The organism is Conexibacter arvalis, from assembly GCF_014199525.1.
Lineage (GTDB): Bacteria > Actinomycetota > Thermoleophilia > Solirubrobacterales > Solirubrobacteraceae > Conexibacter > Conexibacter arvalis.
Genome location: NZ_JACHNU010000010.1, coordinates 1 through 55731 on the forward strand (window position 1 = coordinate 1; position 55731 = coordinate 55731).

General features: G+C 73.1%; 56 protein-coding genes and 1 riboswitch. Of the genes, 27 read left to right on the forward strand and 29 right to left on the reverse strand.

The window, feature by feature from the left end; genetic code table 11:
* Nucleotides 1-232 precede the first annotated feature (232 nt).
* The 5 genes from BDZ31_RS22720 (at nt 233) to BDZ31_RS22740 (ending at nt 5711) form a co-directional block, all read left to right on the forward strand.
* Nucleotides 233-703 (forward strand): SHOCT domain-containing protein, encoded by a 471-nt coding sequence (locus BDZ31_RS22720; RefSeq protein ID WP_183345472.1) that lies wholly within the window; start codon nt 233-235, stop codon nt 701-703.
* Nucleotides 700-1302, forward strand: a complete 603-nt coding sequence (locus tag BDZ31_RS22725) for a hypothetical protein (protein WP_183345474.1) — start codon at nt 700-702, stop codon at nt 1300-1302. The genes BDZ31_RS22720 and BDZ31_RS22725 overlap by 4 nt, the downstream gene beginning before the upstream one ends.
* Nucleotides 1303-2057: 755 nt before the next feature.
* The gene (locus BDZ31_RS25230) at nt 2058-2501 is read left to right on the forward strand and encodes a PASTA domain-containing protein (RefSeq protein ID WP_246345837.1); all 444 of its coding nucleotides are present in this window, start codon (nt 2058-2060) and stop codon (nt 2499-2501) included.
* Nucleotides 2502-3276: 775 nt separating this feature from the next.
* The gene (locus tag BDZ31_RS25655) at nt 3277-5082 is read left to right on the forward strand and encodes a calcium-binding protein (RefSeq protein WP_281381805.1); all 1806 of its coding nucleotides are present in this window, start codon (nt 3277-3279) and stop codon (nt 5080-5082) included.
* Between the two features lie 41 nt (nt 5083-5123).
* The gene (locus BDZ31_RS22740; RefSeq protein WP_183345475.1) at nt 5124-5711 is read left to right on the forward strand and encodes a TetR/AcrR family transcriptional regulator C-terminal ligand-binding domain-containing protein; all 588 of its coding nucleotides are present in this window, start codon (nt 5124-5126) and stop codon (nt 5709-5711) included.
* A gap of 45 nt (nt 5712-5756) precedes the next feature.
* Here BDZ31_RS22740 and BDZ31_RS22745 read toward each other — a convergent pair whose 3' ends face one another.
* The 9 genes from BDZ31_RS22745 to purB all read right to left on the reverse strand — a co-directional run bounded on the left by BDZ31_RS22745 (nt 5757) and on the right by purB (nt 14483).
* Entirely contained in the window at nt 5757-6383 is a 627-nt protein-coding gene (locus BDZ31_RS22745) for a TetR/AcrR family transcriptional regulator (protein WP_183345477.1), read from the reverse strand.
* A 44-nt stretch (nt 6384-6427) separates the two neighbouring features.
* Nucleotides 6428-7867 carry an amidophosphoribosyltransferase gene (gene purF / locus BDZ31_RS22750; RefSeq protein WP_183345479.1) on the reverse strand — a complete coding sequence of 480 codons (1440 nt, stop codon included), beginning with the start codon at nt 7865-7867 and terminating at the stop codon, nt 6428-6430.
* Nucleotides 7868-7998: 131 nt separating this feature from the next.
* A complete protein-coding gene (gene purL / locus BDZ31_RS22755) occupies nt 7999-10290 on the reverse strand; it encodes a phosphoribosylformylglycinamidine synthase subunit PurL (RefSeq protein ID WP_183345481.1) in 2292 nt (763 codons plus the stop codon).
* Nucleotides 10283-10954 (reverse strand): phosphoribosylformylglycinamidine synthase subunit PurQ, encoded by a 672-nt coding sequence (purQ, locus tag BDZ31_RS22760; RefSeq protein ID WP_183345483.1) that lies wholly within the window; start codon nt 10952-10954, stop codon nt 10283-10285. The genes purL and purQ overlap by 8 nt, the downstream gene beginning before the upstream one ends.
* On the reverse strand, nt 10951-11187 hold the full coding sequence (gene purS / locus BDZ31_RS22765; RefSeq protein ID WP_183345485.1) for a phosphoribosylformylglycinamidine synthase subunit PurS: 237 nt from the start codon (nt 11185-11187) through the stop codon (nt 10951-10953). The genes purQ and purS overlap by 4 nt, the downstream gene beginning before the upstream one ends.
* Nucleotides 11184-12062, reverse strand: a complete 879-nt coding sequence (locus BDZ31_RS22770; protein WP_183345486.1) for a phosphoribosylaminoimidazolesuccinocarboxamide synthase — start codon at nt 12060-12062, stop codon at nt 11184-11186. Before BDZ31_RS22770 ends, purS begins: the two co-directional genes overlap by 4 nt.
* A 99-nt stretch (nt 12063-12161) precedes the next feature.
* Complete coding sequence (locus BDZ31_RS22775) at nt 12162-12557, reverse strand: DUF5615 family PIN-like protein (protein ID WP_183345488.1); 396 nt, start codon at nt 12555-12557, stop codon at nt 12162-12164.
* Nucleotides 12558-12565: 8 nt separating this feature from the next.
* Nucleotides 12566-12760: a DUF433 domain-containing protein gene (locus BDZ31_RS22780; protein ID WP_183345490.1), complete on the reverse strand. Its 195-nt coding sequence runs from the start codon at nt 12758-12760 to the stop codon at nt 12566-12568.
* Between the two features lie 445 nt (nt 12761-13205).
* Nucleotides 13206-14483: an adenylosuccinate lyase gene (purB, locus tag BDZ31_RS22785; protein WP_183345492.1), complete on the reverse strand. Its 1278-nt coding sequence runs from the start codon at nt 14481-14483 to the stop codon at nt 13206-13208.
* A 189-nt stretch (nt 14484-14672) separates the two neighbouring features.
* Between purB and BDZ31_RS22790 the strand changes: the two genes are divergently transcribed.
* Nucleotides 14673-16199, forward strand: coding sequence for a beta propeller repeat protein (locus tag BDZ31_RS22790; protein WP_183345494.1), 1527 nt, complete (start codon nt 14673-14675; stop codon nt 16197-16199).
* Nucleotides 16200-16298: 99 nt separating this feature from the next.
* Here BDZ31_RS22790 and purE read toward each other — a convergent pair whose 3' ends face one another.
* Genes purE through BDZ31_RS22805 form a run of 3 tightly spaced genes read right to left on the reverse strand, consistent with a single transcriptional unit; the run spans nt 16299 to nt 18364 of the window.
* Nucleotides 16299-16787, reverse strand: coding sequence for a 5-(carboxyamino)imidazole ribonucleotide mutase (purE, locus tag BDZ31_RS22795; protein WP_183345496.1), 489 nt, complete (start codon nt 16785-16787; stop codon nt 16299-16301).
* Nucleotides 16784-18064: a phosphoribosylamine--glycine ligase gene (gene purD, locus BDZ31_RS22800; protein WP_183345498.1), complete on the reverse strand. Its 1281-nt coding sequence runs from the start codon at nt 18062-18064 to the stop codon at nt 16784-16786. The genes purE and purD overlap by 4 nt, the downstream gene beginning before the upstream one ends.
* A gap of 18 nt (nt 18065-18082) precedes the next feature.
* Nucleotides 18083-18364: a GYD domain-containing protein gene (locus tag BDZ31_RS22805; protein WP_183345500.1), complete on the reverse strand. Its 282-nt coding sequence runs from the start codon at nt 18362-18364 to the stop codon at nt 18083-18085.
* A 137-nt stretch (nt 18365-18501) separates the two neighbouring features.
* On the opposite strand from BDZ31_RS22805, the gene BDZ31_RS22810 reads away from it, so the two are divergent.
* Complete coding sequence (locus tag BDZ31_RS22810) at nt 18502-19200, forward strand: hypothetical protein (RefSeq protein ID WP_183345502.1); 699 nt, start codon at nt 18502-18504, stop codon at nt 19198-19200.
* Between the two features lie 45 nt (nt 19201-19245).
* Here BDZ31_RS22810 and clpB read toward each other — a convergent pair whose 3' ends face one another.
* From clpB to BDZ31_RS22845, 7 genes are all read right to left on the reverse strand, one after another.
* A complete protein-coding gene (gene clpB / locus BDZ31_RS22815; RefSeq protein ID WP_183345504.1) occupies nt 19246-21810 on the reverse strand; it encodes an ATP-dependent chaperone ClpB in 2565 nt (854 codons plus the stop codon).
* A gap of 61 nt (nt 21811-21871) precedes the next feature.
* Complete coding sequence (locus BDZ31_RS24595; RefSeq protein WP_221243283.1) at nt 21872-22399, reverse strand: heat shock protein transcriptional repressor HspR; 528 nt, start codon at nt 22397-22399, stop codon at nt 21872-21874.
* A complete protein-coding gene (gene dnaJ / locus BDZ31_RS22825) occupies nt 22399-23535 on the reverse strand; it encodes a molecular chaperone DnaJ (protein ID WP_183345506.1) in 1137 nt (378 codons plus the stop codon). Before dnaJ ends, BDZ31_RS24595 begins: the two co-directional genes overlap by 1 nt.
* Nucleotides 23536-23547: 12 nt before the next feature.
* Nucleotides 23548-24186: a nucleotide exchange factor GrpE gene (locus BDZ31_RS22830; RefSeq protein WP_183345508.1), complete on the reverse strand. Its 639-nt coding sequence runs from the start codon at nt 24184-24186 to the stop codon at nt 23548-23550.
* A complete protein-coding gene (dnaK, locus tag BDZ31_RS22835) occupies nt 24183-26102 on the reverse strand; it encodes a molecular chaperone DnaK (protein WP_183345509.1) in 1920 nt (639 codons plus the stop codon). The genes BDZ31_RS22830 and dnaK overlap by 4 nt, the downstream gene beginning before the upstream one ends.
* A gap of 66 nt (nt 26103-26168) precedes the next feature.
* Nucleotides 26169-26894, reverse strand: a complete 726-nt coding sequence (locus tag BDZ31_RS22840; RefSeq protein ID WP_183345511.1) for an endonuclease III domain-containing protein — start codon at nt 26892-26894, stop codon at nt 26169-26171.
* Nucleotides 26895-26901: 7 nt separating this feature from the next.
* The gene (locus BDZ31_RS22845) at nt 26902-27831 is read right to left on the reverse strand and encodes a PfkB family carbohydrate kinase (protein WP_183345513.1); all 930 of its coding nucleotides are present in this window, start codon (nt 27829-27831) and stop codon (nt 26902-26904) included.
* A 31-nt stretch (nt 27832-27862) separates the two neighbouring features.
* Here BDZ31_RS22845 and BDZ31_RS22850 point away from each other — a divergent pair, with 31 nt between their 5' ends.
* From BDZ31_RS22850 to BDZ31_RS22890, 9 genes are all read left to right on the forward strand, one after another.
* Nucleotides 27863-28738, forward strand: coding sequence for an alpha/beta fold hydrolase (locus BDZ31_RS22850; protein WP_183345515.1), 876 nt, complete (start codon nt 27863-27865; stop codon nt 28736-28738).
* Complete coding sequence (locus BDZ31_RS22855) at nt 28713-29270, forward strand: CAP domain-containing protein (RefSeq protein ID WP_183345517.1); 558 nt, start codon at nt 28713-28715, stop codon at nt 29268-29270. The genes BDZ31_RS22850 and BDZ31_RS22855 overlap by 26 nt, the downstream gene beginning before the upstream one ends.
* A gap of 57 nt (nt 29271-29327) precedes the next feature.
* Entirely contained in the window at nt 29328-31037 is a 1710-nt protein-coding gene (locus tag BDZ31_RS22860; RefSeq protein WP_183345518.1) for a hypothetical protein, read from the forward strand.
* Between the two features lie 112 nt (nt 31038-31149).
* The gene (locus BDZ31_RS22865; protein ID WP_183345520.1) at nt 31150-31929 is read left to right on the forward strand and encodes a phosphatase PAP2 family protein; all 780 of its coding nucleotides are present in this window, start codon (nt 31150-31152) and stop codon (nt 31927-31929) included.
* The gene (locus tag BDZ31_RS22870; protein WP_183345522.1) at nt 31929-32570 is read left to right on the forward strand and encodes a CDP-alcohol phosphatidyltransferase family protein; all 642 of its coding nucleotides are present in this window, start codon (nt 31929-31931) and stop codon (nt 32568-32570) included. Before BDZ31_RS22865 ends, BDZ31_RS22870 begins: the two co-directional genes overlap by 1 nt.
* An 83-nt stretch (nt 32571-32653) precedes the next feature.
* A complete protein-coding gene (locus tag BDZ31_RS22875; protein ID WP_183345524.1) occupies nt 32654-33823 on the forward strand; it encodes an inositol-3-phosphate synthase in 1170 nt (389 codons plus the stop codon).
* Between the two features lie 87 nt (nt 33824-33910).
* Nucleotides 33911-35833 carry a CehA/McbA family metallohydrolase gene (locus BDZ31_RS26160; protein WP_183345526.1) on the forward strand — a complete coding sequence of 641 codons (1923 nt, stop codon included), beginning with the start codon at nt 33911-33913 and terminating at the stop codon, nt 35831-35833.
* Between the two features lie 47 nt (nt 35834-35880).
* The gene (locus tag BDZ31_RS22885; RefSeq protein ID WP_246345838.1) at nt 35881-36489 is read left to right on the forward strand and encodes a uracil-DNA glycosylase family protein; all 609 of its coding nucleotides are present in this window, start codon (nt 35881-35883) and stop codon (nt 36487-36489) included.
* Nucleotides 36490-36535: 46 nt separating this feature from the next.
* The gene (locus BDZ31_RS22890) at nt 36536-36727 is read left to right on the forward strand and encodes a hypothetical protein (RefSeq protein WP_183345530.1); all 192 of its coding nucleotides are present in this window, start codon (nt 36536-36538) and stop codon (nt 36725-36727) included.
* Nucleotides 36728-36737: 10 nt separating this feature from the next.
* On the opposite strand, the gene BDZ31_RS22895 is transcribed toward BDZ31_RS22890, so the two are convergent.
* Both BDZ31_RS22895 and BDZ31_RS22900 read right to left on the reverse strand, forming a co-directional pair.
* Nucleotides 36738-37535: a DUF4097 family beta strand repeat-containing protein gene (locus tag BDZ31_RS22895; protein ID WP_183345532.1), complete on the reverse strand. Its 798-nt coding sequence runs from the start codon at nt 37533-37535 to the stop codon at nt 36738-36740.
* A gap of 82 nt (nt 37536-37617) precedes the next feature.
* Nucleotides 37618-38556: an NAD(P)H-quinone oxidoreductase gene (locus tag BDZ31_RS22900; RefSeq protein ID WP_183345534.1), complete on the reverse strand. Its 939-nt coding sequence runs from the start codon at nt 38554-38556 to the stop codon at nt 37618-37620.
* A 124-nt stretch (nt 38557-38680) separates the two neighbouring features.
* Here BDZ31_RS22900 and BDZ31_RS22905 point away from each other — a divergent pair, with 124 nt between their 5' ends.
* Entirely contained in the window at nt 38681-39484 is an 804-nt protein-coding gene (locus BDZ31_RS22905) for an alpha/beta fold hydrolase (RefSeq protein ID WP_183345536.1), read from the forward strand.
* Nucleotides 39485-39489: 5 nt separating this feature from the next.
* Here BDZ31_RS22905 and BDZ31_RS22910 read toward each other — a convergent pair whose 3' ends face one another.
* Entirely contained in the window at nt 39490-40251 is a 762-nt protein-coding gene (locus BDZ31_RS22910; RefSeq protein WP_183345538.1) for a VOC family protein, read from the reverse strand.
* Nucleotides 40252-40292: 41 nt separating this feature from the next.
* On the reverse strand, nt 40293-41666 hold the full coding sequence (gene rlmD / locus BDZ31_RS22915) for a 23S rRNA (uracil(1939)-C(5))-methyltransferase RlmD (RefSeq protein WP_183345540.1): 1374 nt from the start codon (nt 41664-41666) through the stop codon (nt 40293-40295).
* A 24-nt stretch (nt 41667-41690) separates the two neighbouring features.
* On the opposite strand from rlmD, the gene BDZ31_RS22920 reads away from it, so the two are divergent.
* Nucleotides 41691-43211 (forward strand): gluzincin family metallopeptidase, encoded by a 1521-nt coding sequence (locus BDZ31_RS22920; RefSeq protein ID WP_183345543.1) that lies wholly within the window; start codon nt 41691-41693, stop codon nt 43209-43211.
* Nucleotides 43212-43290: 79 nt separating this feature from the next.
* Nucleotides 43291-43728: a GFA family protein gene (locus BDZ31_RS22925; RefSeq protein ID WP_183345545.1), complete on the forward strand. Its 438-nt coding sequence runs from the start codon at nt 43291-43293 to the stop codon at nt 43726-43728.
* Nucleotides 43729-43971: 243 nt separating this feature from the next.
* Here the strand turns inward: BDZ31_RS22925 and BDZ31_RS22930 are convergent, their stop codons facing one another.
* Both BDZ31_RS22930 and argF read right to left on the reverse strand, forming a co-directional pair.
* The gene (locus tag BDZ31_RS22930; RefSeq protein ID WP_183345547.1) at nt 43972-45018 is read right to left on the reverse strand and encodes a hypothetical protein; all 1047 of its coding nucleotides are present in this window, start codon (nt 45016-45018) and stop codon (nt 43972-43974) included.
* Nucleotides 45019-45086: 68 nt separating this feature from the next.
* Nucleotides 45087-45959: an ornithine carbamoyltransferase gene (argF, locus tag BDZ31_RS22935; protein ID WP_183345549.1), complete on the reverse strand. Its 873-nt coding sequence runs from the start codon at nt 45957-45959 to the stop codon at nt 45087-45089.
* A 23-nt stretch (nt 45960-45982) separates the two neighbouring features.
* Here argF and BDZ31_RS22940 point away from each other — a divergent pair, with 23 nt between their 5' ends.
* A complete protein-coding gene (locus BDZ31_RS22940; protein WP_183345550.1) occupies nt 45983-46657 on the forward strand; it encodes an endonuclease/exonuclease/phosphatase family protein in 675 nt (224 codons plus the stop codon).
* A gap of 180 nt (nt 46658-46837) precedes the next feature.
* Here the strand turns inward: BDZ31_RS22940 and BDZ31_RS22945 are convergent, their stop codons facing one another.
* From BDZ31_RS22945 to thiO, 4 genes are all read right to left on the reverse strand, one after another.
* On the reverse strand, nt 46838-47380 hold the full coding sequence (locus BDZ31_RS22945; protein WP_183345552.1) for an ester cyclase: 543 nt from the start codon (nt 47378-47380) through the stop codon (nt 46838-46840).
* Nucleotides 47373-48206, reverse strand: coding sequence for a thiazole synthase (locus BDZ31_RS22950; protein WP_183345554.1), 834 nt, complete (start codon nt 48204-48206; stop codon nt 47373-47375). The genes BDZ31_RS22945 and BDZ31_RS22950 overlap by 8 nt, the downstream gene beginning before the upstream one ends.
* Before the next feature lies 1 nt (nt 48207).
* Complete coding sequence (gene thiS, locus BDZ31_RS22955) at nt 48208-48414, reverse strand: sulfur carrier protein ThiS (protein ID WP_183345556.1); 207 nt, start codon at nt 48412-48414, stop codon at nt 48208-48210.
* A complete protein-coding gene (gene thiO / locus BDZ31_RS22960; RefSeq protein ID WP_221243284.1) occupies nt 48411-49589 on the reverse strand; it encodes a glycine oxidase ThiO in 1179 nt (392 codons plus the stop codon). Before thiO ends, thiS begins: the two co-directional genes overlap by 4 nt.
* Nucleotides 49581-49693, reverse strand: a riboswitch (TPP riboswitch). Its footprint overlaps the gene before it by 9 nt.
* Before the next feature lie 163 nt (nt 49694-49856).
* On the opposite strand from thiO, the gene BDZ31_RS22965 reads away from it, so the two are divergent.
* The 7 genes from BDZ31_RS22965 to BDZ31_RS22995 all read left to right on the forward strand — a co-directional run bounded on the left by BDZ31_RS22965 (nt 49857) and on the right by BDZ31_RS22995 (nt 55713).
* The gene (locus tag BDZ31_RS22965; protein ID WP_183345560.1) at nt 49857-50375 is read left to right on the forward strand and encodes a DUF1269 domain-containing protein; all 519 of its coding nucleotides are present in this window, start codon (nt 49857-49859) and stop codon (nt 50373-50375) included.
* Between the two features lie 138 nt (nt 50376-50513).
* Complete coding sequence (gene thiE / locus BDZ31_RS22970) at nt 50514-51191, forward strand: thiamine phosphate synthase (protein WP_183345562.1); 678 nt, start codon at nt 50514-50516, stop codon at nt 51189-51191.
* Nucleotides 51178-51777, forward strand: coding sequence for a hypothetical protein (locus BDZ31_RS22975; protein WP_183345564.1), 600 nt, complete (start codon nt 51178-51180; stop codon nt 51775-51777). Before thiE ends, BDZ31_RS22975 begins: the two co-directional genes overlap by 14 nt.
* Nucleotides 51778-51928: 151 nt before the next feature.
* The gene (gene lpdA, locus BDZ31_RS22980; RefSeq protein WP_343075678.1) at nt 51929-53275 is read left to right on the forward strand and encodes a dihydrolipoyl dehydrogenase; all 1347 of its coding nucleotides are present in this window, start codon (nt 51929-51931) and stop codon (nt 53273-53275) included.
* A gap of 28 nt (nt 53276-53303) precedes the next feature.
* Nucleotides 53304-53963 carry a DsbA family protein gene (locus BDZ31_RS22985; RefSeq protein WP_183345568.1) on the forward strand — a complete coding sequence of 220 codons (660 nt, stop codon included), beginning with the start codon at nt 53304-53306 and terminating at the stop codon, nt 53961-53963.
* Nucleotides 53960-54199, forward strand: a complete 240-nt coding sequence (locus BDZ31_RS22990; protein WP_183345570.1) for a hypothetical protein — start codon at nt 53960-53962, stop codon at nt 54197-54199. Before BDZ31_RS22985 ends, BDZ31_RS22990 begins: the two co-directional genes overlap by 4 nt.
* A gap of 182 nt (nt 54200-54381) precedes the next feature.
* Nucleotides 54382-55713 carry a 2-oxo acid dehydrogenase subunit E2 gene (locus BDZ31_RS22995; RefSeq protein WP_183345572.1) on the forward strand — a complete coding sequence of 444 codons (1332 nt, stop codon included), beginning with the start codon at nt 54382-54384 and terminating at the stop codon, nt 55711-55713.
* Nucleotides 55714-55731 lie beyond the last annotated feature (18 nt).

Consider the following 55731-nt stretch of genomic DNA (forward strand, 5'->3'; position numbering starts at 1 on the left):
CAGCACCTCCCCGACGACGCCGACCACGGCATCGTCTTAAAGCCCCCGGACAGCACAAACCCCGGCCACAGGCCGGGGTTTGTGCGACACCCTCGGATGCGGGACTTCCTCTGCGCTCGGGGTCGACGCTGCCGTCGCTGCGACCCTTGTGACTGCACACGGTCTAGGATCTTCCGCCGTCACGGCGCCCGTGTCCAAGGGCGTCAGGCTCAACGGACAAGGGGACGGGCTGGTGCCGGTCAAGCACAAGTTGGGTTTCGGGCACGGGCGGATCATCGAACACGAGGACGGCACCGCCGCCTACATCGTCACCGGCCAGATGACCCAGGCGTGGCGGGTGCCGATCGCGGAGGTCACGGGCTTCTCCACGATCAAGGGCAAGAAGATGCTCGAGCGGGACTTCGTCGTCTTGGGTACCGGTGGTGTGATTGCACAATGCTCCGTCGGTCACGGCACCGCTGAGGTGATCGAGGAGTGGTTTCGCAACCATCCGTTGTTCCGCGCCAACCAGGCCGCATCGATCCAGGAGATCGCCGCGCTCAAGGAGCAGGAAGCGGCTGGAGCCGGGGCGGAGCAGGGCAGTCAGCAGCTGATCGCCGACGAACTGCGAAAGCTTGCGGATCTCCATCGCGACGGCGCGCTCACCGACGGGGAGTTCCAGACGTTGAAGACGGCGTTGATCGGGAGAGCCACCGGCGCATGACTACGGCATCGCAGGTCGTGCACTGCACCGCGCCGCATCCGGGGCCCTTCGGGGCACCGGAGCGCTTGTCGCTCGTCGCGCAGCGAAGCGGCGACCAGGCAACGACCCTGAAGATCGAGATCATCCGCCGGCTCGGTGTGACCGACAAGCGGATGGATGTGCTGGTGGTCGAGGCCGACCGCAGGCAGGAGATTACGGTCGCCTCGCGCGTCACCGCGATCGTGCTCGCACTCGAGACGCTCCACAAACGAGGGATGCAACTGCGGCACCGCAAGGCGGGGACGTTCGTGTCACGGTGGGACGTCGATCTGTGCGATTCGGCTGGGGGGAGGATCGCCAGCTGGCGGGTTCGTCCGCAGAACCACGACATGCTGCTGGACCTGCAGATCGAGCTCACGCGCCATGCCGCGCCTGTCTCGGCTGAAGACGGAGCGTCGGACGGGCTGACATCGCTCGTCGCGCACATGCGCGAGCACGTCGTTGAGCGCCAACGCGACGCGCAGATCGAACAGCTCGCGGCCGCGAACGTCGACATGGACCTGGACGAGTACCTCGCGCTACTCAACCGCCACGGCCTCTTGAATGCAGCCGGCAGATGACTGCGTGATCGCCGACACGAGCAACATGTCCAGCGCCTTGCGACGGGCTAGGCCCGGACCACATCAGGCGTCTGAGCACCGGAGAACCTTCGAGAGGGTCGGGGGCGTCGCGACGGGGTCTGGCAAGGTCACCCCTTCCGCCGCAGCCGGTGTGTGTAGCCCGCGCTGCGGGTGACGAGCGAGTCGCGGCTGCGCTGTCGTTTGAGCACGAGCATCCGCAGACAGTTGCGATCAGTGACCGTCGCCGCGGGGCGACACGTGTGCTGGGATCCCGCTGGCTGCACCCGCGGCCGCCGTACGTGGGGTTCGCGTACCGGCTCGTCGCGACCTCCGACGGCTGCACCGTCCGCGGCACGTGGGTCTACGCCGACAACAAAGCCCCGCCGCCGTAGTGGAACCTCACCCACGGCCGCGCTCACAGTCGGGTGGGAACGCCTCGCCCCGCTCCGCGTCGTGCCCAACGATCCCGCTCATCACAGGGAGATCGTCGCCGACGATAGTCGCGACAGGTTCGACCTGCGACCCCCTGGGGGTCTGGAGGGCGGCGATGTCGTGGTCGGTCAGTACTGGTAGCGGTGTCTTCTGCCCGGCGCGGCAGCAGAGTCGTTCGGGCATGGTGCCGTCTCACATTCCTCCGTCAGTGGGCGGCTCGATCGCCTCCGTCGCATACTGCGTCGTCTTCGTCGCCGGGATCGCGCTCTACCGGAGGGGCGGTGTTGGCGCACGTGAACGCGAGCGTTCCTAGACTCGCGGTCATGACCAAGATCCTGATTTCCAGCGCAGCGTTTGTCGCACTTCTCGTGGCCGGCTGCGGTTCGTCCTCCGAATCGGAGCAGCCGGTCGCGCAGACGGTGGTTACGGTCGTGAAGGAAACCGTCGTGGAGAAGCCGGCCGCACCCACTGCGGAGCCCAAGCCCGCCGTGTCGAAGCCGGAGGCTGAGCCGATCGCGAAGCCTAAGCCGAAGCCGGCCGCGAACCTGATCAAGGTCCCCAACGTCGTTGGGGAGAACCATCAATACGCCCAGGACACGATGCAGGCGGCCGGCCTCTACATGCTCGACGAGCGCGACGCCACGGGCCAGGGCCGAATGCTCGTCTGGGATCGGAACTGGGTCGTGGTCGAGCAGGACCCGCCGGCTGGCACGATGGTCGACGAGGACGCGACCATCACGCTCAGCTCGAAGAAGGAAGGCGAGTAGCGATGCGTTTGGCCGGAGCGCTCGTCGTCGTTCCGTGCTCCCCCTCTGCGCGAGTGCTCCGGCCACACCGGCGGCGCCCATTCACGAGTGCGGGGCCATGCCTAACGACTTCGCGGGCAACATCACGACGCGCGTCGTCGGCTGCCCGGAGGCCCGTCGTGTCGTGAAGGCGTGGAACGCGACGGTAGCTCAGCAGGGCGGTAGCGGCAGCGTGTGCGGGCTGTACTGCCGCTATCGGGATATCGCCTACGAGGCTGGCGATATCCGCTGCACGGGATCACGAGGACGGGTCGTCCGCTGGCAAACAGGGTCCTGAGTATTGCCGGTGGACCGGAGGATGGAGCGTTGCTACGGTCGCCAGTAGCGGGCGACGACGTTGCCTTGTCAGCCGAACCGGATATACTGGAAAGCGGTTATCAGTCGGTCCGGGGTGACTCCCCGCCCACAACCCGCCCTACGAGGCGGGTTGTGTCGTTCTGAGGGCGTCAGCTCGGAGCGCGATCGGCTCGCCCGCGATCGTCGCCACCGGGTTCGACTTGCGACCCGTTGGCAGCACTGACCCTCCCGGTGGTGCAACCCGCACCGCCGGGAGGCAGCAGCTCGGTCGAATCTGATCTCGCCCTGCGGATCTCCCTTCCCCACGCCGCTCGCACGAGCGGCTTCCTCGTTGGAGCGTCGCCGTCGCGAATCTTCTTTCGCGACTTCCCTGGCGCGGAGTTCCTGAGCCTGTGTTCAGACCTTGCGGAACGAAACGTTTCGTACTTTCATGTGGGGCATGTCAGATCCCACCCCGGCGCGCCGCCTGTTCGGCCGGCGCGCCGCCTCACTCGGCTGCGTCGCGGCGCTGGCCCTCGCCCTGACGGGCATCCTCTCACCGGGGCAGGCGCGCGCCGCCGGCCCGGCCTACTGGGCGGCGGAGAAGCTCGCCGGCGGCGTCATGAGCGGCGCCGGCGGCGCCGCGTTCGGCTCGGCGCTGTCGGCGATCGGCCTGGGCGACGGGTCGGCGGCGCAGTTCGCCGCGATCCGCAGGGACCTCGCCGAGATCAAGCAGCAGCTGACCGCCGTCAGCGAGCAGGTGCGCGGCCTCAGCACCCAGCTCTCGCAGAGCGGCTGCAACATCGGCAGCGGCCAGCTCGGCGACGCGCGCACGCTCGCCACCGACGGCTGGGAGCGGTACGAGGCGCTCGTCAGCAAGGTCGACGCGGACGCGCGCGCGAGAGGCCTGCCGACGGTCAGCGACTACCTCACCAGACGTGACTTCCGCGCCGCGCGCAAGCGCGTGCACACGGCGCTCGCGTCGCCCGGCGCCGGCGCCGAGACCCTGGTGCAGATCTGCGGCACCGCGATCGAGAAGGCCCAGTATCCGTTCATCAACGCCGAGACGTCGAAGCGGATCCGCGCCTTCCTCGACGACTGGCAGCTGGTCCAGGTGCGCCTCAGCGCGCTCGAGGTCGAGCGGCTCGTGCTGCTGGGCGACCGCGAGGGCGCCAGGGACGAGGCGGAGTCGCTGCTGCGCGATCTCAGAGCCGAGGACCGGCTGCTGCCGGCGGCCGTCCCGGGCGACGTCTTCCTCGACGTGCGCACCAACCTCGTCTGGTCGCGCAAGGCCGTCGCGACGACCTACCGGGCCGTGGGCGACCCGCTCAGAAACCTCCCCTGGTCCGAGCAGCTGGTCGAGCTCGTCAGATCGCCCTGCTGCACGGTCGGCGACGGGGCCGGCGGCAAGGTCACGCGCGAGCAGTGGCTGAGCAGACTCGCCGGGGTCGACTTCAAGGACTACTTCAGTCGCAGACCGCCGATGGCGGGGCTGTGGGCGATGTGGCCGTCCAACACGTATGGGTTCGTGCTCCGGCTCGACACCAGAAGCCCGTGGCCGGCGTCGGGGACCGTCAAGCCCGGAGAGCACTGGTGGGACCTGCGCCAGATCGAGACGCACGTGCTGCTGAGAGCGCGGCCGATCGAGCCGAGAGAGCGCTGGCGCATCGCCGAGGCCGTCTGCGTCGCCGACGGGGCCGCCGCGACGAGCGTCGCCGTCAACGCCGCGAGGGTGCGCCGGAACGGCCGCGTCTGGCGCGGCACCGCCGCCGGCGACGTGATCTCGACCGGTCCGCGCGCGATCGTGCGCAGCGGCAAGGGGCCCGACGTGATCACCGTCGGCTCCGGCAGCCGCGTCTACGCCGGCGGTTGCAACGACGTGATCCGCGTCAAGGGCAGGGGCAGCGTCGTGCACGGCGGCGCCGACGACGACACCGTCCGCGTGCTCGGCGGCCGCGCCGTCGTCCACGGCGGCACCGGCGACGACGACCTGCGCGGCGGCCGCGGCGACGATCGCATCAGCGGCGGCGCCGGCAACGACGGGATCTACGGCGGGGCCGGCGACGACGTGCTCCGCGGCGGCGCCGGCGACGACACGCTGATCGGCGGCCGCGGACGGGACGCGATCCTTGGCGGCCCCGGCGACGATCGCATCGATGCCCGCGACGGCGCACGTGACCGCGTCGACTGCGGCCCCGGCGACGACGTCGCGATGGTCGACGCCAAGGACGTCGTCCGCAACTGCGAGCGGGTCGTCCGCGGCTGACCAGCTCGGTGCCGGCCGCGCCCGCGAGTACGATCGCGGGCGTGGCCGGACCCCGAGATCGACCAGCACGAGCGCCGCGCGGGGACGTCCGCGAACGGGTGCTGAAGGCGACGATCGCCCTGCTGAACGAGACCTCCTACGGCGCGCTGACGATCGACGGGGTCGCCGAGCGCGCCCGCGCGAGCAAGGCGACGATCTACCGCTGGTGGTCGTCCAAGGGCGCGCTGGTGGCCGACGCGCTGTCGGCCGAGATCGAGCAGCCGCTGGTGACGCCGACCGGCGACGTGCGCGCCGACCTGGCGACGATCGTGCGCAGCGCCGCGGAGGGCTTCGGGCGGACGCCGATCGGTCAGTCGATCGGAGCGCTGACCTTCGACCTTGGGTCGGATCCCGAGGCGGCGGCGCTCTTCCGCGAGCGGTTCGTCGAGCCGCGCCGCGCCTCCGTCCGCGCGGTCATCACCGGCGCCGTGGAGCGCGGCGACCTGCCTGCGGGCACGAAGCCGGACCTGCTGATGGACGCGTTCGTCGGCGCGATCCTCTACCGCGTCGTCGTCACCGGCGGTCCGACCGACGAGCGGTTCGTGCAGGACATGGTCGACCTGCTCCTGCGCGAGCCGCCGCGCCGCTGATCGGGGTGGTCGCGCGAACGCGCGGCGACCGCTGGAGCCGGGCCGCTACCCGTCGCGGCCGAGCAGCGCGACGAGGCCGTCGACCAGTGCGGCCTGGACCCGTTCGGGCTCGAGCCCGTACAGATGGGTGTGGGCGGTGAGGCCCTGGACGTAGGCGTAGACCTCGGTCGCCAGCAGGTCGGCGTCCCGGGCGGTCGTGACGAGATCGGCGGCCTGCAGGGCGGCGACGCCCCTGGCGATCTGGCCGTGCCAGTTGGCGTAGACGGCGCCGAGCCTCGCGCGGACCTCGGCGTCGTCGCGGTGCTGCTGGAGGAAGTCGATCATCACGAGCACCCAGGAGGCGACGCCGCCGTTGCTCTCCTCGAAGCCGGCGAAGACGCGGGTGAGCGCCTCCTCCAGCGTCGTCTCCGGCTCCAGCGCCTCCGCCATGCCGGCGACCCAGTCGCCGCGCCGCTCGTCGAGATGGGCGATCACCGCCCAGAAGCACTCGAGCTTGTTGGCGAAATGGAAGTAGAACGCGCCCTTCGTGTAGCCGGTGCCCTCGACGATGTCCTCGACCCGGATCCGCGCATAGCCCTGCTCCACGAACCGCCGCATCGCGGCGTTCACGAGCGCCTCGCGACTGGCCTCGCGCTTCACCTGCCACTTCGTCTTCGTCGACCCCTCGCTCAAACCGCGGACAGCCTAGCGACCGTGGAGCTCGCGCCCGTCCGCGCTCAGGTGCGGACGAGCGGGAGGGCGTTCTCGAAGGCGTGCTTGTCCTGCGCGCCCGGCGTGCCGGGCAGCGGGTACTCGCCGCTGAAGCAGGCGTCGCAGTGGTGCTCGCGCTGGCCGCCGACGGCTTCGTAGACGCCGTCGAGCGAGAGGTAGTGGAGCGAGTCGGCGCCCAGCTCGGCGGCGATCTCCTCCTCGGTCTCGCGGCCGTGCGCGACCATCTCCTCGCGGGTCGACATGTCGATGCCGTAGTAGCAGGGGTTGCGGATCGCCGGCGCGGTGATGCGGAGGTGGACCTCCTTCGCCCCGGCGTCGCGCAGCATCTGCACGATCTGGCGGGTGGTGTTGCCGCGCACGATCGAGTCGTCGACGACGACCAGCCGCTTGCCTTCGACGATCTCCGGCATCGGGTTGAACTTCAGTCTGAGGCCGTGCTTGCGCAGCTCCTGCCCCGGCTGGATGAAGGTCCGCGCGACGTAGCGGTTCTTCACGAAGCCGTCGTCCTGCGGGATCCCGCTGGCGCGGGAGAAGCCGCGCGCGGCAGGCGTGCCGGAGTCGGGCACCGCGATCACGAGATCGGCCTCGACCGGCGCCTCGCGCGCGAGGATCTCGCCCATGCGCCCGCGCGCGCCCTGCAGCACCGTGCCGTTCATGCGCGAGTCGGGGCGGGCGAAGTAGATGTACTCGAAGACGCAGAACGCTCTGCGCTCGCCCTCGGCCGCGATCCGCGTCGAGATGCCGCCGCCGTCGATCGTGACGACCTCGCCGGGCTGCACGTCGCGCAGCACTCTCGCGCCGATGATGTCGAGCGCGCAGGTCTCGCTGGCGACGCAGTAGCGGTCACCGATCATCCCGATCGCGAGCGGCCGCAGGCCGTGCGGGTCGCGGAAGGCGACGACCTTCTCTCTCGTCATCACGACGGTCGAGAAGGCGCCTCTCAGCCGCGGCAGCACGTCGGCGACGGCGTCCTCGAGCTTCTCCGCCGGGTGGGTCGACAGCAGCGCCGCGATGATCTCCGAGTCGGAGGTCGAGCGGAAGGCGACGCCCCTCTCGCGCAGCTCGCTGTGCAGCTCGACGGCGTTGATCAGGTTGCCGTTGTGGGCGAGTGCCAGCTCACGCGTGTCCGAGCGGTAGACCGGCTGGGCGTTCTCCCACGCCGAGGAGCCGGTCGTCGAGTAGCGCACGTGGCCGAGCGCGAGGTCGCCGGGCAGCGAGCGGAGCTTCTGCTCGTCGAAGACCTGCGACACGAGGCCGAGGTCGCGCAGCGTCATGATGTTGCCGCCGAGATCGGTGGTGGCGATCCCGGCGGACTCCTGACCGCGGTGCTGGAGCGCGTACAGCGCGAAGTAGGCGAGTCGGGCGACGTCGTGGCCGGGCGCGAAGATCCCGAACACACCGCATTCGTCGCGCGGACCGTCGCGATCGGTGAGTTGATCAGTCATGGGAGGGCGGGCCGTCCTCCGGCATAGGGGGTGCGACTCGCCCCATGGCAGCCGCTTCGCTCAGGGTAGCAACGCGGGCGGGCGCGTCCCTGCGCCAGCGCCCGCACGTTGCGAGATTCCATCGGACGCGCTCAGTCGTCGAGGCGGGTGGCGTCGTCGAGCGCGTCGGCGAGCCCGCGGGCGCGCGGTTCGCGCAGCGCGTCGAGCGTCCAGCTCAGCTCGCCGCCGCCGTGTGCGATCGACAGGCTCGCGCCGCCGACCTCGCCGACGACGGTCACCTTCACGCCGGCCGGCGCGCTCAGCGCCTCCAGCGCCTCGCGCGGGCCGGACAGCACGAACGTGCCGGGGCCCTCGCCGAACAGCTGCTCGTCGAGCGGCAGCGACTGGCAGGTCGCGCCGCCGACCTGGCGCAGGTCGACCGTCGCGCCGCGGCCGCCGGCGACCGCCGCCTCCGCCAGCGCGACCGCGATGCCGCCCTCGGCGACGTCGTGGGCGCTGCGGACCTCGCCGCGGCGGACGGCGTCGCGCACCAGCTCGATCGCGGCGCGCAGCGCGACCGGGTCGCGCTCCGGCAGCCCGTCGGGCAGCGGCTCGCCGCGCAGCTTCGACAGCTCCGAGGCGGCCAGCGACGGCGAGGCGGCGCGGACGACCGCGATCGCGTCGCCGTCGTGGGCGAAGCCGAGCCGGCCGGCGCGGGCGGCCTCGGGCAGTCTGCCGACGAGGCCGACGACCGGGGTCGGGTAGATCGGGCCGCCGCCGCTCTCGTTGTAGAGCGAGACGTTGCCGCCGACGACCGGCGTGTCGAGCGCGCGGCATGCGTCGGCCATGCCGCGGACCGACTCCGACAGCTGCCACGCGACGTGCGGCTTCTCCGGGTTGCCGAAGTTGAGGCAGTTGGTGAGGCCGAGCGGCTCGGCGCCGACGCAGGCGAGGTTGGCCGCGCACTCGAAGACGTTCTCGACGGTGCCGCGGTACGGGTCGGCGGCGACGCGCCGGCCGGAGCCGTCGATCGCGACCGCGATCGCGGAGCCGTCGGGGAGCGTCAGCACCGCGGCGTCGGCCTCGTCGGGCCGGCGGACCGTGCGCGACTGGACGAGGCAGTCGTACTGCTCGAAGACGGGCAGGCGCGAGGCGATGTTGGGCGCGCCGAGCAGCTCCGGCAGGATCGCCTGCGGGTCGTCGTCGGCCGCCTGCAGCGCGCGCGGCGCCGGCGGGTAGATCGCCTCGTCGGGCTTGGCCGGCTCGAGGTCGTAGAGCGGGCAGTCGTCGACCAGCGCGATCACCGGCATGTCGCCGACGACCTCGCCGTGCTGCAGCACGCGCAGGTGGCCGGAGTCGGTCACCTCGCCGATCGCGGTCGCCGTCGTCTCCCACTTCTCGCAGACGGCGAGGACCGCGTCGACCTTGTCGGGCTCGACGACGCAGAGCATCCGCTCCTGCGACTCGGAGACCATGATCTCGAACGGCTCCATCCCCGGCTCGCGCAGCGGCACGCGGTCGACGTGGATGTCGAGGCCGAGGCCGCCCTTGGAGGCCATCTCCGAGGAGGAGGAGGTGAGGCCGGCGGCGCCGAGGTCCTGCAGCGAGACGAGCAGCTCCTCGTCGAGCAGCTCCAGCGAGCACTCGAGCAGCTTCTTCTCCGCGAAGGGGTCGCCGATCTGGACGGTCGGGCGCTTGTCGGCGTCGTCCTCGTCGAGCTCGGCCGAGGCGAGCACCGATGCGCCGCCGATGCCGTCGCGGCCGGTCAGCGCGCCGAACAGCACCAGCACGTTGCCCGGGCCGGTCGCGGCCGAGCGGGTGAGGCGGTCGTGCGGGGCGATGCCGAGCGCCATCGCGTTGACGAGGCAGTTCTGCTCGTAGGCGGGCTCGAAGTAGATCTCGCCGCCGACGGTCGGGACGCCGATCGAGTTGCCGTAGTGGCCGATGCCGGCGACCGCGTGCTCGAGCAGGTAGCGCGAGCGCGTGCCGGTCGGCTCGCCGAAGCGCAGCGAGTCGAGCACCGCGATCGGGCGGGCGCCGACGGCGAAGATGTCGCGCAGGATGCCGCCGACGCCGGTCGCGGCGCCCTGGAAGGGCTCGACGGCGCTCGGGTGGTTGTGCGACTCGACCTTGAAGGCGATCGCGAGGCCGTCGCCGACGTCGACGGCGCCGGCGTTCTCGCCCGGGCCCATCAGCAGGTACGGCCCCTCGGTCGGCAGCTGGCCGAGCAGCTTCTTGGAGTGCTTGTAGGCGCAGTGCTCCGACCACATCAGCGAGAACATCGACAGCTCGACGGCGTTCGGCTCGCGTCCGAGCTTGTCGATGATGAGGTCGTACTCGCTATCGGTCAGGCCGAGCGCGCGATGGGCGTGCTCCGCATTGCGAGTTCCACGGCTGCGCCCGTCGTCCGCGATCTCACGGGAACTCGCAGAGACGTCAGACATGGGTCACCAGTGAGTCGCGGATGGATGCGAACAGCTGCAGCCCGTCGACCGAGCCGGTCAGCGGGTCGACGGCGTGCTCGGGGTGGGGCATCAGGCCCATGACGTTGCCGGCCTCGTTCATGACGCCGGCGACGTCGGCGAGCGAGCCGTTGAAGTTCTGGCCGGGGGCGTAGCGCAGCAGCACCTGGCCGTTGGCCTCGACCTGCTCGTGCAGCTCCTTCGGCGCGTACCAGCAGCCGGTCGTGTGCTTGGCCGGGATCGACAGCGTCTCGCCGGGGGTGCAGGCGTTGGTGAAGATCGTGTCGGTCCGCTCGACGGTCAGGTCGACCTGGCGGCAGACGAAGCGCAGCGTTCTGTTCGGCAGCAGGGCGCCGGGCAGCAGGCCGGCCTCGCAGAGGATCTGGAAGCCGTTGCAGATGCCGAGCACCGGGCCGCCGGAGTTGGCGAAGTCGATCACCGACTCCATCAGCGGCGAGAAGCGGGCGATCGCGCCGACGCGCAGGTAGTCGCCGTAGGAGAAGCCGCCCGGGACGACGATCGCGTCGACGCCCTTCAGGTCGCGGTCGCCGTGCCAGAGGATCTCGGCGTTGGCGACCCGCTCGCAGGCGAGCTGCGCGTCGACCTCGTCGCAGGTGCCGGGGAAGCGGAGGACGCCGAACTTCACGCCGCGGCCTGGTCGACGGACACGATCTCGTAGTCCTCGATCAGCGGATTGGCGAGCAGCTTGTCGCACATCGCCGGCAGCTGAGCGGGATCCTCGACCTCCAGCTCGACCAGCCGGCCGACGTGGACCTGCGAGACGCCGTCGAAGCCGAGCGCGGGCAGCGCGCGCTCGACGGCCTGCCCCTGCGGGTCGAGGATCCCGGCCTTCGGCCGGATCAGCACGCGCATCTTCATGGTTCGGTCCGCTCCAGCCAGGCGTCGAAGGGCTCGCCCGCGATCAGCTCGTAGGCCTCGATGTATCTCGCGCGCGTCTTCTCGACGACGTCGTCGGGGATCGCCGGGGCCGGCGGGGACTTGTCCCAGCCGCTGCCGGCGGCCCAGTCGCGCACGATCTGCTTGTCGAAGCTCGGCTGGCCGCGGCCGACCGCGTACCCCTCGACCGGCCAGAAGCGGGAGGAGTCGGGCGTCAGCACCTCGTCGCCGAGCGTCAGCTCGCCGTTCGCGTCTCTGCCGAGCTCGAACTTCGTGTCGGCGAGGATCACGCCCTTGGAGCGGGCGTGCTCGGCCGCCTTCGCGTAGACCTCGATCGAGACGTCGCGGACCCGCTCGGCGAGCGCGCGGTCGCCGATCAGCTCGACCGTCTGCTCGAAGTCGATCGCCTCGTCATGGCCGACCTCGGCCTTCGTGCTCGGCGTGTAGAGCGGCTCGGGCAGCTGCTCGGACTCCTGCAGGCCGGCGGGCAGCTCAAGCCCGGATACCTTGCCGGTGGCGAGGTAGTCCTTCCAGCCGGAGCCGGTGATGTAGCCGCGCACGACGCACTCGACCGGCAGCATCGACAGCTTCTTCACCACCAGCGCGCGGCCGCGCACCTCGGCGGGGACGCCGTCGGTGGCGGAGATGAAGTGGTTGGGGACGATGGAGCCAAGGCGCTCGAACCAGAACACGGAGAGGGCGGTCAGCACCTTGCCCTTGTCCGGGATCGTGTTCGGATGGACGACGTCGTACGTCGAGATGCGGTCCGAGGCGACGAGCAGCAGCGTGTCGCCGAGATCGTAGATCTCACGGACCTTGCCTCTGGCGATGAGGGGCAGCTCGGAGAGGGAGGTCACGTGGTGCGATGCTACCAGCGGCGGGGGATGACAGCCCGCGCCGCGCACGTCTCCAGCACATCGCGGCTTCAACGCGCCGACCTCCGTGCCACGTTCGGTTCAGCGCTTCTTGCGCACACGGCTGACATGTCCGGTCTCCGGATCGAGGTTCAGCTTCATCCACACGCCGCGACGCGAGGCCCGCCCCGACGCGTCACCGATCGCCTCCCATGCGTTGAGCAGCCCGCGTAGCAGCGAAACGGCGCCCGGCGGCCGACGCAACTGGACGACGAACGGTCTGTGCGCCTCCAGCGCGACCCGCATGCCGTCGTCTCTCCGCGACCGATCGGCCGTCACGAGGATCCGTCCGCGCTCCCGGCACCACCGCGCGATCTCGTCATCGTCCGCGGTGCTGGGTGGGCAGCCGGTATCGCCAGTGGCGTGACAGTCGAGTGCGACCTCACGAAGCGCCGACGCGACCGTTCTCGACAGGTTGTGATCGAGGAAGAGCTGCATGGTCGAGGTCAGTCCGCCGCCCGCGCCAAGCGACGCTCGAAAGAGAGCGCGGCGTGCACCGCGGCCAGCGAGACATCGCTGAAGTCGGCCTGCAGCTCCTCGGCCGTCTCGCCGTCCTCGAAACGGGACTGGATCACCCACGTCTGGATGCGCGTTCTCGCGATGCAAGGCTCGCCGAGCTGGATCGCCGGGTTGACGAGCACGTGCGGCATCGGCGCCCAGGTCCGTGCGGGGCGGTCGGCGAGGGTCTCGCCGGCCGAAGCCCGCGCGACGCCAGTTCGCCGATCGCGAAGAGGCTGACCAAGGTGTAGTCGCCGCTGCGCGGCCGGTGCCCGACGGGTCTCACGACCGTGCGCATCCATCGCGCGACCTGTCGTCCGCGACCCGCGCCGTACTGGAGCGCCACGTACCGCTCCAGGTCACCGAGCCAGTAGACCCCTCTTCCGAACGTGATCTCGCGCACCGCGATCGCCATGCGCCGGATCGTATGGAGGCGCATCCGAGATCTCGCCCCCGCGTATGTGGGATCTCCTAAAGATTCTGCGCAGAAGACGCGCAGGCCCCGGAACCGGGTGGCCGAACGATCGATGAGGTGCGCGGGATGGGTCTCCTCGACCCGATTCCGCGCACGTCATGCGGCAGGCGCGGTCACGCGATCTCGTCGAGCCGCGCGATCAGCTCGTCGGCGTGGCGCGAGTAGTGGCCATAGTCGAAGATCGCGTCGAGGTCGAGGCCGGCCGCCTTGGGCTCCTGCGCGATCAGCTGCTTGAGCGGGGTGCGCGTGTCCCACGCCTGCTGGGCGGTGCGCTGGACGATGCGGTAGGCGTCGTCGCGGATCAAGCCGGCCTGCTCGATCAGCGCCAGCAGCAGCCGCTGCGAGAAGAGCGCGCCGGAGGTGATCTCCAGGTTCTCCAGCATCCGCTCCTCGTGGACGACGAGGCCGTCGACCACGGCGGTCGTGCGCGCCTGGAGGTAGTCGATCAGGATCGTCGAGTCGGGCAGGATCACGCGCTCGGGCGCGGAGTGCGAGATGTCGCGCTCGTGCCAGAGGGCGACGTTCTCGACGGCCGCCTGGGCGTTTCCGCGCAGCAGCCGCGCGAGGCCGGTGATCTGCTCGGTCTTGATCGGGTTTCTCTTGTGCGGCATCGCAGAGGAGCCCTTCTGCCCCTTGCGGAACGGCTCCTCGGCCTCGCGCACCTCGGTCCGCTGCAGGTGGCGGATCTCGGTCGCGATCCGCTCCAGGCCGGCGCCGGCGAGCGCGATCGCCTGCAGCAGCTCGGCGTGGCGGTCGCGCGCGACGACCTGGGTCGAGATCGGCTCGCGGCCGAGGCCGAGGCGGGCGAGCACCCGCTCCTCGAAGTCGGGCGAGGTCGCCGCGTAGGTGCCGACGGCGCCAGAGATCGCGCCGACGGAGGCCTGCGCGAAGGCGCGCTCGAGCCGCTGCGCGTTGCGGTGGGCCTCGAAGGCGAAGCCGGCGAGCACGATCCCGAAGGTGGTCGGCTCGGCGTGGACGCCGTGGGTGCGGCCGGCCATCACCGTCGTCTTGTGCTCGCGCGCGCGACGCGCGAGCACCTCGGTCAGCCGGTGCGCGCCGGGGACGATCACCTCGCCGGCCCGCTTCAGCTGGAGGCCGAGCGCCGTGTCGAGCACGTCGGAGGAGGTGAGGCCGTAGTGGATCCAGCGGCCGGCCTGCCCCGCCGACGCCGACAGCACGTCGACGAAGGCGGCGACGTCGTGGTCGGTCGTCTTCTCGCGCTCGTTCACCGCGTCGACGGTGAAGGTCGCCGCGCGGATCGCCTCCAGCTCCTCCGCCGTCGGCCCCTCCATCTCCTCGCAGGCCGCGACCTCCACGTCGCGCCAGGCGGTCATGCGGGCTTCGTCGGTCCAGAGAGCGCCCAGCTCCGGGCGCGTGTAGCGAGCGATCATGGCCCGATCATCGCAAGCGGGGCCGCGAGGGCGCCGCGACGGCCGCCGCGGTGAGACCGGAACGAGACCAAGACGACACGGTCAGCGCGCCATTCCGGCGGTACGTTGGGCCGGAATTCGAGCTGAGCGGTCGCGCGGCCGTCGGGAGCGGCCGCGAGCGCGACCGCCGACCAGGCCAAGGAGCTGGCGATGTTGAAGACGCGCAGGCTCGCCGCTGCCGCGGCGGGCGCGACCGTGCTCGCGGCGGCCGCGGCGCCCGCGGGCGCCGCGACGACGTGGACCCAGGTCCCGTCCGGGACGACCGCGGAGATCACCGCGATCGACTACCAGTCGGACGAGCGCGCGTGGTTCGCGACCGCCGACGGCAGAATCCTCCGCCTGAGTGGCGGCGCGTTCGTCGAGGGGACCGGGACGCTGCCGGGCGCGCCCTACGTCGACCTCGCGTTCCAGCCCGGCGGCGCCGTCGGCCTCGCCGTGACGAGCGACGGCCGCGTGCAGCGGTCGGTCAACGGCGGCGCGACGTGGAGCACGGTCGTCCTGACGCCGACCTACAGAAGCTGCACGAGCGCGGACGGGACGGCCGTCACGCGTCTCTCCGGGGTCTTCTGGGCCGGGAACGCGACCGCATACTACGTCGGCGGCGGCGGGACGAACCAGCCGATCGTGCTGCGCAGCGACGAGCCGATCGCCACGCCCTCGGACGTCAACCGGATCGCGCCGGGCGGCGGCTGCCGCGTCGGCGACATGACCGACGCCGTCACCGACGGCTTCGCGCTCCCCACGGCGCCCGCCACCCTCCGCTTCGTCACCGACGACTTCGGCGAGGTCTTCACGAGCGCGGACGCGCTGGCCTCGCCGGCGTCCCACCTCGCCGGCCTCACGATCGGCGCGGGCGGCGTGCCGCGACTGGCGGTCGACCCGCTGAACGCCAGCCGCCTCTGGGTCACGAGCACCAACGGCGGCCTCAACTACGCGATCGGCGCCTCCGGCCGCACGCCGGTGCGGCGGGCCAGCGACGGGCTCCCGGTCGGCGACAGGCTGTACGACGTCGCGTACGCGGGCGGCACGGTCGTCGCGGCCGGTGACGGCGGCGCGATCCTGACGTCGGTCGACGGCACCGTCGCCCACCGCCAGCCGGCCGACGGCGCGCTCGCGACGACGCCCTGGCGGGCGGTCGACCTCGCCGACGCCGGCCGCGCGATGGTCGGCGGCGCCGGCGGCGCGCTCGTGCGGACGACGAACGCGAACGCCGTCCCCGCGCCGCCCGACGGCCCGACGCCCAGAGACCCGACGCCAGGCGATCCGACGCCGAGAGACCCTGCGCCCAGAAGACCGACGACGAGACGACCGAGCGGCAGCGGCGGCGGAGCGGCCGGCACGCCGCCGAACGCCTCCGGCAGGCCCGCGACCGCCACGACCGGCGGCGCGACGATCGCGGCGTGGAAGCGGATCGCGCTCAGCAAGGGCCGCTACGTGCCGGTCCGCGTCTCGGCCAGAAGCGCGCGCCGCTTCGTGATCGAGGTGCGCAGAGCAAAGCGCCCGCGCACGCGCGTCGCGATGGCGCGGACCCGCCTGCGCAGACCGGGCCGCAAGCTCGTCAAGGTCCCCCTGCGCGCGACCGTCAGAACCGGCAGGTACCGGATCGTCGTCCGCGTCTACAAGGGCAGAAGTGCGATCGGCAGACGCGTCACCGTCGCGATCGTCGTCGCGAGATAGCGGCTGCGGCGGGGCGGCCGGACCGGCCGGCCGCCCCGCTGCTCCTCACGAGGGCGTCGACGTCGACGTCGACGTGACGAGCGCGGGCGCGTCGGCGCGCTACGCGTTGATGATGCGCTCGGCCAGGACGGCCGCGTTCTTCGGGTTGTCGACACCGACGCAGGCGACCGGGACGCCGGGGGGCATCTGGGCGATCGCGAGCATCGCGTCGAGGCCGCCGGCGACCGAGGTCTTGCTCGTCAGCGGCACGCCGATCACGGGCAGGTCGGTGTGGGCGGCGACGGCGCCGGGGAGCGCGGCGGCGAGGCCGGCTCCGGCGATGATCACCTTCAGGCCGCGGGCCCGCGCCGTCTTCGAGTACTCGGCGACGACGTCGGGGTTGCGGTGGGCCGACATCACCTTGATCTCGTTGGCGATCCCGCGTCTGGTCAGCTCGGCGGCGGCCTTCTCCATCGCCGGCATGTCGCTCTCGGAGCCCATCACGATCCCGACGAGCACGCCGTCGGCGTCGAGCTCCTGCTCCAACGCGGCGACGGTCTCGGCGGTGCCGGAGGACTCAGAGGGGACGGCGGACAGCTCGTCGGTCATGCGGTGCTCCCAGTGTCGTCGACGGCGCGCAGGGCGATGTCTCGCCGCAGCTGCCGTCCTTCGAACGCGATCTTGTCCGCCGCAGCATAAGCAGCGGCCCGCGCGGCCGCCGCGTCGTCGCCGAGCGCGGTGACGTTGAGGACGCGGCCGCCGGCGGTGACGATCGCGCCGTCGGTGCCGCGCGCGGTGCCGGCGTGGGTGACCTCGATCCCCGGCGGGACGGCGTCGAGGCCGTCGATCGGATCGCCGGTCCGCGGCGACTCCGGGTAGCCGGCGCTCGCCAGCACGAGCGTCACCGCCCACTGCGGCGAGAACGTCAGCTCGGCGCCCTCCAGCCCGCCCGGACGGCTGGCGCGCTCGAGCAGGTCGAGCAGATCGCCCTGCAGCCGCGGCAGCACCGCCTGCGTCTCGGGGTCGCCGAAGCGCGTGTTGTACTCGAGCACTCTGACCCCGTCGGCGGTCATCATCAGCCCGGCGTAGAGGACGCCGTGGAAGGGCGTCCCGCGGCGCGCCAGCTCGTCGACGATCGGCTGGTGGACCTGCGCCGCCAGCTCGCGCACGCGCGCGGGGTCGATCCCCGGGACCGGCGAGTAGGAGCCCATGCCGCCGGTGTTCGGCCCCTCGTCGTGCTCGAAGATCCGCTTGTAGTCCTGCGCCGGCGCCAGCGGCAGCGCGCGGACGCCGTCGCAGACCGCCAGCAGCGACAGCTCCTCGCCGACGAGGTGCTCCTCGACGACGACCTGCTCGGTGCCGTGGCGGTGCTCGACGAGGAACGCCTCCAGCGCCTCGCGCGCCTGCGCCTCGTCTGCGGCGATGATCACGCCCTTCCCGGCGGCGAGGCCGTCGGCCTTGATCACGACGGGATAGCGGTCGATCGCCGCCATCCCCTGCTCGACGGTCGTGACGACGGAGTGCGCGGCGGTCGGCACGCCGGCCGCCGCCATCACCTCCTTCGAGAACGCCTTCGACCCCTCCAGCCGCGCGGCCGCGGCGACCGGGCCGAAGGCGGCGACGCCCGCCGCGGCGAGCGCGTCGACGACGCCGTCGACCAGCGGCGCCTCCGGGCCGACGACGACGAAGTCGACCGCCTCGGCCTTCGCCGCCGCGACCAGCCCGTCGACGTCGCCGACGACGACGTCGAGCAGGCGGGCGTCGGCGGCGATGCCGGCGTTGCCGGGGGCGCAGAGCAGCTCGGGCGACTGCGGCGAGCGCTTCAGCGCGCGCACGATCGCGTGCTCGCGCCCGCCGGCGCCGATGACGAGGACCTTCTTGCTCACTGTGTGGACCGGCTGGCGCTAGAGCGCCGAGATGAAGTCGTCGATCGGGATCGCGGTCAGCGTCTCGTACTGGACGGTGCCGCGCGAGCCGAGCTCGAGCGAGACGCGCGAGATCGTCTTCTCGTCGGGGGCCTCGACGATGTTCACGAAGTCGAAGCGGCCGAGCGTCGCCCACTGCGCGAGCACTCTCGCGCCGAGCTGCTCGACCTCTCTGTTGATCTCGCGAATGCGCTGCGGGTTGTTCTTGATCGTCTGCGTGCCCTCGGGCGTGAGCTTCGAGAGCATGACGTACGTCGGCATCGGGGCCTCCCGTCGGTGTCGTCCAGTCCGGCTTCCGTCTCCTTCCCTGGTTTCTATCCCACGAGAAGCGTCGGCGCCAACACGGCCGCACCGCATCGACTGGCGGCCCGAGGCGTTTGTAGGCCATCATGGTTCGCGTGATTCGTTCGCGCCACGCCGCCGCCGCCCGCCTCGCGGCGCTCTCGCTCGCCGCCGCCGCGCTCGCCGGCGGCGCCGCCGCCTCCGCGCAGGCGAAGGCCCGCATCACGCTCGACCCGGGCTGCTACCTCAGCAACGACACGGGCGTCCTGACCGGCAGGGGCTTCAAGCCGAACGCGACCTGGACCGCGAAGCTGTCCGGGACCAAGGAGCTGGGCAGCGGCAGAACCGACGGCCGCGGCCGCGTCCGGGCCCGCTTCACCGCGCCGGCCTACGAGGGCAGGAACGGGACGCGGAAGCTGACGCTGTCGGTCACCGACGGGCCGAACGTCGCTTCGACGACCTTCCTGATGTCGCCGCTGACGGCGAGCTTCACGCCCGAATCGGGCGACCCGGCGAGGCTGCGGGTCCGCTGGCGCGTGCTCGGGATCGGCCCCAGACGCGGGGTCTACGTCCACTACATCCAGCCGAACGGGAAGCTCAAGCGGACGATCCGGATCGGCACCTCCGACGGGGTCTGCGGCGCGCTCAAGACCGGCCCGATCGCGCTCTTCCCGTTCAGATACAGCTTCGGCCTCTGGCGCTTCCAGGTCGACACCTCCCGCCGCTGGTCGCGCAGAACGACCCCGCGGCTGACGATCAGATTCAGAATCGCCAAGCCGAGAAGCGCGTCGGGCAGAAGAAGAGCCCGCGGCTGACGGCAGGCGCCCGCGCGGCGCCCGCCGTCCACCCCGCTCGCCGCGTCAGGCCGCGACCGGCCGCGCCGCGCGCGTGAAGGTCAGCTCGCCCTCGACGGCGTCGACCTCGACGAGGTCCCCCGCCTGGAACTCGCCTTGCAGGATCGCCAGCGCGAGCTTGTCGACCAGCCGCTTCTGGATCACGCGCTTCAGCGGCCGCGCCCCGTAGGTCGGGTCGTAGCCAAGGTTGCCGAGCAGCGTCCGCGCGTCGTCGGTCAGCTCGACGTCGATCTCGCGCTCGCGCACCCGCTTGACCAGCCGCGCCACCTGGATGTCGACGACCTCCGCCAGCTGCTCGCGCGAGAGCGGCGCGAACTCGACGATGTCGTCGAGCCGGTTGATGAACTCCGGCTTGAAGTGGCCCTCGGCGCCGATCCGGCCGCCGGGGATGTTGGAGGTCATGATCAGCACGACGTTCTTGAAGTCGACCGTGCGGCCCTGGCCGTCGGTCAGGCGCCCGTCGTCCATCACCTGCAGCAGCGCGTTGAAGACGTCGGGGTGGGCCTTCTCGACCTCGTCGAGCAGGACCACGGAGTACGGCCGGCGGCGGACGGCCTCGGTCAGCTGGCCGCCCTCCTCGTAGCCGACGTAGCCGGGCGGCGCGCCGACGAGGCGGGAGACCGAGTGTCTCTCCATGTACTCCGACATGTCGAGCCGGACCATCGCGTCCTGGGAGTCGAACATGAACTCGGCGAGCGCCCGCGCCAGCTCGGTCTTGCCGACGCCGGTCGGGCCGAGGAAGAGGAAGGTGCCGATCGGGCGGTCGGGATCCTGCAGGCCGGCGCGCGAGCGGCGCAGCGCGTTGGCGACCGCCTCGACCGCCTCGTCCTGGCCGATCACCCGCTGGTGGAGGCGCTCCTCCATGTGCACGAGCTTCTCGACCTCGCCCTCCATCAGGCGGCTGACGGGGATGCCGGTCCAGGTCGCGATCACCTCCGCGACGTCCTCGCCGTCGACGCGCTCCTTCAGGAACTGCGCCGCCTCGGCGGCGTCGGCCGACTCGCCGGCGCTCTCGCGCGCCTCGGCCTCGGCGAGCTGCTTCTCCAGCGCGGGGATCTCGCCGTAGCGCAGCTCGGCGGCGCGCTGCAGGTCGGCGGCGCGCTCGGCCCGCTCGGCCTCGATCTTCGCCTGCTCGAGCCGCTCGCGGACGGTCTTGACCGACTCGATCGCCTCCTTCTCGCGCTGCCACTGGGCGGTCATCGCGGCCGAGCGCTCGCGCAGGTCGGCGACGTCGCGCTCGATCGCCTCGCGACGGGCGACGGAGGCCTCGTCGGTCTCCTTCTCCAGCGCCTGCAGCTCGATCTGCAGCTGCATGATGCGCCGGTCGATCTCGTCGATCTCGGTCGGCTTGGAGTCGATCTCGATCCGCAGCCGCGAGGCGGCCTCGTCGATCAGGTCGATCGCCTTGTCGGGCAGGAAGCGGTCGGAGATGTAGCGGTGCGACAGCGTCGCGGCGGCGACGATCGCCGAGTCCTGGATGTCGACGCCGTGGTGGACCTCGTAGCGCTCCTTCAGGCCGCGCAGGATCGCGATCGTGTCCTCGACGGAGGGCTCGCCGACGAAGACCGGCTGGAAGCGCCGCTCCAGCGCCGGGTCTCTCTCGATGTGCTTGCGGTACTCGTCGAGCGTCGTGGCGCCGACGGCGCGCAGCTCGCCGCGCGCGAGCATCGGCTTCAGCAGGTTGGCGGCGTCGACGGCGCCCTCGCCGGCGCCCGCGCCGACGATCGTGTGCAGCTCGTCGATGAAGAGGATCACCTGGCCGCCGGCCTCCTGGATCTCCTTCAGCACGGCCTTCAGGCGGTCCTCGAACTCGCCGCGGTACTTGGCGCCGGCGATCAGCGCGCCGATGTCGAGCGAGACGACCTTGCGGTCGCGCAGCGACTCGGGCACGTCGCCGGAGACGACCCGCTGCGCAAGCCCCTCGGCGATCGCGGTCTTGCCGACGCCCGGCTCGCCGATCAGGACGGGGTTGTTCTTCGTGCGGCGCGACAGCACCTGGACGACGCGGCGGATCTCCGTGTCGCGGCCGATGACCGGGTCGAGTCTGCCGAGCGCCGCCGCCTCGGTCAGGTCGCGGCCGTACTTCTCCAGCGCCTGGTACTTGTCCTCCGGCGCGGCGTCGGTGACGCGATGGGGGCCGCGGACCTCTCTGATCGCCGTGTCGAGGTGCTCGTGGGTGGCACCCGCGGCGCGCAGGATCTCGCCGGCCTTCGAGTTGTGGCCCGACAGCGACAGCAGCAGGTGCTCGGTCGAGACGTACTCGTCGTTCAGCTGGCGCATCTCGTGCTCGGCGGCGCGCAGCACCTGCACCAGCTCGGTCGACGGGCCGGAGCCGCCGCTCGGGCCCGACATCGTCGGCAGTCCGTCGAGCGCGGCGTTGGTCTCGTTGCGGACGACGACGGGATCGGCGCCGACCTTGCGCAGGACGGCGGGGACGATCGACTCCGGCTGCGTCAGCAGGACGGCGAGCAGGTGCTCGGGCGTCGCCTGCGGGTTGCGCCGCTCCTCGCCCAGCCGCAGTGCGGCTTGGATCGCCTCCTGTGACTTGATCGTGAAGCGGTCGAGCTGCATCCGGCGGGTCCTCCCGTGAGGTTCGAGATCTAAGTCGATGCGACTTAGATCTTAGCGCGGGTCAGTCGTCTTGGACAGGGTGGTCTTCCGCGCCGTCCTGCGGGTTTCCCCGGTCGGCGGCACCCGGCCGCTCGACGGGGATTCTGTGCCGCGGCGGCCGCGGCCGAACGGGCACGATCGCGCCCGGTCCGACGTACGGCACGATCTCCGCGCGCAGCGAGCGGCGCAGCTCCTCGAGCCGCTCGACCTCCTCCTGCAGCTCGCGCGCGCGCCGCTCCAGCCGGCGCACCTTCGCGCTCGCCGCCTCCAGCTGCTCCTCCAGCTCGAAGACGCGCTCGACGCCGGCGAGGTTCATCCCCAGCTCGGCGGTCATCTCCTGGATCCGCCGCAGCCGCTCGACGTCGGCGTGCGAGTAGAGCCGCGTGCCCTTCGGCGAGCGCTTCGGCGTGATCAGCCCGCGCTGCTCGTACATCCGCAGCGTCTGCGGGTGCATCTCGGCCAGCTCGGCGGCGACCGAGATCATGAAGACGCCGCGGTCGTCGCTGACCTCGATGCGGGTCGTCGTGCGATATCGCCGCGGGCCGGCCATCACGCACGCGCCTCGGTCCTACCGCGGAACAGCCGCGCCCGCGGGTTGCCGTCCATCGTCTTGGCCAGCTCGTCGACCGCCTTGCGCTGGGCTGCGGTGAGGTCTCTCGGCAGCTCGATCGTGAAGCGGTAGTGGATGTCGCCTCTGCCGTGGCCGCCGAGCTTCGGCGCGCCCTCGCCTCTCAGGCGCTGGACGGTGCCGTGTCTGGTGCCGGGCGCCACGCGCAGCTTCTTGGAGCCGTCGAGCGTCGGGACCTCGACGGTCGCGCCGCGCAGCGCCTCGGGCACGGTCAGGGGGACCTCGACCTCGACGCGGTCGCCGACCTGTCTGAAGATCGGCGAGGCCGACACGCGCGTGACGACGAACAGGTCGCCGGGCTCGCCGCCGTTGAGGCCGGCCTCGCCCTTGCCGGCGATCCGCACGCGGCTGCCGTCGCGCACGCCGGCCGGGATGTTGACCTTGAGCCGCCTGATCGTGCGGCGCGCCCCGCTGCCGCCGCAGGTCGGGCAGGGGTTCTCGATGATCGAGCCGCTGCCGCCGCAGCGCGAGCAGGGCTTGGAGATCGAGAAGACCCCCTGGCCCTGGGACTCGACGCCGCGCCCCTGGCAGACCGGGCAGATCGTCGGCGCCGTGCCCGGTCTGGCGCCGCTGCCGCGACAGGTCTCGCAGGTCGTCGAGGTCGGCACCGCCAGCGATGCCTGCGTGCCCTCGATCGCCTCCTCGAAGCTCAGCGAGACCTCGGTCTCGAGGTCGCGGCCGCGCTGCGTGCGCGGTCTCGTCGCGCGCTGGCCGGCGCCCCCGGAGGCGCGCCCGCCGCCTCCCCCGCCCCCGAAGAGGTTGGAGAGGATGTCGCTGAAGCTGCCGCCGAAGGCGTTCGGGTCGAAGCCGCCGCCGGCGGGGCCGCCGGCCGCGAACGGCCCGGTGCCGCGGTCGTACGCTCTCCGCTTGTCGGGGTCGGAGAGGACGTCGTACGCCGCGGAGACCTCCTTGAAGCGCTCCTCCGCTCTCGCGTCGCCCTGGTTGGCGTCCGGGTGGTATCTGCGCGCGAGCTTGCGGTACGCCTTCTTGATCTCCTCGTCGCTGGCGTTCTTGCCGACGCCGAGGATCTTGTAGAGGTCGGGCTTCGTTGCGGCCATGCGGCTGTTCTCCTAAGCAGCGACGACGACGCGGGCCGGGCGCAGGATCACGCCGTCGAGTCTGTAGCCCTGCTGGTAGACCTCGACGACGGTGCCGGACTCGGCGCCCTCGACCGGCTGCTGGACCATCGCCTCGTGCTCGTTGGGGTCGAACGGCTCGCCCCTCGGCGAGTAGCGCTCGATCCCGACGCGGCCGAGCGCCGCGATCAGCTCGTCCTGGACGAGCCTGACGCCCGCCGCCAGCGGCTGCTCGGACGGCTCGGAGCCGGCCTCGGCCGCGGGGGCCTCGGCGGCGGCGAGCGCGCGCTCGAGGTTGTCGAGCGCCGGCAGCAGCTCCTTCGCCAGCTTCGCCACGCCGCGCTCCTGCGCCACGACGACGTCGCGCGACATCCGCTTGCGGAAGTTCTCGAAGTCGGCCTGGGTGCGCTGCGCGAGCGCGAGGTACTCGTCGGCCTTCGCCGCCTTCGCGACCAGCTCGTCGAGGTCGTGCTCGACCTCCTGGCCGGCGGCGCGGGCCTCCTCCTCGGCGGCGGTCCCCTGGACGCCGTCGGACGCGGAGTCGGCCCCCTGCGGCGCCTCGGGGGCGGCCGCCCGCTCGGCGGCCGCCTCCTCCGGCGTCAGATCGCGCTGCTGCTCGGCGTCCATCGTCATCTGCCCTCGTCCACGACCTCGGCGTCGACGACGTCTTCCTCCTCCTCGGAGGCGCCGGACGCGGAGGCGCCGTCGCTCGAGGCGCCGTCGGCGCCGGCGGCCGCCTGCTGCTCCTGGGCGCGCTGGTACATCGCCTCGGAGACCTTGTGGAAGGCCGACTGGAGCGCCTCGGTCTTGGCGGTGATCGCGGCGGCGTCCTCGCCCTCGAGGCTGTCGCGGACGGCCTTGATCGCGGCCTCGATCTCCTCCTTGGAGGCGGCGTCGACGCCGTCGCCGAGGTCTCTCAGCTGGCGCTCGGCCTGGTAGGCGGCGTTCTCGCCGTTGTTGCGCGCCTCGGCCAGCTCGCGCGCCCTGCGGTCGTCCTCGGCGTGCGCCTCGGCGTCGCCGACCATCTGTCTGATCTCGTCGTCGGAGAGCCCGGAGCCGGCCTTGATCTCGATCTTCTGCTCCTTGCCGGTGCCGAGGTCCTTCGCCGACACCGACAGGATGCCGTTGGCGTCGATGTCGAAGGCGACCTCGATCTGCGGCACGCCGCGCGGCGCCGGCGGGATGCCGGTCAGCTGGAACTTGCCGAGCGACTTGTTGTACTGGGCCATCTCGCGCTCGCCCTGGAGGACGTGGATCTCGACCGAGGGCTGGTTGTCCTCGGCGGTCGAGAAGACCTCCGACTTGCGCGTCGGGATCGTCGTGTTGCGCTCGATCAGCTTCGTCATCACGCCGCCCTTGGTCTCGATGCCGAGCGTGAGCGGGGTGACGTCGAGCAGCAGGACGTCCTTGACGTCGCCGGCGAGCACGCCGGCCTGGATCGCGGCGCCGACGGCGACGACCTCGTCCGGGTTGACGCCCCGGTGCGGGTCCTTGCCGGTCAGCTCCTTGACCTTCTCCTGGACGGCCGGCATGCGCGTCATGCCGCCGACCATCACGACGTGGTCGATCGACTTGGCGCCCTTCTCCTTCGCGTCGTCGAGCGCCTGACGGACCGGCACGACGGTGCGGTCGAGCAGCGCGGCGGTCAGCTCGTTGAGCTTCGCGCGCGAGAGACGCATGTCGAGGTGCTTGGGGCCGGAGGCGTCGGCCGTGATGAACGGCAGGTTGATCTGCGTCTCCTGCGTCGTGGAGAGCTCGATCTTCGCCTTCTCGGCCGCCTCGTAGAGCCGCTGCAGCGCCATCGGGTCGGCGGAGAGGTCGATGCCCTGGTCTCTTCTGAACTCGCCGACGAGCCAGTCGACGATCGCCTTGTCGAAGTTGTCGCCGCCAAGGTGGTTGTCGCCGGCGGTCGACTTGACCTCGAAGACGCCGTCGCCGATCTCGAGCACCGACACGTCGAAGGTGCCGCCGCCGAGGTCGAAGACGAGGATCGTCTGGTCGCTCTCCTTGTCGAGGCCGTAGGCGAGCGACGCGGCGGTCGGCTCGTTGATGATGCGCTTGACGTCGAGGCCGGCGATCTTGCCGGCGTCCTTGGTCGCCTGGCGCTGGTCGTCGTTGAAGTACGCGGGGACGGTGATGACCGCGCTGTCGACGGTGTCGCCGAGGTAGGCCTCGGCGTCGGCCTTCAGCTTCTGGAGGATCATCGCGGAGACCTCCGGCGGCGAGTACTGCTTGCCGTCGGCCTCGACGCGCGCGTCGCCGCCGGGACCGGCGACGACCTTGTACGGCACGATCGACTCCTCCTCGCGCACCTCGGCCTCCTTGCGGCCCATGAAGCGCTTGATCGAGAAGATCGTGTTGGTGGGGTTGGTGACTGCCTGGCGCTTGGCGACCGTGCCGACGAGACGCTCGCCGCCCTGCGTGAAGGCGACGACGGACGGCGTGGTGCGGCCGCCCTCGGCGTTCTCGATCACGGTCGGCTCGCCACCCTCGAGGACGGCCATACAGGAGTTGGTCGTGCCGAGGTCGATGCCGATCGTCTTGCCCATGAACTGAACTCCTTCGCAGTGCTGCGGGGGTCTCGAGGAAAAAATCTAAGCGCGAGTATAGAAGATCTACAGCTGCCGACTGGGACAGACGCGCGCCAGGACGCACGCCGGGCAGTCCGGTCTGCGCGCGTGGCAGGTGCGCCGGCCGTGGCGCAGCAGGTTGACGTGGAGCTCCAGCTCCTCGCCGCGCGGCGAGAGGTCGAGCATCTCGTCGTGCAGCTCCTCGAACGGCGCGCCGGGCCGCAGGATCCGCAGCCGCATGCCGACGCGCGAGACGTGCGTGTCGACCGGCACGTCGCGCAGCCCGTAGGCGAACAGCAGCACGCACGCCGCCGTCTTGCGGCCGACGCCCGGGAGCGAGCAGAGGTAGCGCTGCCCCTCCGGGACGGTCGCCTCGCGCAGGAAGGAGAGGTCGAGGCCCCTGCCCTCCGGCGAGTCGTCGATCGCGCGCAGGATCTCCTGGATCCGCTTCGACTTGACCTTCGAGATCCCGCCCGGCCGGATCGCCTCCTCGACCTCGGCGTTGGGCGCCTCCATCACCGCCTCCCAGTCGTCGAAGCGCTCGCGCAGCCGCTCGTAGGCGACGTCGCGGTTGCGGTCGTTGGTCGACTGCGACAGGACCGTCAGCACCAGCTCGTCGAGCGGCTGCTCGTGCGGCGGCATGATCGGGATGCCGTAGACGGAGCGCAGCTTGTCGCGGATGCCGACGACGCGGCGGCGCGTTGGCCGTCTCCACTCCCCCTTCGGGATCGTGACGAGCGCGTCTCCCGACGCGTCGGTCTTGCGCGCCATCAGGCCACTAGCCGATCGCGCTCCAGCGCTCGGTCGCGCGCGCGGCCGCCTCGACGGCGTCGGGCAGCGCCGCCGCGGCGGCCGCCGGGTACCAGCCGCTGAGCGCCAGCCGCGCGAGCAGCACGCCGGTGAGCGTGTCGCCGGCGCCGATCGTCGAGCGGACGCGCGCGGGGACGCCCGGCACGTCGAGCCGCAGCTCGCCGCGCAGCAGCGCGCCGTGCTCGCCGAGCGTCAGCGCGACCATCCGCGCGCCGCCCTTCAGCAGCGCCCGCGCCGCCATCTCCGGGTCGGTCTCGCCGGTCATCAGCTGCGCCTCCGCCAGCGTCGCCCGCACCAGCAGCGCGTCGCGGACGCAGGCGTTGGCGTACGACTGCGCCTGCGAGCGCAGTCTCCAACGGTGGAGCCGGATGTTGGGGTCGAAGACGACCGCCTTGCCGTCGGCGAGCGCCCGCTCGCGCAGCGCGAGCGCCAGCTCCCGCTCGTCGGGGTCGACGAGCACGTTGGTCGTGACGAAGAGGCCGTCGCAGGCGTCGAGCGCCTCACGCGCGGGGTCGCGCCCGTCGGCGTCCGCGCCGCCGCCGAGCGCGCGCAGCACCGCGCGCGGATCGTCGCCGTAGAGGCTGTAGGCCGGCTCGCCGTCGCCGTCGACGGCGACGAACGCCAGCCGCGTGCGGGCATCGGGGTCGAGCGCGAACCAGCGCGTGTCGACGCCCTCCCCGTCGAGCCGGTCGCGCAGCCAGCGGCCCCACGGGTCGTCGCCGGCGCCACCCGCGAGCGCGACCGCGGCGCCGTGACGGGCGGCGACGACGGCGACGTTCGCGGTCGCGCCGCCGAACGACGGCACGAAGGCGTCGGCTTCGGCGAGGTCGGCGACCGGGCGCTCGCAGACCATGTCGACGAGCGCTTCACCGAGGCAGAGGACGCGGGGCGCAGTCACGCCACGGGAAGGTAGCCGGGACGGCCGCCGCTTGGCGAGCGGCCGGCCGCTCGCCGAGCTCGCGCTGGCGCGCGGCCGCTGCCTGCGGATAGGCTCGCCGCTCGTGGAGGTGACCGAGCACACCGGCGAGCTGGCGGGGCAGCCGGTCTTCTGGCGCTCGGCGCCGGCGGAGGGCGCGCCGGCGCTGTACGTCCACGGCGTCCCGACCAGCAGCGACGACTGGCTGCCGTTCCTGCCGCTGACCGGCGGGCTGGCGCCGGACCTGCCCGGCTTCGGACGCTCCGGCAAGGGCGGCCAGAACGACTACTCGCTGCACGGCATCGCGTCCTTCGTCGAGCGCTTCCTCGAGATGGTCGGCGTCGAGCGCGTGAAGCTGGTCGTCCACGACTGGGGCGGCGCCGCGCTCGCGTGGGCGATCGCCAACCCCGAGCGCGTCGAGCGGCTCGTGATCGTCAACGCCGTGCCGCTGCTGCCGGGCTACCGCTGGCATTGGATCGCGCGCACGTGGCGCCTGCCGCTCGCCGGCGAGATGGCGATGGGGCTGACGCTCAAGGCGACGATGCGGCAGGTGCTGCGGCCGGCCTTCGCCGGCCCGGTCCCGCGCGCCTTCGTCGACGCCGCCTGGCGCCACTTCGACCAGGGGACGCAGCGCGCGATCCTGCGCCTCTACCGCAGCGCGCCGGAGGCGAGCCTCGCCGAGGCCGGCGCGGGTCTTTCACATCTCGACGCGCCGGCATTGGTAGTTTGGGGCGCGCACGACCCGTACCTCCCGCCTCGCCTCGGGGACGAATACGCGGCAAGGCTCCGGAACGCGCGGGTCGAGCACGTCACGGACGCCGGACACTGGCCCTGGGTCGACAGGGCCGACCTGATCGCTCGCATTGCCGCCTTCCTCCAGGACAACTGACCTGCGCGCCCTGTGCTCGCGCGCGCTGATCGCAGCCGCGCTGGCGGCGCTGACCGCCTGGCTGGCGGCCGGCGCGACGACCGCGACCGCCGCGCAGCCCGGCGCCGGTGAGCGCCCGGTCGCGAGCGCCGCCGCGAAGGCCCGCTTCGGCCCGGCCGTCCTCGCCGAGCTGAACCGCGTGCGGGCGAAGCGAGGGCTCGGACCGGTCGTCGCCGACCGCCGCATGAGCCGCACGGCCGCGGCCCACTCGCGCGACATGGCCCGGCGCGGCTACTTCGCGCACGGCGCCTGGGGCGGCCGCGTCGCACGCGCCTCCGGGGCGCGCCAGGTCGGCGAGGTGATCGCCTGGCTGGCCCGCTCCCGCCCGGGGCGCGAGGCGCGCGCGGTCGTGCGCGGCTGGCTGCGCTCGCCGTCGCACCGCCACATCGTGCTCGACGGCCGCTTCAAGCGGGTCGGCGTCGGCCGCGCGCCCAGCCGCGTCCGCGGCGTGAAGGCCGCGATCTACACCGTCGACTGGGCCTCCGCGCGCTGACGGGGCGCCGGTCGCCGCGCCGGTCGGGCCGCGCGGCCGGCTAGCCTCACCGTCCGCATGGCGAGCCTCAGCTCACCTCCGGAGGCCGGTGCGACCGTCGCGCCCGGCCCGTCCCGGCCGGCCGCCGACGGCGCCGCCCGACCGGCGCGCGCGACGCTCGCCGCCCCGATCGCGCTCGCCGCCGCGCTGGCGGCGGTCTACCTGATCTGGGCGCCGCCGAGCATCGACCTCGCCGCGGGCGAGTACCGCAGCTGGCTGTTCGGCCGCGAGGGCCTCTCGCTGTGGGACCTGCAGTGGTACGCCGGCCACCACATGCCGGGGTACAGCGTCCTCTTCCCGCCGCTCGGCTCGCTGCTGGGCCCGCGGCTGCTGGGCGCGCTCTGCGCCGTCGCGGCCGCGGCGCTGTTCGCGCTGCTGGCGCGTCGCCGCTTCGGCGACGCCGCGTTGCTCGGCGCGCTGTGGTTCGCGGCCGGGACGGCGACGATCCTGCTGAGCGGGCGGCTCACCTTCGGGCTCGGGCTCGTGCCGGCACTCGGCGCGCTGCTCGCGCTCGCGCACGGCAGGCGCGCCGGCGCCGCCGTGCTCGCGGTCGCCAGCGCGCTTGCCAGCCCGGTCGCCGCCGTCTTCCTCGCGATGGCGACGACGGCGTGGGCGCTCGCCGAGCCGTGGCCGCGGGGGCGCGACGCGCGCCGCCCGTGGTGGCGGGAGCTGGGGACCGAGCGCCGCCTCACCGGCCTGGCGATCGCCGCCGCCGCGGTCGTTCCGGTCGGGCTGCTCTCCTTCGCCTTCCCGGAGGGCGGCAGGGAGCCGTTCGTGCTGTCGGCCTACTGGCCGGTGCCGGCGACCGTCGCCGCCGCGCTGCTGCTGTGGCCGCGCGAGCAGCGGACGCTGCGGATCGGCGCCGTCCTCTACCTGCTCGGCTGCACCGCCGCCTTCGTGCTCGACACGCCGGTCGGCGGCAACGCCGCGCGGCTCGGCGCGCTCGTCGCCGGGCCGCTGTTCGCGCTGCTGCTGTGGCGCCGGCGCCCGCTGGCGCTCGCGCTGGTCGCGCTGCCGCTGCTCTACTGGCAGTGGACCGCTGCCATCCACGACGTGACCGTCACGCACGGCGACCGCAGCGTCGAGCGCTCCTTCTACGCCCCGCTGCTGGCGCAGCTGGAGGCGCGCGACCCCGGCGGCATCTCCGGGCGGGTCGAGATCCCCTTCACGAAGCTGCACTGGGAGGCGCGCTGGGTCGCGCCGAGGCATGCGCTCGCGCGCGGCTGGCTGCGGCAGTACGACCACAAGGCCAACGCGCTCTTCTACGAGGGCGAGCTGACGCCGGAGCGCTACGAGGCGTGGCTGCGGCGCAACGCCGTCCGCTGGGTCGCGCTGCCCGACACGACGCTCGACTACTCGGCGCGGCGCGAGGCCGAGCTGGTCGAGGGCGGGCTGCCGTTCCTGCGCGAGGTGTGGCGCGACGCCGACTGGCGGCTGTTCGAGGTGCGCGACGCCGCGCCGCTCGCCGAGGGCGCCGGCGCGCGCGTCACGCGGCTCGGCCACGACGCGGTGACGCTCTCGGTCGAGCGGCCGGGGACGGTGCGGCTGCGGATGCACTGGACGCCGTACTGGCGCGTGGCGGAGGGCGACGCCTGCGTCGCGCCGGCGCCGGCGCCCGACGGCGAGGACCAGACCGAGCTGCGCGTGCGCCGGGGCGGCGAGATCCGCCTCGTGACGAGCTTCTCGCTCGGCCGCGTCGGCGCGAGCAGCCCCCGCTGCTCCGGCTGAGCCGCCGGCGCGGGCGTCGGCGCCCTGGTGCGGGCAGCCGCACCGAGGGAGCCGGTCAACCCCCGTTCTGCGGGAAGGGGACCGCGATCCGAGCTAGGATGCGGGATTCCGCATGATTCGATCGCTTCGCAACTTCGAGCAGCGGGTGCTCCCCCACGGCATCGGAGATCTCCTCCGGCAGCTCGCGCTCTTCGCAGCCGCCTACTACGGCTACCAGATCGTTCGCGGCCTGGCCGACGGCAAGGGCGCCGTCGCCGCTTGGAACGCGACGAAGATCATCAACCTCGAGCACAGCCTCAACATCTTCATCGAGCCGCACGTGCAGGCGTGGGCGGCGAGCACGGGCTGGATCGCCGACTTCGCGGCGTGGATGTACATCAACTCCCACTTCGTCGTGACGGTCGGCTCGCTCGCCTTCATCTACCTGTTCCGCAACGAGGCGTTCTACTTCGTGCGGAACATGTTCATGATCGCGATGGGGATCGCGCTCGTCGGCTACGCCGCCTTCCCGACGGCGCCCCCGCGGCTGATGCCGGAGTGGGGCTTCACCGACACCGTCGCGGCGTTCACCGGCATGCGGGTCGAGAACGAGCCGGTCAGCGCGCTGCTGAACCTCTATGCCGCGGTGCCGTCGATGCACTGCTGCTTCGCGCTGATGATCGGCTGGACGATGGCGCGCCTGGTCAGACCCAAGCCGCTGAAGGTCGTCTGGTTCCTGTATCCCTTCATGGTGATGTTCGTCGTCGTCGCGACCGGCAACCACTACGTGCTCGACGCCGTCCTCGGCGCGGCCACCGCCGGCATCTCCGCGCTGCTCGCGCAGCAGCTGCTCGCCCGCTGGCGGCCGCAGGCGTGGTCGTTCCAGACCGCCCGGGTCGAGGCGACCGTCTGATGTCGGCACAGCAGCCCGACGAGCGCCGCCGCCGCGGCGGCGAGCCGCGCGCCCGCGGCGAGCTCTCGGAGACCGTCCGCAACAAGCTGATCGAGTCGCGGCTGACGCCGAACGCGATCTCGCTGACCGGCCTCGTCGGCAACGTCGTCGCGGCGGTGCTGGTGTGGCAGAGGTACTTCTTCCTCGCCGGCATCGCCTTCATCCTTGGCTCGGTGATGGACACGCTCGACGGCCGCTACTCGCGCATGTCGGGCAAGGGGACGCCGTTCGGCGCCTTCCTCGACTCGACCCTCGACCGCGTCGAGGAGGGGATCGTGCTCGCCGCGGTCGCCTGGTACTTCTCGACGCAGGGCGACGACGTCGCCGTCGCCGCGGTCGTCGTCGCGGTCCTCTTCTCGCTGATGGTCTCCTACACCCGCGCCCGCGCCGAGGCGCTCGGCGTCGAGTGCAAGGTCGGCATCGCCAGCCGCGCCGTGCGCGTCGTGATCCTCTCGGTCGGCCTGCTGTTCGCGAAGGGCGCCGGGCTGGGCGACTTCGAGCTGCTCGCCCCGGCCGTGTACGTGCTCGCGGCGCTGGCCGTCTTCACCACCTTCCAACGCATCTTCCACGTTCGCAAGCAGCTCATGCGACCGGCGCCGTAGGCGCCGCCGCGCAGGCATCTGTGTAACCAGCGTCGCCTGTCGGGGTCTCTCCCGACTAGATCCTTCAGGAGGAACCACCCCAAGTGACCGCTCATACCAACGGCGCCAGCCGCTACCAGGCCGACAAGGTCCGCGTCGCGATCATCGGCGTCGGGAACTGCGCCAACTCGTTCATCCAGGGCGTCCAGTACTACAAGGACGCCGACCCGAGCGAGCGCGTCCCCGGCCTGATGCACGTCGACCTCGGCGGCTACCACGTCCGCGACATCGAGTTCACGGCGGCCTTCGACATCGACGCCGACAAGGTCGGCAAGGACCTCGGCGAGGCGATCTGGTCGGGCCAGAACGACACGATCAGATTCGCCGACGTGCCGAAGCTCGGCGTCACGGTCCACCGCGGCATGACGCACGACGGCCTCGGCAAGTACCTGTCGCAGAAGATCAGAAAGGCCGAGGGCCCGACGGCCGACATCGTCCAGATCCTCAAGGACACGAAGACCGACGTCGTCGTCTCCTACCTGCCGGTCGGCTCCGAGCAGGCGACGAAGTGGTACGTCGAGCAGGTGATCGAGGCCGGCTGCGGCTTCGTCAACTGCATCCCGGTCTTCATCGCCAGCGAGACCTACTGGGACGACCGCTTCAAGAGAGCGAACCTCCCGATCGTCGGCGACGACATCAAGTCGCAGGTCGGCGCGACGATCACGCACCGCAACCTCGCCCGCCTCTTCCACGAGCGCGGCGTCAAGCTCGAGCACACCTCGCAGCTGAACGTCGGCGGCAACATGGACTTCTTCAACATGCTCGAGCGCGAGCGCCTCGAGTCGAAGAAGATCTCCAAGACCAACGCCGTCACCTCGGTCGCCGGCGTCGAACTGCCGGAGAAGGACGTCCACGTCGGCCCCTCCGACTACGTGCCGTGGCTGACCGACCGCAAGTGGGCCCACATCCGCCTCGAGGGCAGAGCGTTCGGCGACGTGCCGCTGATCGCTGAGCTGAAGCTCGAGGTGTGGGACTCGCCGAACTCGGCCGGCATCGTCACCGACGCCGTGCGCTGCTGCAAGCTGGCGCTCAACCACGGCGTCGGCGGCCAGCTCGACGGCCCCAGCTCGTACCTGATGAAGTCGCCGCAGAACCAGCGCCCCGACGACGAGGCGCGCGACGCGACCGAGCGCTTCATCGCCGAGCACGCGAAGCGGCCGGGCACCGAGCCGACCGGCATCAGCGCCCCGGAGAAGGCTGCGGACGCCAACTAGGCGCCGCGCCGTCGGCACGTTGCTTCCGAGCGGCCCGGTGCGCAGCACCGGGCCGTTCGCGTTCCCGGCCCTCTATCCTCTGCTGCCGTGTCGGAGCGCTTCGCGATCGCCCAGGTCACGCCCTACGCCTGGGAGGCGCCGCACGACGTCAACCGCGCCGTCGCGCGCGTCGCCGACGAGCTCGCCGCTCGCGGCCACCGGGTCGTCGTCGTCGCGCCGTCGCAGTCGAGCGCGCTCGTGCGCGCCTCGCGCAGCGCGATCCGCGCGGCCCGCAGCGACCCGGCGTCGTTGCTGGAGGGGACCGGCGACGGCTTCCCGCGCGTGCTCGCGGTCGGCGAGGTGCTGCCGTTCTCGCCGTCGCGGCGGCGAGCCGTCGCCCTGCCGATCGACGTCGCCCGCACGATCGAGGAGTTCTTCACCGTCGCGCCGCTCGACGTCGCGCACATCCACGAGCCGTTCGCGCCGAGCGCCGCCAGCGCCGCGCTGCGCCACTCGCGCGCGCTCAACGTCGGCTCCTTCCACTCGACGACCGAGCGCGTCCTCTCGACGCAGGTCGCGCGCCGCGTCGTCGAGCTGTTCCTCGGCCGCCTCGACGCGCGCGTCGCCAGCTACGACGCGACCCGCGAGCTGCTGCAGCGGTGGTTCCCGGCCGACTACCGCGTGATCCTGCCGGGCGCCGACGCCCCCCGCACCGCCGCCGCCGCCGTGCGCGCCGGCGCGGCCGCCGGCCCCGAGCTGGTGCTGATCTCCGACGAGGAGCGCCCAGCCGTCCGCACCTTCCTGCGCGCGCTGCGCAGGCTGCCGCTCGACCGCCCGTGGCACGCGACCGTCTGGTCGCCGCGCGGCACGCAGCCGCCCGGCGCGCTGCGGCGCGAGCTGCGCGAGCGCGTCACGTTCGCCGGCCCCGACGACGCCGACCCGGGCGCGCTGCTGGCGGCAGCCGACGTGGTCGTGCGCGCCTCTGCCGGCGCCGCGCCCGCGCCGAGCGGGCTGCTGAGCGGGATCGCCGCCGGCGCGGTCCCGGTCGTCGCGCGACTGCCGGTCTACGAGGAGCTGATCGACGACGGCGGCCACGGCCTGCTGTTCGAGCCCGGCGACGTCGAGACGCTCGCCGCCCAGCTGCAGCGGCTGATCGCCGACCCGGCGCTGCTGGCGCGCCTGCGCGACGGCGCGCAGCCGCTGCGCGAGCGGCTGACGTGGTCGCGCGTCGTCGACGAGCTGGAGCGGGTCTACGGCGAGCTGATCGCCCGCCGCCACGACGGCCGCGGCGACCCGACCGTGCGCGCGAAGGTCGCCGGACGGCCGCTGATCGACGTCGACCTGCACATGCACACCGACCACTCGGGCGACTGCGCGACGCCGGTCGAGCTGCTGCTGGCGACGGCGAAGGCGAGAGGGCTCGGCGCGATCGCCGTCACCGACCACAACGAGATCTCCGGCGCGCTGGAGGCGCAGGCGAAGGCCGAGGGGATCAAGGTGATCGTCGGCGAGGAGGTCAAGACGAAGGACCAGGGCGAGGTGATCGGCCTCTTCATCAGGGAGAAGATCCCGCGCGGCATGTCCCTGCAGGAGACGATCGCCGAGATCAAGCGCCAGGGCGGCCTCGTCTACGTCCCCCACCCCTTCGACCGGATGCACGCGGTGCCCGACTACGAGCACCTGCTCGACGTGCTCCACGACGTCGACGCGATCGAGGTCTTCAACCCGCGGATCGCGATCCACGAGTTCAACGAGGAGGCGGTCCGCTTCGCGGCCAAGTACCGGATCCCGGCCGGCGCCGGCTCCGACGCCCACGTCGCGCAGGGGCTCGGCTCGGTGCGGATCCGCATGCCCGACTTCGACGGCCCGGACGAGTTCATGGAGTCGCTGCGCGAGGCCGACATCGTCCGCACCCCCGCGAGCCTCTTCTACGTGCAGGCGCTGAAGTTCCTGCAGACGAAGGCGACCCCGCCGCCGGCGCGCAGAGCCGCGCGCGAGCGACGGGTGCGGCGGGCGGCGCGCAAGTCCTGATGCACGGGCAGGGAGATGGCGGTGACGCGTCCAATCTTCCCGAGAGCATGCCCGTGACAACAGATGACGAGATCCGCGAGAAGTACCTCGAGCGAGCGATCCGCGAGCTGAACCAGCTGACGCGCGAGCTGCAGAGCTGCCCGCACTGCCCGCGCGGCAACCTGATGCCGGTGCTCGGCTCCGGCCACCCGCAGGCCGACGTCTTCATGATCAAGTACCAGCCGCGCCCCTCGGAGGTCGAGGAGGGAGTGGCCTTCTACGGGCGCTCCGGCGGCGCGCTGATGAAGTCGCTCAAGCGGCTCCAGATCGACCCGCTCGCCGTCTACGGGACGCTGTGCGTGAAGTGCCCGGTGCACGACCCGGAGCTCGCCGACCCGGCCTGCGTCGAGCGGATCCTCGAGGAGCTCGCGATCGTGCAGCCGAAGATCGTCGTCGTCATGGGCGAGGACGCGCTGCACGTCGTCAACGACCTCGGGATCCCGCTCGCCCGCCACGTCGAGCAGGTCCCGGGCGCGATCCAGCAGCTGACGCCGTCGATCGACGCGCTCTACGTCCCCGACATCGACGAGGCGCTCGACGAGGAGGGCGCCAAGCGCGCCTTCTGGCGTGCCTTCCGCGTGCTCGGCGACTGGTGGTCGGACCTCCCGCCGTACTGATCGGGGGCGCGTTGAAGCGCCCCGCGTCGCGGGTAGACACCGCTCCATGGGACTCGAGGAGCAGACGATCGAGGGGCTCGGCGAGACCTGCGAGGTCTGCGGCGCGAGACTGACCGAGCGCGAGCTGAAGACGGCGCTGGAGAGCGGCGGTCCGATGCTCTGCACGATCCACGCCGCGGAGGTGGTCGAGCTGTCCGAGGAGGACGCGCCGGCCGGCGGCGGGGCGGCCGGCGAGTAGGCCGTCCGGCTCAGCGCGCGTCGTCGAGGCGCGCGACGTCGACGTTGCCGGAGGAGGTGCGCGCCTCGATCTCGTGGCGCGAGCGCAGCGACTGGTCGACCGCGACGCTGACGTCGCCCGAGCTCGTGTTGGCCGCCACCGCGTAGGCGAGCGTGCCGGGCACGACGACCGTCACGTCGCCCGAGGAGGCGACCGCGCGGACGCGGTCGGGGACGACCTGGGTCCGCACCGTCACGTCGCCGCTGCTCGCCTGCGCGTCGACGGCGCGGCCGCGGTATCCCTCGACGGTCACGTCGCCGGAGGAGGCCTTGATCCGCAGCGGGCCGGCGAGGTCGACCGCGGTCACGTCGCCCGATCCCGTCGTGAGCACGGAGCGGCCGGCGAGGCCGCGGCCGGAGACGTCGCCGGAGGCGCCGTGCACCTCGACCTCGAGGTCGCGCGGCACGCGCACCTCGAACTCGGCGTCGCAGCCGTCGGGGCCGAACGAGCCCCAGAAGCCGCAGCCGCCGGTCAGCTGCAGCGAGCCGTCGCGGAAGCTGTGCTCGACTCTCGGCTTCTTCAGCGCCCAGCTGAGATGGGTGATCACCTCGACGTCGTCGCGGTCCTCGGCGACGACCGCGATGTCGCCGCTGCCGCCGTTGATGCGCAGCTGCTCGACGTCCGCGTAGGTGCGGGCGGTGCGCTCGTCCTGATGGACGCTCCAGGCGGCGAAGAAGAGCGCGCCCCAGGCGGCGACGAGGACGCCGAGGGCGACGCAGACGACGATGACCGGGGTGGGGATGCCTCTGCGGCTGGGGGTGGTGGACACGGACGCCACGATATGCGCCGCTCGCCGCGGGCGGAATGGGACCTGCCGGCGGAGCGCGGGTGGGGACAGCCCCACCACGCCGCTACGGCAGCAGGACGACCTTGCCGAACTTGGCGCCGGCGGCGAAGCGGTCGTAGGCGGAGGCCGCCTCGAACAGCGGGTAGGTCGCCGCGACGGGGACGGCGATCGCGCCGCGCTCCACGGCCGGCAGCACCTGCCGCTCGAGCGCGCGGGCCGTCGCCGCCTTCTCCTCCAACGGCCGCGCGCGCAGCGTCGAGCCGTGGATGCGGCCGCGCTTGGCCATCAGCTTCGCGAGGTTCAGCTCCGCCTTGGCGCCGGCGCCGATCCCGATCACGGCGATCCGCCCGCCGGTCGCCAGCGCGTCGACGTTCGCGCCGAGGTTGGGCGCGCCGACCAGCTCGAGGATCACGTCGAACGGGCCCTCCTGCTCGAACCCGTCGGGCGCGATCGCGGTCGCGCCCAGCGCGCCGACCCGCTCCCGCATGGCGGGGTCGCGGACGGTCGCGGTGACGCTGGCGCCGGCCGCGCGCGCGATCTGGATCGCGGCGGTCCCGACGCCGCCGGCGCCGCCGTGGACGAGCAGCCGCTCGCCCGCGACGAGGCCGGCCTGCGTGACGATCGCGTCGTGGGCGGTCGTGAAGACCTCCGGGAAGCCGCCGGCGGCCGGCCAGTCGAGCGCGTCGGGCACCGCCATCAGCTGGCGCTCGTGGACGACCGCCAGCTCCGCCTGACCGCCGCCGCCGACGATCGCCATCACGCGGTCGCCGAGCGCGAAGCGGGTCGCGCCCGGACCGAGCGCAGCGACCTCGCCCGCCAGCTCGAGCCCCGGTATCTCCTGCGGCGAGCCGGGCGGCGCCGGGTAGCGGCCGCGACGCTGGAGCATGTCGGCGCCGTTGAGGCCGGCGGCGCGGACGCGGACGAGGACCTCGCCGGCGCCGGGGACGGGATCGGGATGCTCCGCGACGACGATCTCCCCGTCGCGGATCGTGGCGGCACGCATGGCGGCGCAGTCTACCCCCGCTTCGACCGACCGACGCGTCGGTTCTCGCGCGGGGCGTCCGAGAACTGTGCGAGAGTACGCACGCGTTCAGCAAACCGCTGGGCCGCCGAGGAGAGAGATCGCCGTGCACCTGCTGCCGACCAGCCTTCGATCGCTGCCGCCGATCTGGCGGGAGAGCTCCGTGCCCGCCGAGGCCGCGGCGCTCGTCGTCGACCCGATCTTCCGCGGCCGCGGGATGCCCGCGGGGCACGGTCGCCCGGTGCTGCTGATCCCCGGCTATCTCGCCGGCGACGCCTCGCTGTCGGCGATGGCGGGCTGGCTCGAGCGCGGCGGCTATCGCGCCGAGCGCGCCGGCATCCGCCTCAACGTCGGCTGCGGCGGCGCGACGATCGACCGGCTGGAGGCGCGCCTGGAGGCGCTGTCGGCCGCCGCCGGCGATCGCCGCGTCACGCTGGTCGGGCAGAGCCGCGGCGGCGCCCATGCGCGTGCGCTCGCCGGCCGCCGCCCTGAGCTGGTCAGCGGCGTCGTCACGCTCGGCGCGCCGCTGATCGACCCGCTGATGGTCCACCCGGTCGTGCGCGCGAACGTCGAGCTGGTCGGTCGGCTGGGGACGCTCGGCGTGCCCGGGCTGCTGCAGACGAGCTGCAGGGACGGCGCCTGCTGCGAGCCGCTGCGGGAGGCGCTGCGCGCGCCGCTCCCGCCGGAGGTCGGCTACGTCTCGATCTACTCGCGGCGCGACGGCATCGTCGACTGGCACGCCTGCCTCGACGAGGGCGCCGACCACGTCGAGGTCGACGCCTCGCACCTCGGCATGGGCTTCCACGCCGAGACCTATCGGCAGATCGCGGCGGCGCTGCGCCGCTTCCGCGACGCCGAGCTGGAGACCGACGCCCCCGGCCGCGTGCTCCCGCTCGCCGCCGCTGCGTAGCGCCCTCAGGGCGTCATCAGCGCGATCGGCAGCGCGAGGCCGGCGGCGCGGCGCAGCGAGGCGATCCGCCGGCCCGGCTGGACGGCGTCGCGGATCGGGCTGACGCGGTCGCCGAGATCGGCGACGGCGGCGTCGAGGTCGGCGCAGCGCAGCGCCAGGCCCCAGAAGATCGCCGGCCGCTCCGCGTCGCCGCTGCGCGCGACGACCTCCGCGGGCTCCTGGACGACCTCGACGATCTCGGCGCCGAGCCGGAAGAACGCCTGGCGCGGCGCGCCGGTCGGCGTCGGCTGCTCGCGGACCCGGCGCAGGCCGAGCCCTGCCGCCTCGAACGCCGCGATCGTGCGGTCGAGCGCAGGCGAGATGACGACGACGTGATCGATCGCCTCGACGCCGTTGGCGTGGGCGGGAGCGGCGGGGCGGTCGGCAGCCGCGCGCTCCCCGGAGCGAGCGGCGCCGGCGGCAGGCGAACCGGCGCCGGCGGTCGCGACGCCACCGGCGGACGGACCGCCGTCGCCGGACGGAGCGGCGCCGACGACGCCTGCGTCGCGTCCGTCGGCGCGTACCGTGGCGAGGCCGTCGAGGCCGCGATCGCCAGCCGCGTCGGCGAGCCCGCGCAGCGTCCAGGAGACCAGGCCGCGGCCGGCCGCGCGGCCGGCGAGGCGGAGGTCGACCGCGCCGATCCGGCAGCGGTCGCCGTCGACGGCGAAGCCGAGCGCGGCCCAGGCGCCCGGCTCGTCGGCGACCGTCAGCTCCTCGATCGTCACCATCGCGGCGGCGATGCTACCGCCGCCGCGCCGCCGATCCGCCGCTACGCGCGCTCCAGCAGCGCGACGCACTCGATGTGCGGCGTCTGCGGGAACATGTCGACCGGCCGCACGCGCCGCAGCACGTAGCCGGCCTCGACCAGCTGCGCGGCGTTCGGCGCCAGCGTCGTCGGGTTGCAGGAGATGTAGACGACGCGCTTGGGGGCCGCGTCGATGATCCGTCTGACGACCTTCTGCGAGAGGCCCGCCCGCGGCGGGTCGACGACGACCGTGTCGGGCGTGCCGGCCTTCGCGACCAGCTCTCTCAACGCGGTGCGCACGTCGCCGGCGAAGAAGCGGGCGTTGTCGATCTCGTTCAGCTTCGCGTTGGCGATCGCGTCGGCGATCGCCGGCTCGACGATCTCCAGCCCCCACAGCTCGCCGGCGCGCGGCGCCATCGTCAGGCCGACGGTGCCGATCCCGCAGTAGAGGTCGTAGAGCCGCTCGAAGCCGGCCAGCCCGGCGTACTCGCCGGCGAGGCCGTAGAGCTTCTCGGCCATCTCCGTGTTGACCTGGAAGAAGGCGTGCGGCGAGATGCGGAAGGTCATCCCGTTCAGCTCCTCCTCCAGGTAGTCGGTCCCGGAGATGAGCGTCGTCTCCCCGCTGGTCGTCGTCTCGCCGAGGCCGTCGTACTGGGTCCACAGCAGGCCGTCGGCGTCGACGGCGTCGGCGAACGCCTCCTCGTCGAGCCGCCCCGGCATCGTCACGAGCCGGACCTGGAACTGACCGGTGCGACGCCCCTCGCGCACGACGCAGTTGCGCAGGAAGCCGCGACGGGTGCGGCGGTCGTACGGCTCCAGCCCCTGCTGCCTGCAGAAGGCGAGCACCTGCTCGCGAATCGCGTTGCCGCGCTCGGAGGCCAGCAGGCAGTCGTCGATCGGGACGATCCTGTCCCACTCGCCGGGCGCGTGGAAGCCGAAGACCAGCTCGCCTCTCTCGGCCGTCCCCTCGGTCCCGAACGAGTACTCGAGCTTGTTGCGGTAGCGCCACGTCTCGACCGCCGGGACGATCGGCTCCAGCTCGAAGCCGCCGAGCTTGCCGAGACGGCGCAGCGCGTCGTCGACCTGGCGGGCCTTGATCTCCAACTGCCGCTCGTACGGCATCACCTGCCACGGCGCGCCCGGATGCTGCGCGAGCGGCGCGATCCGGTCGGGGCTCGGCTCCAGCACCTCGGTCGTTATCGCCTCGCCGTAGTCGCGCTTGGTCTTGGTGACCTTCGCACGCACCCTGTCGCCGGGGATCGCGCCGTGCACGAACAGGACGTATCCCTCGTGGCGCGCGACGCCGTTGCCGCCGAAGGCGAGGTCGTCGATCGTCAGCTCGAGCTCGGCGAACCGGGGCGGGCGCTGCTTGCGTGGGGTGGCTGGAGGCGTGCTCATGCGGACGCTTAGGATGGCAGGCTCATGGAACTGGCCGCGTACCGGGAGCAGGCGGAGGCGTTCGTCGCCGAGCTGGGCGACGCATACCACCGTCACTACGCCGGCCTCGACGACGGCTTCGCGGTCGAGGAGATCTACGCGCGCCACGCCGCGCTCTTCAGCCGCGAGGCCGTCGAGCGGCTCGGCGAGGCGGCGGCCGCCGCGGACGACGTCGCCACGGCCGGAGCCGGGGGCGAGGACGCGGCGCGCCGGCTGCGGATGCTGCGCGACTTCGCCGTCGAGGGACATCTCGGCCGCGCGACGGCCGCGCTGGCCGAGCGGCTCGCCGAGCGCGAGGCCGGCCTGCGACTCGACGTCGGCGGCACGATGCTCGGCTTCCGCGAGTCGGCGGTCGCGCAGGCCAACGAGCCCGACCGCGAGCGGCGGCTCGCGATCGAGCGAGCGCGGCTGGAGGCGACGGCCGAGGCGCTCAACCCGCTCCACCGCGAGGCGCTCGAGCGCACGCGCGAGCTGACGGCCGCGCTCGGCTGGCCGAGCTACCGCGCGCTCTGCGCCGAGCTGAAGGGGCTCGACCTCGCGTCGCTGTCGCGCCAGACCGAAGCGTTCCTGGAGGCGACCGACGCCGCCTACGGCGACGTGCTCGCGCCGGCGGTCGAGCGGACCGTCGGGGTGCCGCTCGCGCGGCTGGCACGCGCCGACCTGCCGTGGTTCTTCCGCGCGCGCGACGAGGACTCGGCCTTCCCGGCCGAGCGGCTGCTCGGCGCCTACGAGGCGACGCTCGCCGGGATGGGCCTGGAGGCGACCGCCGGCGGCCGCGTCCTGCTCGACGTCGAGCCGCGCCCGCGCAAGTCGCCGCGCGCCTTCTGCGTCGCGGTGAGAGCCCCGCGCGACGTGCGGCTGGTCGTCGCGCCGGTCGGCGGGCGCGACGACTACGTCGCGCTGCTGCACGAGGGCGGCCACGCGCAGCACTTCGCGCACGTCGACGAGTCGCTCGCGTTCGAGTACCGCCACCTCGGCGACAACGCGGTGACCGAGGCGTTCGCCTTCCTCTTCGACCACCTCGCCGAGGACCCCGAGTGGCTGCGCCGGCGGCTCGGCGTGCGCGACGACGACGGCGCGCTCGCCGTGCACGCGCGCGCCGCGCGGCTCGTCTACCTGCGGCGCTACTGCGCGAAGCTCGCCTACGAGCTGGTCGCCCACGGCGAGGAGCCGCCGGGCGACGCGCTGCTGGCCGACGTCTACGCCCGCGCGCTGTCGGGCGCGATCGGCGTCGCGTGGCCGACCGAGACCCATCTCGCCGACATGGACGACGGCTTCTACGTCGCCGCCTACCTGCGCGCCTGGGCGCTGGAGACCCACCTGCGCCGCTGGCTGCGCGACCGCTTCGGCGGCGCCTGGTTCGAGGTGCCCGAGGCGGGTGCCGCGCTGCGCGCGCTGTGGCGGGAGGGTCAGCGCCTGACGGCCGAGGAGCTGCTCGCGTCGTTGACCGGCGAGACGCTCGACTTCGGCATGCTCGCCGCCGACCTCGGCCTCGCGCCGGCCTGACGCTACCCTGCGCGGCGCTCCGCCCGCTCCAACCCAGCTGGTGTAGATCCGGCCCAGTCGGCGCGGTAGCGTGGGCGGCATGAGCGAGACGAGGAGCGGGGCCCTGCCACTGACCGGCGGCTGCAACTGCGGCGCGGTGCGGTTCGAGGTGCGGGCGCCGTTCGAGACCGCCGGCTACTGCCACTGCGTCCGCTGTCAGCGACGGTCCGGCTGCGCGTCGTCGCCCGGCGGGATGGTGTCGGCGGCGCAGTTCGCGGTCGTCGCCGGCGCGGACGTCGTCGCGACGTGGCGGCCGGAGGGCGGCAAGCCGAAGTCGTTCTGCGCGCGCTGCGGCGGCCACCTCTTCTCGGGCGACCCGCACGGCGGCGCGGAGGAGACGATCGGGGTGCGGCTCGGCGCGCTCGACGGCGACCCCGGCATCCGGCCGCAGTGGCATCAGTGGGTCGCCTCCGCACCCGCGTGGGAGCCGCTGCCCGACGACGGGCTGCCGCGCTTCGACGGCCCGCGGCCGCGCTGAGCGCGGCGAAGGGGACGGAGGGCGCGCGGCCGGGAACGCGCGGCGGGCCGGCGGTCGCGAACGCGCGGCGGGCGCACGGCGGTGAACGCGCGGCAGGCGCACGGCCCCGAACGCGCGGCGGGCGCACGGCGGTGAACGCGCGGCAGGCGCACGGCCCCGAACGCGAAGCGGCCGCGCTGGGAGCGCGGCCGCTGTCGCGTGATGACGGCCGGGCGGAGGGCCGCCGCCGTGGAGCTCAGTCGCTCAGCCGAGCCTTCTCTCGACCGCTCGCCGCGCCTTCTCGGCGTGCTGGACGAGCTTGTCGACCGACTCGGCGCGGCGCGACTTCGCGCTGCGCTCCTCGAGCCTGCGCGACAGCGCCTCGAGCTGGTCGATGCCCTTGCCGAGCAGCTCGTCGAGGTTGGCGAGCACGTCGTCGGTCTGCTCGCGCCCGCGACGGACGAGCTCGGAGACGAGGTCGTTGGCGTCTCCCCTCGTCACGCGGCCCCTCTCGACGGCCTCGTCCATCGCCTCCTGGATCCGGTCGGCGGCGAGCATCACGAGGTTCATCGGCTCGAGCACCCGGTCGGAGAGCTGCTCGCGGATCGCGCCGACGACCTGCGAGATCGCGTCGCCGTCGCCGTTCGCGCGGACGCTGGAAGCGGCCTCTCTGACGGCGGCGGCCGCGTCGACCGCGGGTGCGGCTCTTCTGACGGCCGGTCTTCTCGCGGCCGGTCTTCTGGCAGCTCGTCTGGCGGCCGGTCTTCTCGCGAGCGCTCTTCTCGCCGCCGGTCTTCTCGTCGCCGCTCTTCTCGCGGCCGGTCTTCTCGCCGCCGCTCTTCTCGCGGCCGCTCTTGTCGCGGCCGGTCTTCTCGCCGCCGCTCTCCTCGCGGCCGCTCTTCTCGCCGCCGGTCTTCTCGCCGCCGCTGTTCTCGCGACCGCTCTTCTCGCCGCCGCTCTTGTGGCGACCGCTCTTCTCGCCGCCGCTCTTGTGGCGACCGCTCTTCTCGCCGCCGCTCTTCTCGCGGCCGGTCTACTTGCCGCCGCTCTTGTGGCGACCGCTCTTCTCGCCGCCGCTCTTCTCGCGGCCGGTCTACTTGCCGCCGCTCTTCTCGCGGCCGGTGCTCTTCTCGTCGCCGCTCTCGGCGATCTCTCCGCTGCAGCGCCTCTGGCCGTTCTCGCGGCGGGCGCTCTCGCGGCGGGTCTTCTGGTCGCCGTCGCTCTTCTCGGCGTCGCTCTCGCGGCCGCCGATCTGCGCGCAGTCGCTCTTCTAGCGGCGGCGGACGATACGGGGGACTTCGGCTGCGGCATGACGGCTCCTCAGAAGCATGGTGGAACGACCGGTCGGCGCGAGGCTACCGCAGCGGGAAGAAGAGCAGCTACCGAACCAGCAGTTCGAGCAGGGCTTTTTGCGCGTGGCGACGGTTCTCGGCCTGGTCCCAGATGCGCTGGCGGTCGCCGTACAGGACCTCAGCGGTGATCTCGTCGCCGGGGTGCGCGGGCAGGTCGTGGAGGGCGACCGCGTCGTCGGCCGCGAGATCGAGCAGGGCGTCGTCGACGCGGTAGTCGGCGAGCGCGGCGCGACGCTCCGCGGCCGTCTCCTCGTCGCCCATGCTGACCCACACGTCGGTGTAGACGACGTTGGCGCCGCGCACCGCCTCGGCCGGGTCCTCGAACAGCTCCGCGCCGATCCCGTCCTCCAGCTGGTAACCCTCCGGCGCGGCGACGCGGATCTCCGCGCCGGCGCGCGAGCCGACGATCGCGAGCGAGCGGGCGACGTTGTTGCCGTCGCCGACGTAGGTGAGGACGACGCCGTCGAGCGTGCCGAACGTCTCCTTCACCGTGACGAGATCGGCGAGCGCCTGACAGGGGTGATGGCCGGCCGTCAGCATGTTGAAGACCGGGACGGTCGCGTACTGCGCAAGCTCCTCGATCAGCTCGTCGCCGTGGGTGCGGATGCCGAACGCGGCGACGTGACGCGAGAGGACGTAGGCGGTGTCGCGGACCGGCTCGCCGCGGCTCAGCTGCATCTCGTCGGGGCGCAGGATCACCGGGTTGCCGCCGAGCTCGAAGACGCCGGTCTCGAACGAGAGGCGGGTGCGCGTCGACGGCTTCTGGAAGATCAGCCCGACGCTCTTGCCCTCCAGCGCGCGCGACGCGTGCGGCGCCGCCTTCAGCTCGATCGCGCGGTCGATCAGCGCGATCAGCTCGTCTCTGCTCAGCTCTGCTCCGGTGAGGAAGTGGCGCGGCACGCGCGCCAGTGTACGTTCCCGACGTGGCTCTGCGCGTGCTGACCTGGAACCTCTTCCACGGACGGGCGCTCCCGCCGCGCAACCGCGACCTGATGCACGAGTTCTCGGAGTGTCTGCGCACCTGGGAGTGGGAGGTCGCGCTGCTGCAGGAGGTTCCGCCGTGGTGGCCGTCCGTCCTCGCGGTCGCCTGCGACGCGCGGCAGTCGACCGCGCTCACCTCGCGCAACCAGCTGCTGCCGCTGCGGCGCGCGCTCGCCCGACGGTGGCCCGAGCTGGTCAAGTCGGGCGGCGGCGGGGCGAACGCGATCCTGCTGCGCGACGGCGCGATCACCGCGACGGCGCGACGCCGGCTCGCGCTCTGCCCCGAGCGCCGCGTCGTCCACGCCGTCCGCGACGACCGCGGCCGCTGGTTCGCCAACCTCCACGCCACCGTCCACGACGACCCGCAGGCGCGCCGCGAGATCGCGACCGCCCGCGCGGCGACGCTTCGCTGGGCGGCCGGCGCCCCGCTCGTGCTCGGCGGCGACTTCAACGTCCGCGACCCGTCGCTGCCCGGCTTCGTTCACGCGGGCGGTCAGAAGGTCGACCACGTCTTCGCGACCGGCGGGCTCGCGCCGGTCGCCCCGCGCGAGCTGCTCGACCGCGGCGACCTCTCCGACCACGCGCCCGTGCGCGTCACGCTCGCCGATCGGCGGTGACCTCTGTCATCCAATGCGTGCTGAGCATGCACTGGATGACAAAGGTCCGCGCGGGGAGCGGAGCGCGCGCTGGAGCCGGGCGCGCGGGGAGGCGGGCGCGGGCGGGGGAGCCGGGCGCGCGGGGAGCCGGGCGCGGGCGGGCGAGCCGGGCGCGCGCTGGAGCCGGGCGCGGGCGGTGCCTCAGCCGCGCGCGCGGAAGCCGAAGCCGCGCAGCGTCAGCAGCGCCTTCTCGCCCAGCGTCCCGTGTCTCGGCAGCACGCCGAGCTGCGTCGCGGCGTCGTAGAGGTCGTAGAAGGCGCGCACGCGCAGCAGCCTCCCGGCGCGCAGCTCGCAGTAGAAGAGGCAGTGGATGACGACGAAGCGGCCGGTCGCGGGGAGGCCGTCGACCGCCTCGCGATGGGTGCCGGCGAGCTTCGCGGGCGCGGCGACGTAGCGGCCGTCCGTGAGCCGCTCGCCGGCGCGCTCGAGCCGCACGTCGGGGAAGCCCGACCACAGTCTCGCCGCGAGCGCGCCGAGCTCGTCGAAGCCGATCGCCGGCTCCTGCGTGAGCGGGTCCTCGTAGTGCACGTCGGGATCGCAGACGGCGGCGAAGGCCCCTGCGTCGCGGCCCGACCAGGCCGCCTCCCAGCCGTCGAGCAGCACGTCCACCGGCCGGCGGGCGACGTCGCCCGCGCTGTCTTCCGCGGGCTCCTCGCCGGCCGGCCTGAACGGCTCCTCAGCCATCGACCAGTCCGAAGTCGGGCAGGCCCGCGTCGGGGGTCGAGGCCTCGGCGTGCAGCCGCCGCGGGATGCGACCGGCCAGCCGCGCCAGCCGTCCCGCCTCGACCGCGCCGCGGATCGCGCGCGACATCGCGCTCGGGTCGTGGGCGCGCGAGACGGCGCTGGCGCACAGCACCGCGTCGCAGCCGAGCTCCATCGCCAGCGCCGCGTCGGAGGCGGTGCCGACGCCGGCGTCGAGGATCACCGGCAGCTCGGTCCGCTCGCGGATGATCGCGAGGTTGTAGGGGTTGTTGATCCCCATGCCCGACCCGATCGGCGAGCCGAGCGGCATCACCGCCGCGCAGCCGACGTCCTCCAGCCGACGCGCGAGGATCGGGTCGTCGGTCGTGTACGGCAGCACGACGAAGCCGTCGTCGACGAGGATCTCGGCGGCGGCGACCAGCTCGATCGCGTCGGGCAGCAGCGTGCGGTCGTCGCCGATCACCTCGAGCTTGACCCAGTTGGTCTCGAACGCCTCGCGCGCGAGCTGCGCGGTCGTGACGGCGTCGCGGGCGGTGTAGCAGCCGGCGGTGTTCGGCAGCAGCTCGACGCCGGCCTGCGCGATCACGTCCATGATCGAGCCGCGCGCGGCCGGGTCGACGCGCCGCAGCGCGACGGTCACCAGCTCGGTGCCGCTGACGCGGATCGCGTCGCTCATCGCCTCCAGCGACTGGAAGCCGCCGGTCCCGAGCAGCAGCCGCGAGCGGAACGCTCTGCCGGCGATCACGAGCGGGTCCTCGGCGGGAGCCCTCGACGGCGGCGACGGCGGATTGGTCTCGACGGTGCTCATCTCAGCCTCCCTGGATCGCCATCACGACCTCGACCTGCGCGCCGTCGGCGAGCGGCGTGTCGGCCCACGCGCCGCGCGGGACGACCTCGCGGTCGACGGCGACGGCGACGCCGCGGCTGTCCTCGGTCACGTCGAGCAGGGCGACGGCGGCGGCGACGGTCGCGCCAGCGGGCAGCTCCCGCTCCTCGCCGTTGAGGCGGATCGTCATGCGGCGACTTCCTTCTTGGTCGTGTGGGTGAAGCGCGCCGGCGTGAACGGCGCGGAAAGGTCGGGCGGCGGCGCGCCGGTCAGCGACGCCACCAGGATCTCGGCGGTGATCGGCGCGAGCAGGATCCCGTTGCGGTGGTGGCCGGCGGCCCAGTGCAGGCCGCGCAGCGCGCCCGCGCCGAGCGCCGGGGCGTTGTCGGGCGTGCCCGGCCGCAGGCCCGCCTCCTGCTCCTCGATCACCAGCTCCCAGATGCCGGGGATCAGCTCGCTCGCGTCGCGCAGCAGCTCGAAGACGCCGCCGGCGGTGACGGTCGTGTCGAAGCCCTGCTCCTCCATCGTCGCCCCGAGCACGTAGCGGCCGTCGCCGCGCGGCACGATGTAGCCGGGGTCCATCCGCAGCACGCGCGTCAGCAGGCCCGGGCCGGCGGGGTCGCGCAGCCGCAGGATCTGGCCCTTGACCGGCCGCACCGGGACGCGCGCCGCGTCGGGCAGGCCGCCGAGCAGCCTCGTCCATGCGCCGGCCGCGACGACGACCTGGTCGGCCGCGATCGTCTCGCCGGCGCCGCCCGCGCTCGCGAGCGTGACGCCGGTGACGCGGTCGCCGTCCGTCTCGACGCGCTCGACGGGCGCGCCGGTGCGGATCTCGCCGCCCCCGGCCCGCAGCGCGGCGGCCAGCGCGACGACGAGCCGGCGCGGGTCGACGGCGTGGTCGTCGGGGACGTCGAGCGCCAGCCGCAGCGTCGGCGCCAGCGCCGGCTCGCGGCGGCGCGCCTCGCTGCCGAGCAGCCGCTCGACCTCCAGCCCGAGCGTCGCGCGCATCGCCCGCTCGCGGTCGAGCGCCTCGGCCTCGTCGCGGTCGCGCGCGACGACGAGCGTGCCGCAGCGCAGGAAGCCCGGGTCCTCGCCGCCGGCGTCGGCGACCTCGGCGACGAAGTCCGGGTAGCGCGCGGCGCTCTCGAGCCCGAGCGCGAGCAGCTCGCGCTCGGCGATGTTCGCCTCGCTGACCGGCGCAAGCATCCCGGCCGCCGCATGGGTGGCGCCGCGACCGAGCTGGGCGTCGCGCTCCAGCACCACCGTGCGCAAGCCGCGCTGCTGCGCACGCCAGGCGACGCTGAGGCCGATGATTCCGCCGCCGACGACGGCGACGTCGAAAGATGAGTGCGTTCGCTGGGGCACGTGCCTCCTTCCCTGCGCCGGCATTATCCGGATCAGGTCGTGACGGTCGGCGGTGCGTGCTCACCGCCCTCTCAGCCCGCTGCTGGGCTCCCGTGCAGGCGATGGTAGCGCGGGGGTGGCGGCGCCGGGCGTCGAGCCCGCGGCGGATCCAGCCCGCACAGCGGCATGGAGCGGCTGCCGCGCCCGCCGGGAGGGGACGCGGAGCCCGGTTCCGGGCATCACCTGCCGACAGCCGTGCTCGGCACGGGACCGAAACGGAGGGGCGTGATGAGCGAGACGTTCGTGTTGATCGGGGCCTACGAGCGCGAGGCCGACGCCGAGGCCGACCTGGAGGCGGTGCGCGAGCTGCACCGGGACGGGCTCGTCGGCACCTACGACGCGGCGGTCGTCCGCCGTGACGAGGACCACCGCGTGCACGTGCGGCGGCACGAGAAGCCGACGCAGCACGGCGCCTGGACCGGGCTGGCCGCCGGCGCGCTGCTCGGCGTGCTGTGGCCGCCGTCGCTGGTCGGGACCGCGCTCGCGGGCGGCGCCTTCGGCGCGCTCGTCGGGCACATCTGGCGTGGGCTGCCGCGCCACGCGCTGAAGGAGCTCGGCGAGACGCTCGACGCGGGGCAGGCGGCGCTGTTCGTCGTCGGCGAGTCGACCGTCGAGGAGGCGGTGCGCGACGCGGTCCGGCGCGCCGACAAGCTCGTCGCCAAGCAGATGAAGGCGGACGCGAAGGAGCTGAGGAGAGCGCTCGACGACGCCGAGCGGGAGGAGACGACCGCCGCCGCCTCCCCCTGAGGCCTCCGCGCACCGGCCGCGGTCCCCCGCGGCGCGCGGGTGCAGAGCGCGCCGCGGGGGAGCGCGGCCGGTGCGGCAGGTCATGCGGCCCGGCACGCGACGCGGGCGATCGCACGAGGCTGGCAAGATGGAGGGCAGATGTCCCCCTCCGGCACCGACCGGCGCGCGCGGCTCGCGAACGCGCGCCTCTATCTCGTCTGCGACGCGCACGGCGACGGGCGCGACCTCGCCGCCTTCCTCGACGCCGCGCTGCGCGGCGGGGTCGACCTCGTGCAGCTGCGCGACAAGCACGCCGACGACGACGCGATCCTCGCCGCCGCCCCCGCCTTCCGCGCGGCCGCCGACGCCCACGGCGCGCTGTTCGTGCTCAACGACCGCCCGGACCTGGTCGCCGCGACCGGCGCCGACGGCGTCCACGTCGGACAGGACGACATGCCGATCGCCGCCGCCCGCGACGCCGTCGGCGCCGACCGGATCGTCGGCCTCTCGACGCACACGCCGGAGCAGGTCGACGCGGCGAGCGCGGCCGGCGCGGCGGGGACGATCGACTACTTCGCCGTCGGCCCGGTCCATGCGACACCGACGAAGCCGGGGCGTCCCGCCGTCGGGCTCGCGCTCGTCGAGCACGCGGCGAGCGCACCGCGCGCGGTGCCGTGGTTCGCGATCGGCGGGCTCGACACGACGACGATCGGCGCCGCCGCGGCGGCCGGCGCGACGCGCGCGGTCGTCGTGCGGGTGCTGACCGGAGCCGACGACCCGGAGGCGACGGCGCGCACCCTGCGCGGCGCGCTGGAGGTGCGCGTTGGGGCAGCGTAGCCGCAAGCGCTCGGCCCGCTCCGGCGCGGCCGGATCGGCGCGCGGCGCGGCCGACCCGGCGACGCGAGCCGCGCGGGGTGCCCGGACCGGCGACGCGACGCCGTCGCGCAGCGGCGCCGGCACCGTCGGCGGCTCCGCCGAGCCGCCGCGCCGCAGACGCAGAAGCTCCGAGGAGCGGGCCGCCGAGGCGCGCGCCCAGCTCGTCCCGCTCGCCGACGGCGAGCGCCCCGGCGCGGTCACGGTCGCGGCGGTCGTCTCGGCGGTGCTCGGGATCCTCGTGATCGTCGGCTACCTCAACGGGGCCCGCGTCGGCGGCGAGGGGAGCATCGGCGGCGCGCTGTTCCTGACCGCGATCTTCCTCGTCGCCGCGTGGGGGATGTGGAGGGTCAGATACTGGGCGGTGCTCGGTTTCGAGGCGCTGCTCGCCTTCCAGCTCGTGATCGCGTCGCTGTCGCTGATGGTCGCCTCCAACTGGTGGGCGGCGCTGCTGTGCGTGTCGCTGATCGTGCTCGGCGGCTGGCTGTTCTGGAAGCTGATCCGGGCGATGGCGCGCATCCAGATGCCCGAGCGGCGACCCGCCCGCTGAGCCGCTGCGGGACCGCCCTCCGCGACGTCTCTCTGGCGCGCCGACAGGCTGGCGCGACATGCGCCGCGGCGATCTGTTAGGCGCACGGCGTCCGCAAAGGGCGTTCGTATAGTCTCGAACCACCATGCCCGAAACTGCTTATGACTGCATCGTGATCGGTTCCGGTCCCGGCGGCTACGTCGCGGCGATCCGCGCGGCGCAGGTCGGGTTGCGGACTGCTGTCGTCGAGAAGGACCAGATCGGCGGCCGGTGCCTCAACTACGCGTGCATCCCCGCGAAGGTCGTCCTGCGCTCGGCCGACATCCTCTCCGAGATCGACGAGGCCGCCGAGTTCGGCATCGCCGTCGAGGGCCGCTCGGTCGACTTCGACAAGGTCCAGGATCGCCGCAAGAAGGTCATCAGAACGATGACCGGCGGCGTCGGTGGGCTCTTCAAGAAGAACAAGATCGACGTCATCGAGGGTGTCGGCTCGGTCACGGCCGACGGCAACGTCGTCGTCGGCGGGACCACCTACGAGGCGACGAAGGGCGTGATCCTCGCGACCGGCTCGGTCAAGCGCCCGATCCCCGGCACGACCTTCGAGGGCCGCGTGATCGGCACCGAGGAGGTCTACGCGCTGCCCGAGCAGCCGAAGTCGCTCGCCGTCGTCGGCGCCGGCGCCTCAGGCGCGGAGATCGCCTCGGCCTTCCAGCGGCTCGGCACCGACGTGATGCTGTTCGAGGCGCTCGACCGCGTGCTGCCGACCGAGGACGCCGACATCTCCAAGCTCGCCGAGCGCGGCCTGAGAAAGCAGGGCATGAAGGTCTTCACGAGAACGCTCGTGGAGAACGTCGAGGCCGGTGAGAAGAGCGTCAGATTCACCTACAACGGCGAGCCCGCCGAGGTCGACTACCTCGTCATCGCCGCCGGCCGCGGCGCCGACGTCGAGGGCCTTGGGCTCGACGAGGCCGGCGTCAAGGTCGACGACAGAGGCCTGATCGAGGTCGACCGCGCGCAGCGCACCTCCGTCAAGGGCGTCTGGGCGATCGGCGACATCGTCCCCGGCCCCGCGCTCGCCCACAAGGCCTCCGAGGAGGGCATCATCGCCGCCGAGGACATCGCCGGCATGACGACCCACCCGTTCGAGTACGTCGACGTCCCGCGCGCGACCTTCTGCACGCCGAACGTCGCCAGCTTCGGCCTCACCGAGGCGCAGGCGAAGGAGCAGGGCTACGACGTCGTCGTCGGCAGAGTCCCCTACGGCGCCGTCGGCGCCGGCACGGTCTACGGCGACCGCGCCGGTCTGATCAAGCTGATCGGCGACAAGAGATACGGCGAGCTGCTCGGCGGTCACATCATCGGCGCGAAGGCGACCGAGCTGATCCAGGAGCTCGTCAACGCGAAGGCGCTCGAGGGCGGCTACCCCGAGGTCGCGCGCATCGTGCACGGCCACCCGACGCTGTCGGAGGGCGTCATGGAGGCCGCCCGCGACGCGGACGGCTGGCTCATCCACGGCTAGGAGCCTGGGCGGGGAGCGACTCGTCGGCATGTCGTCGCTCCCCCTCACGCAGCACCCGACGGCCGCGCCTCCCAAGGAGGCGCGGCCGTCGTTCTTCTACGACCTCGGCGACGCCGAGAGCTGGCTCGCCGCCGAGCGCGTCAACGGCGCGCTGCCGGTCGTGCCCGAGTGGGTGCCGGTCGACGCGCGGCGGCTCGGCGGCGCGGCGGACGACCCGCTCGACCGCGACGCGATCGAGCGGGTCGCGCGCGAGCGCGGCCTGCAGCCGCTGCGCTGGCCGGCGACGTGGCCGCCGGCGTCGCGCGAGGCGCTGATCGCCGCGACCTACGCGAAGCAGACCGGTCGCGCCGTCGCCTTCTCGCTGGCCGCCTTCCGTCAGGCGCTCGCAGGCGGCCGCGACCTCGGCGATCGCGACACGGTTTTGCTCGCCGGCGCCGCCGCCGAGCTGCACCCGCGCGCGCTGACGCAGGCGCTCGAGCGGGGTGCGGTCGCGGCGGCGCTCGACGATGCGACGGCGGCCGCCGCGGCCGCCGGCGTGCGCCGCGTGCCGGCGGTGCGCGTCGACGCGGAGGTCTTCCACGGGGACGCCGGCGTCGACCGGGCGGCGCGGGTGCTGGCCGGCGGGCGCGGAGGTGCCGGCGGCGGTGCGCAGCGCGCGGACGGCGGCACGGACGGGAGTGTCGCGTGAAGGCCAACCGCGCCTTTCGTCTGCTGGTCGCGCGCGAGGGGCGCGGGCCGGCGATCTTCGCGCCGCGCGACCGGCTCGACCGGGTCGAGGTCGTCGAGATCGACAGCGGCGAGTCGGTGCTGTTCTGGGACCTTCCGCCGCGCGAGGCGCGGCGGCTCGCCAACGCGCTGCGAGAGGACATGGCGCTGATGGAGGCCGCCGACTTCCTCGACGCCTGGCGATCGGCGCAGGAATGAATTCTTCCGCTGCGCGGAACGCTCTGCCCACGACCCCCCGAGCGGGGGAATCGTGGCGCCGAGCGGGGGAATCGCGGCCGTGGGCAGACCGGGCCGGCGAACGCCCCTCCGCTATCTTGCGACAGACGGCCGATACCAATCGGCGAGATCGCATGCGTAGGTCGTAGCGAAAGGAACCCGCCGTGCCCGATGTCGTGATGCCCCGCCTCTCTGACTCGATGGAGGAAGGCACGATCATCAAGTGGTTGAAGGCCTCCGGCGACGAGGTCCAGCGCGGCGAGGAGCTCGTCGAGATCGAGACCGACAAGGCGAACATGACCTACGAGGCCGACGCCTCGGGCACGCTGGAGATCGTCGCCGAGGAAGGTGCGACGCTGCCGATCGGCGAGACGATCGCGCGGCTTGGCGACGGCAGCGCGCCGGCCAAGAAGAAGGAGGCGCCGAAGGCCGCCGCCGCGGCGGCCGAGGGCGCGTCGAGCGGCGGCGCAACGGCGACCGCTTCCGAGGAGGCGCCGAAGGCGGCCGCGGCCAAGCCGGCGGCCGCGTCTGCGGATGGCGGGAACGGTCGGGTGAAGGCATCCCCGGTCGCGCGTCGGCTCGCCGAGGAGCTGGGCGTCGACCTGGCCGCGATCGCCGGTTCGGGGCCGGGCGGTCGGATCGTGAAGGCCGACGTCGAGGGCGCGGCGAAGGACGGCGCGGCCGCGCAGGCCGCCGAGAAGCCGGCGCTGGCCGCCGTCCCGGAGCCCGCCGCCGCCCCCGCTCCCGAGCAGCCGGCGGAGGAGATCCCTGGTCCGGTCGTCTCGGGCGATGCCGGCAGTGGGAAGGGTGAGGCGTCGACGGTGGAGCTGACGCGGACGCAGCAGGTGATCGCGCGGCGGATGGCGGAGTCGAAGGCGACGATTCCGGATTACACGGTCACGACCGAGGTCGACATGGAGGCCGCGGTCGCGTTGCGCGAGCAGATGAAGGCGGCTGCGACCGAGTCGCGGCGGGCGCCGTCGTTCAACGACATGGTCGTGAAGGCTGCCGCGCTCGCGCTGCGCGACTACCCGAAGGCCAACGGCGGCTACAGGGATGGCAAGTGGGAGCTGTACTCGCGCGTGAACGTCGGGATCGCGGTCGCGACCGATGACGCGTTGATCGTGCCGACGATCTTCGACGCCGACAGAAAGGCGCTCGGCGAGATCTCCCGTGACGCGCGCGCGCTGGCGCAGCGGGTCCGCGCCGGCAAGATCACCCCGCCGGAGCTGTCCGGTGCGACCTTCACGGTCTCCAATCTCGGCATGTTCGGCACGACCGAGTTCACCGCGATCATCACCTCCGGCCAGGCCGGCATCCTCTCGGTCGGCGCGCTGCGCGACACCCCCGTCGTCAAGGACGGCCAGGTGGTGCCGGGCAAGCGGATGAGCATCACGATCGCCGCCGACCACCGCATCCTCAACGGCGCCGAAGCCGCCCAATTCGTCGCCCGCATCCGCGAACTGCTCGAAACCCCCTTCTCACTCGCCTTCTAGGCGAACGCCGCTCCGACG

Coding starts and splice junctions, on each gene's coding strand:
- BDZ31_RS22920 (WP_183345543.1), top strand. CDS start 41,691: ATGGAACTGGCCGCGTACCGGGAGCAGGCGGAGGCGTTCGTCGCCGAG.
- BDZ31_RS22950 (WP_183345554.1), bottom strand. CDS start 48,206: ATGAGCACCGTCGAGACCAATCCGCCGTCGCCGCCGTCGAGGGCTCCC.
- purL (WP_183345481.1), bottom strand. CDS start 10,290: ATGTCTGACGTCTCTGCGAGTTCCCGTGAGATCGCGGACGACGGGCGC.
- BDZ31_RS22775 (WP_183345488.1), bottom strand. CDS start 12,557: ATGCAGCTCTTCCTCGATCACAACCTGTCGAGAACGGTCGCGTCGGCG.
- BDZ31_RS22925 (WP_183345545.1), top strand. CDS start 43,291: ATGAGCGAGACGAGGAGCGGGGCCCTGCCACTGACCGGCGGCTGCAAC.
- BDZ31_RS22870 (WP_183345522.1), top strand. CDS start 31,929: ATGTCGGCACAGCAGCCCGACGAGCGCCGCCGCCGCGGCGGCGAGCCG.
- BDZ31_RS24595 (WP_221243283.1), bottom strand. CDS start 22,399: ATGGCCGGCCCGCGGCGATATCGCACGACGACCCGCATCGAGGTCAGC.
- BDZ31_RS22885 (WP_246345838.1), top strand. CDS start 35,881: ATGCCCGTGACAACAGATGACGAGATCCGCGAGAAGTACCTCGAGCGA.
- dnaJ (WP_183345506.1), bottom strand. CDS start 23,535: ATGGCCGCAACGAAGCCCGACCTCTACAAGATCCTCGGCGTCGGCAAG.
- BDZ31_RS22965 (WP_183345560.1), top strand. CDS start 49,857: ATGAGCGAGACGTTCGTGTTGATCGGGGCCTACGAGCGCGAGGCCGAC.
- thiS (WP_183345556.1), bottom strand. CDS start 48,414: ATGACGATCCGCCTCAACGGCGAGGAGCGGGAGCTGCCCGCTGGCGCG.
- purE (WP_183345496.1), bottom strand. CDS start 16,787: ATGACCGACGAGCTGTCCGCCGTCCCCTCTGAGTCCTCCGGCACCGCC.
- BDZ31_RS22900 (WP_183345534.1), bottom strand. CDS start 38,556: ATGCGTGCCGCCACGATCCGCGACGGGGAGATCGTCGTCGCGGAGCAT.
- BDZ31_RS22985 (WP_183345568.1), top strand. CDS start 53,304: ATGTCGTCGCTCCCCCTCACGCAGCACCCGACGGCCGCGCCTCCCAAG.
- clpB (WP_183345504.1), bottom strand. CDS start 21,810: ATGCAGCTCGACCGCTTCACGATCAAGTCACAGGAGGCGATCCAAGCC.
- BDZ31_RS25655 (WP_281381805.1), top strand. CDS start 3,277: ATGTCAGATCCCACCCCGGCGCGCCGCCTGTTCGGCCGGCGCGCCGCC.
- BDZ31_RS25230 (WP_246345837.1), top strand. CDS start 2,058: ATGACCAAGATCCTGATTTCCAGCGCAGCGTTTGTCGCACTTCTCGTG.
- BDZ31_RS22945 (WP_183345552.1), bottom strand. CDS start 47,380: ATGGCTGAGGAGCCGTTCAGGCCGGCCGGCGAGGAGCCCGCGGAAGAC.
- BDZ31_RS22830 (WP_183345508.1), bottom strand. CDS start 24,186: ATGACGATGGACGCCGAGCAGCAGCGCGATCTGACGCCGGAGGAGGCG.
- purS (WP_183345485.1), bottom strand. CDS start 11,187: ATGAAGATGCGCGTGCTGATCCGGCCGAAGGCCGGGATCCTCGACCCG.
- BDZ31_RS22860 (WP_183345518.1), top strand. CDS start 29,328: ATGGCGAGCCTCAGCTCACCTCCGGAGGCCGGTGCGACCGTCGCGCCC.
- BDZ31_RS22910 (WP_183345538.1), bottom strand. CDS start 40,251: ATGGTGACGATCGAGGAGCTGACGGTCGCCGACGAGCCGGGCGCCTGG.
- BDZ31_RS22890 (WP_183345530.1), top strand. CDS start 36,536: ATGGGACTCGAGGAGCAGACGATCGAGGGGCTCGGCGAGACCTGCGAG.
- purB (WP_183345492.1), bottom strand. CDS start 14,483: ATGATCGCTCGCTACACGCGCCCGGAGCTGGGCGCTCTCTGGACCGAC.
- dnaK (WP_183345509.1), bottom strand. CDS start 26,102: ATGGGCAAGACGATCGGCATCGACCTCGGCACGACCAACTCCTGTATG.
- BDZ31_RS22805 (WP_183345500.1), bottom strand. CDS start 18,364: ATGCCGACGTACGTCATGCTCTCGAAGCTCACGCCCGAGGGCACGCAG.
- BDZ31_RS22725 (WP_183345474.1), top strand. CDS start 700: ATGACTACGGCATCGCAGGTCGTGCACTGCACCGCGCCGCATCCGGGG.
- purF (WP_183345479.1), bottom strand. CDS start 7,867: ATGACTGATCAACTCACCGATCGCGACGGTCCGCGCGACGAATGCGGT.
- rlmD (WP_183345540.1), bottom strand. CDS start 41,666: ATGAGCACGCCTCCAGCCACCCCACGCAAGCAGCGCCCGCCCCGGTTC.
- BDZ31_RS22790 (WP_183345494.1), top strand. CDS start 14,673: ATGTTGAAGACGCGCAGGCTCGCCGCTGCCGCGGCGGGCGCGACCGTG.
- BDZ31_RS22930 (WP_183345547.1), bottom strand. CDS start 45,018: ATGCCGCAGCCGAAGTCCCCCGTATCGTCCGCCGCCGCTAGAAGAGCG.
- thiE (WP_183345562.1), top strand. CDS start 50,514: ATGTCCCCCTCCGGCACCGACCGGCGCGCGCGGCTCGCGAACGCGCGC.
- BDZ31_RS22865 (WP_183345520.1), top strand. CDS start 31,150: ATGATTCGATCGCTTCGCAACTTCGAGCAGCGGGTGCTCCCCCACGGC.
- BDZ31_RS22840 (WP_183345511.1), bottom strand. CDS start 26,894: ATGGCGCGCAAGACCGACGCGTCGGGAGACGCGCTCGTCACGATCCCG.